Source organism: Fluviispira vulneris, assembly GCF_014281055.1.
Classification (GTDB): Bacteria; Bdellovibrionota_B; Oligoflexia; order Silvanigrellales; family Silvanigrellaceae; genus Silvanigrella; species Silvanigrella vulneris.
Genome location: NZ_JACRSE010000002.1, coordinates 344,462 through 402,132 on the forward strand (window position 1 = coordinate 344,462; position 57,671 = coordinate 402,132).

At 33.0% G+C, this 57,671-nt stretch carries 55 protein-coding genes (2 of these 55 running past the window's edge); 8 read left to right on the forward strand and 47 right to left on the reverse strand.

Translation table 11 applies throughout. The annotated features are described in order from the left end of the window. The 4 genes in view from hrpB to coaD are tightly spaced (at most 17 nt apart) and all read right to left on the reverse strand, a layout consistent with a single transcriptional unit that may run on beyond the window. Positions 1–121, reverse strand: the 5' portion of a protein-coding gene (gene hrpB / locus H7355_RS05320) for an ATP-dependent helicase HrpB (RefSeq protein ID WP_186645681.1). It extends 2,465 nt beyond the left edge of the window; 121 of the gene's 2,586 nt are visible here — the first part of the coding sequence; the start codon lies at positions 119–121; the stop codon falls past the left edge of the window. A gap of 11 nt (positions 122–132) precedes the next feature. Continuing rightward, positions 133–918 (reverse strand): TatD family hydrolase, encoded by a 786-nt coding sequence (locus tag H7355_RS05325; RefSeq protein WP_186645682.1) that lies wholly within the window; start codon positions 916–918, stop codon positions 133–135. 14 nt (positions 919–932) lie between these two features. Continuing rightward, positions 933–2,096 carry an acyl-CoA dehydrogenase family protein gene (locus tag H7355_RS05330; protein WP_186645683.1) on the reverse strand — a complete coding sequence of 388 codons (1,164 nt, stop codon included), beginning with the start codon at positions 2,094–2,096 and terminating at the stop codon, positions 933–935. Between the two features lie 17 nt (positions 2,097–2,113). Beyond that, entirely contained in the window at positions 2,114–3,055 is a 942-nt protein-coding gene (gene coaD / locus H7355_RS05335; RefSeq protein WP_186645684.1) for a pantetheine-phosphate adenylyltransferase, read from the reverse strand. Positions 3,056–3,245: 190 nt separating this feature from the next. On the opposite strand from coaD, the gene H7355_RS05340 reads away from it, so the two are divergent. Next, positions 3,246–3,743, forward strand: a complete 498-nt coding sequence (locus H7355_RS05340) for a hypothetical protein (RefSeq protein ID WP_186645685.1) — start codon at positions 3,246–3,248, stop codon at positions 3,741–3,743. A 420-nt stretch (positions 3,744–4,163) separates the two neighbouring features. Beyond that, positions 4,164–5,474, forward strand: coding sequence for a leucine-rich repeat domain-containing protein (locus tag H7355_RS05345; RefSeq protein WP_186645686.1), 1,311 nt, complete (start codon positions 4,164–4,166; stop codon positions 5,472–5,474). Here the strand turns inward: H7355_RS05345 and H7355_RS05350 are convergent. The 11 genes from H7355_RS05350 to H7355_RS05400 all read right to left on the reverse strand — a co-directional run bounded on the left by H7355_RS05350 (position 5,471) and on the right by H7355_RS05400 (position 13,961). Then, positions 5,471–6,346 carry an N-acetylmuramic acid 6-phosphate etherase gene (locus H7355_RS05350; RefSeq protein WP_186645687.1) on the reverse strand — a complete coding sequence of 292 codons (876 nt, stop codon included), beginning with the start codon at positions 6,344–6,346 and terminating at the stop codon, positions 5,471–5,473. The genes H7355_RS05345 and H7355_RS05350 overlap by 4 nt on opposite strands. Before the next feature lie 5 nt (positions 6,347–6,351). After that, positions 6,352–6,816, reverse strand: a complete 465-nt coding sequence (locus H7355_RS05355) for a hypothetical protein (protein ID WP_186645688.1) — start codon at positions 6,814–6,816, stop codon at positions 6,352–6,354. Next, on the reverse strand, positions 6,788–7,141 hold the full coding sequence (locus H7355_RS05360) for a hypothetical protein (protein WP_186645689.1): 354 nt from the start codon (positions 7,139–7,141) through the stop codon (positions 6,788–6,790). The genes H7355_RS05355 and H7355_RS05360 overlap by 29 nt, the downstream gene beginning before the upstream one ends. A gap of 136 nt (positions 7,142–7,277) precedes the next feature. Beyond that, positions 7,278–8,168, reverse strand: coding sequence for a ribonuclease HII (locus H7355_RS05365; protein ID WP_186645690.1), 891 nt, complete (start codon positions 8,166–8,168; stop codon positions 7,278–7,280). An 8-nt stretch (positions 8,169–8,176) separates the two neighbouring features. After that, positions 8,177–8,518: a thioredoxin gene (trxA, locus tag H7355_RS05370; RefSeq protein WP_186645691.1), complete on the reverse strand. Its 342-nt coding sequence runs from the start codon at positions 8,516–8,518 to the stop codon at positions 8,177–8,179. Between the two features lie 92 nt (positions 8,519–8,610). Beyond that, positions 8,611–9,510, reverse strand: a complete 900-nt coding sequence (gene rapZ / locus H7355_RS05375) for an RNase adapter RapZ (RefSeq protein WP_186645692.1) — start codon at positions 9,508–9,510, stop codon at positions 8,611–8,613. Beyond that, positions 9,511–9,975, reverse strand: a complete 465-nt coding sequence (locus tag H7355_RS05380; RefSeq protein ID WP_186645693.1) for a PTS sugar transporter subunit IIA — start codon at positions 9,973–9,975, stop codon at positions 9,511–9,513. Positions 9,976–10,166: 191 nt separating this feature from the next. Continuing rightward, a complete protein-coding gene (locus H7355_RS05385) occupies positions 10,167–10,610 on the reverse strand; it encodes an HPF/RaiA family ribosome-associated protein (RefSeq protein ID WP_186645694.1) in 444 nt (147 codons plus the stop codon). A gap of 161 nt (positions 10,611–10,771) precedes the next feature. Next, the gene (gene rpoN, locus H7355_RS05390) at positions 10,772–12,187 is read right to left on the reverse strand and encodes an RNA polymerase factor sigma-54 (RefSeq protein ID WP_186645695.1); all 1,416 of its coding nucleotides are present in this window, start codon (positions 12,185–12,187) and stop codon (positions 10,772–10,774) included. 12 nt (positions 12,188–12,199) lie between these two features. Beyond that, positions 12,200–13,081, reverse strand: a complete 882-nt coding sequence (locus H7355_RS05395) for a flagellin N-terminal helical domain-containing protein (protein ID WP_186645696.1) — start codon at positions 13,079–13,081, stop codon at positions 12,200–12,202. Between the two features lie 31 nt (positions 13,082–13,112). Continuing rightward, entirely contained in the window at positions 13,113–13,961 is an 849-nt protein-coding gene (locus tag H7355_RS05400) for a flagellin N-terminal helical domain-containing protein (RefSeq protein WP_186645697.1), read from the reverse strand. A gap of 406 nt (positions 13,962–14,367) precedes the next feature. Between H7355_RS05400 and H7355_RS05405 the strand changes: the two genes are divergently transcribed. Beyond that, positions 14,368–15,540, forward strand: coding sequence for a pyridoxal phosphate-dependent aminotransferase (locus tag H7355_RS05405; RefSeq protein WP_186645698.1), 1,173 nt, complete (start codon positions 14,368–14,370; stop codon positions 15,538–15,540). Positions 15,541–15,748: 208 nt separating this feature from the next. Continuing rightward, positions 15,749–17,347, forward strand: a complete 1,599-nt coding sequence (locus tag H7355_RS05410; RefSeq protein WP_186645699.1) for an ABC-F family ATP-binding cassette domain-containing protein — start codon at positions 15,749–15,751, stop codon at positions 17,345–17,347. A gap of 120 nt (positions 17,348–17,467) precedes the next feature. On the opposite strand, the gene H7355_RS05415 is transcribed toward H7355_RS05410, so the two are convergent. From H7355_RS05415 to lgt, 10 genes are read right to left on the reverse strand one after another with little or no spacing between them, the layout of a single operon-like run. Further along, positions 17,468–18,187, reverse strand: coding sequence for a hypothetical protein (locus H7355_RS05415; protein ID WP_186645700.1), 720 nt, complete (start codon positions 18,185–18,187; stop codon positions 17,468–17,470). Between the two features lie 7 nt (positions 18,188–18,194). Next, positions 18,195–19,220: an anthranilate phosphoribosyltransferase gene (gene trpD / locus H7355_RS05420; protein ID WP_186645701.1), complete on the reverse strand. Its 1,026-nt coding sequence runs from the start codon at positions 19,218–19,220 to the stop codon at positions 18,195–18,197. Next, a complete protein-coding gene (locus tag H7355_RS05425) occupies positions 19,210–20,292 on the reverse strand; it encodes an alpha/beta fold hydrolase (protein ID WP_186645702.1) in 1,083 nt (360 codons plus the stop codon). Before H7355_RS05425 ends, trpD begins: the two co-directional genes overlap by 11 nt. 8 nt (positions 20,293–20,300) lie before the next feature. After that, the gene (gene glmM, locus H7355_RS05430; RefSeq protein WP_186645703.1) at positions 20,301–21,650 is read right to left on the reverse strand and encodes a phosphoglucosamine mutase; all 1,350 of its coding nucleotides are present in this window, start codon (positions 21,648–21,650) and stop codon (positions 20,301–20,303) included. A 14-nt stretch (positions 21,651–21,664) separates the two neighbouring features. Beyond that, positions 21,665–22,627 (reverse strand): CdaR family protein, encoded by a 963-nt coding sequence (locus H7355_RS05435; RefSeq protein ID WP_186645704.1) that lies wholly within the window; start codon positions 22,625–22,627, stop codon positions 21,665–21,667. Then, complete coding sequence (gene cdaA, locus H7355_RS05440; protein WP_186645705.1) at positions 22,627–24,015, reverse strand: diadenylate cyclase CdaA; 1,389 nt, start codon at positions 24,013–24,015, stop codon at positions 22,627–22,629. The genes H7355_RS05435 and cdaA overlap by 1 nt, the downstream gene beginning before the upstream one ends. Positions 24,016–24,024: 9 nt before the next feature. After that, positions 24,025–24,753 (reverse strand): LolA family protein, encoded by a 729-nt coding sequence (locus H7355_RS05445; RefSeq protein WP_186645706.1) that lies wholly within the window; start codon positions 24,751–24,753, stop codon positions 24,025–24,027. A gap of 16 nt (positions 24,754–24,769) precedes the next feature. Beyond that, positions 24,770–25,306 carry an LOG family protein gene (locus H7355_RS05450; RefSeq protein WP_186645707.1) on the reverse strand — a complete coding sequence of 179 codons (537 nt, stop codon included), beginning with the start codon at positions 25,304–25,306 and terminating at the stop codon, positions 24,770–24,772. Between the two features lie 27 nt (positions 25,307–25,333). Then, positions 25,334–26,146: a phosphatase PAP2 family protein gene (locus H7355_RS05455; RefSeq protein ID WP_186645708.1), complete on the reverse strand. Its 813-nt coding sequence runs from the start codon at positions 26,144–26,146 to the stop codon at positions 25,334–25,336. 2 nt (positions 26,147–26,148) lie between these two features. Then, a complete protein-coding gene (gene lgt / locus H7355_RS05460; RefSeq protein WP_222435667.1) occupies positions 26,149–27,315 on the reverse strand; it encodes a prolipoprotein diacylglyceryl transferase in 1,167 nt (388 codons plus the stop codon). A gap of 120 nt (positions 27,316–27,435) precedes the next feature. Between lgt and H7355_RS05465 the strand changes: the two genes are divergently transcribed. Continuing rightward, on the forward strand, positions 27,436–30,972 hold the full coding sequence (locus H7355_RS05465; protein WP_186645709.1) for a transglycosylase domain-containing protein: 3,537 nt from the start codon (positions 27,436–27,438) through the stop codon (positions 30,970–30,972). Here the strand turns inward: H7355_RS05465 and H7355_RS05470 are convergent. Together H7355_RS05470 and H7355_RS05475 are read right to left on the reverse strand one after the other, a co-directional pair. Then, on the reverse strand, positions 30,966–33,191 hold the full coding sequence (locus tag H7355_RS05470) for a response regulator (RefSeq protein WP_186645710.1): 2,226 nt from the start codon (positions 33,189–33,191) through the stop codon (positions 30,966–30,968). The genes H7355_RS05465 and H7355_RS05470 overlap by 7 nt on opposite strands. Before the next feature lie 14 nt (positions 33,192–33,205). Then, the gene (locus H7355_RS05475; protein WP_186645711.1) at positions 33,206–36,082 is read right to left on the reverse strand and encodes a response regulator; all 2,877 of its coding nucleotides are present in this window, start codon (positions 36,080–36,082) and stop codon (positions 33,206–33,208) included. A 177-nt stretch (positions 36,083–36,259) separates the two neighbouring features. On the opposite strand from H7355_RS05475, the gene H7355_RS05480 reads away from it, so the two are divergent. Beyond that, positions 36,260–36,937 (forward strand): DUF6901 family protein, encoded by a 678-nt coding sequence (locus H7355_RS05480; RefSeq protein ID WP_186645712.1) that lies wholly within the window; start codon positions 36,260–36,262, stop codon positions 36,935–36,937. A 157-nt stretch (positions 36,938–37,094) separates the two neighbouring features. Here the strand turns inward: H7355_RS05480 and H7355_RS05485 are convergent, their stop codons facing one another. Genes H7355_RS05485 through H7355_RS05510 form a run of 6 tightly spaced genes read right to left on the reverse strand, consistent with a single transcriptional unit; the run spans position 37,095 to position 42,051 of the window. Continuing rightward, complete coding sequence (locus H7355_RS05485) at positions 37,095–37,997, reverse strand: response regulator (RefSeq protein ID WP_186645713.1); 903 nt, start codon at positions 37,995–37,997, stop codon at positions 37,095–37,097. Positions 37,998–38,009: 12 nt separating this feature from the next. Next, positions 38,010–38,402, reverse strand: coding sequence for an Hpt domain-containing protein (locus H7355_RS05490; RefSeq protein ID WP_186645714.1), 393 nt, complete (start codon positions 38,400–38,402; stop codon positions 38,010–38,012). A 2-nt stretch (positions 38,403–38,404) separates the two neighbouring features. Then, positions 38,405–39,622 carry a tetratricopeptide repeat protein gene (locus H7355_RS05495; protein WP_186645715.1) on the reverse strand — a complete coding sequence of 406 codons (1,218 nt, stop codon included), beginning with the start codon at positions 39,620–39,622 and terminating at the stop codon, positions 38,405–38,407. 41 nt (positions 39,623–39,663) lie between these two features. Next, positions 39,664–39,948, reverse strand: coding sequence for an HNH endonuclease (locus tag H7355_RS05500; protein WP_186645716.1), 285 nt, complete (start codon positions 39,946–39,948; stop codon positions 39,664–39,666). A 9-nt stretch (positions 39,949–39,957) separates the two neighbouring features. Next, positions 39,958–41,133: a hybrid sensor histidine kinase/response regulator gene (locus H7355_RS05505; RefSeq protein WP_186645717.1), complete on the reverse strand. Its 1,176-nt coding sequence runs from the start codon at positions 41,131–41,133 to the stop codon at positions 39,958–39,960. A 39-nt stretch (positions 41,134–41,172) separates the two neighbouring features. Further along, positions 41,173–42,051, reverse strand: a complete 879-nt coding sequence (locus H7355_RS05510; protein ID WP_186645718.1) for a TrmH family RNA methyltransferase — start codon at positions 42,049–42,051, stop codon at positions 41,173–41,175. Between the two features lie 39 nt (positions 42,052–42,090). Here H7355_RS05510 and hutU point away from each other — a divergent pair, with 39 nt between their 5' ends. Together hutU and H7355_RS05520 are read left to right on the forward strand one after the other, a co-directional pair. Continuing rightward, entirely contained in the window at positions 42,091–43,815 is a 1,725-nt protein-coding gene (gene hutU, locus H7355_RS05515; RefSeq protein ID WP_186645719.1) for a urocanate hydratase, read from the forward strand. 8 nt (positions 43,816–43,823) lie between these two features. Then, positions 43,824–45,158 carry an amidohydrolase family protein gene (locus H7355_RS05520; protein WP_186645720.1) on the forward strand — a complete coding sequence of 445 codons (1,335 nt, stop codon included), beginning with the start codon at positions 43,824–43,826 and terminating at the stop codon, positions 45,156–45,158. Positions 45,159–45,162: 4 nt separating this feature from the next. Here the strand turns inward: H7355_RS05520 and H7355_RS05525 are convergent, their stop codons facing one another. The 14 genes from H7355_RS05525 to flgM form a co-directional block, all read right to left on the reverse strand. Next, the gene (locus tag H7355_RS05525; RefSeq protein ID WP_186645721.1) at positions 45,163–46,902 is read right to left on the reverse strand and encodes a cholesterol oxidase substrate-binding domain-containing protein; all 1,740 of its coding nucleotides are present in this window, start codon (positions 46,900–46,902) and stop codon (positions 45,163–45,165) included. After that, complete coding sequence (locus H7355_RS05530; RefSeq protein WP_186645722.1) at positions 46,892–47,344, reverse strand: hypothetical protein; 453 nt, start codon at positions 47,342–47,344, stop codon at positions 46,892–46,894. The genes H7355_RS05525 and H7355_RS05530 overlap by 11 nt, the downstream gene beginning before the upstream one ends. Positions 47,345–47,427: 83 nt before the next feature. Then, positions 47,428–48,693 carry a protoglobin domain-containing protein gene (locus tag H7355_RS05535; protein WP_186645723.1) on the reverse strand — a complete coding sequence of 422 codons (1,266 nt, stop codon included), beginning with the start codon at positions 48,691–48,693 and terminating at the stop codon, positions 47,428–47,430. 54 nt (positions 48,694–48,747) lie between these two features. After that, positions 48,748–49,671 (reverse strand): response regulator, encoded by a 924-nt coding sequence (locus tag H7355_RS05540; protein ID WP_186645724.1) that lies wholly within the window; start codon positions 49,669–49,671, stop codon positions 48,748–48,750. Next, complete coding sequence (locus H7355_RS05545) at positions 49,668–50,135, reverse strand: chemotaxis protein CheW (protein WP_186645725.1); 468 nt, start codon at positions 50,133–50,135, stop codon at positions 49,668–49,670. Before H7355_RS05545 ends, H7355_RS05540 begins: the two co-directional genes overlap by 4 nt. Beyond that, positions 50,128–51,852 (reverse strand): chemotaxis protein CheA, encoded by a 1,725-nt coding sequence (locus tag H7355_RS05550; protein ID WP_186645726.1) that lies wholly within the window; start codon positions 51,850–51,852, stop codon positions 50,128–50,130. The genes H7355_RS05545 and H7355_RS05550 overlap by 8 nt, the downstream gene beginning before the upstream one ends. A gap of 35 nt (positions 51,853–51,887) precedes the next feature. Further along, on the reverse strand, positions 51,888–52,265 hold the full coding sequence (locus H7355_RS05555) for a methyl-accepting chemotaxis protein (RefSeq protein ID WP_186645727.1): 378 nt from the start codon (positions 52,263–52,265) through the stop codon (positions 51,888–51,890). Between the two features lie 14 nt (positions 52,266–52,279). Further along, on the reverse strand, positions 52,280–53,014 hold the full coding sequence (locus H7355_RS05560; RefSeq protein ID WP_186645728.1) for an MBL fold metallo-hydrolase: 735 nt from the start codon (positions 53,012–53,014) through the stop codon (positions 52,280–52,282). A gap of 15 nt (positions 53,015–53,029) precedes the next feature. Continuing rightward, positions 53,030–53,662 carry a hypothetical protein gene (locus tag H7355_RS05565; RefSeq protein ID WP_186645729.1) on the reverse strand — a complete coding sequence of 211 codons (633 nt, stop codon included), beginning with the start codon at positions 53,660–53,662 and terminating at the stop codon, positions 53,030–53,032. A gap of 100 nt (positions 53,663–53,762) precedes the next feature. Then, complete coding sequence (locus tag H7355_RS05570; protein ID WP_186645730.1) at positions 53,763–54,374, reverse strand: NADPH-dependent FMN reductase; 612 nt, start codon at positions 54,372–54,374, stop codon at positions 53,763–53,765. 91 nt (positions 54,375–54,465) lie between these two features. Then, on the reverse strand, positions 54,466–55,374 hold the full coding sequence (gene flgL, locus H7355_RS05575; protein ID WP_186645731.1) for a flagellar hook-associated protein FlgL: 909 nt from the start codon (positions 55,372–55,374) through the stop codon (positions 54,466–54,468). Between the two features lie 24 nt (positions 55,375–55,398). Beyond that, entirely contained in the window at positions 55,399–56,826 is a 1,428-nt protein-coding gene (gene flgK / locus H7355_RS05580; protein WP_186645732.1) for a flagellar hook-associated protein FlgK, read from the reverse strand. Between the two features lies 1 nt (position 56,827). Continuing rightward, positions 56,828–57,406, reverse strand: coding sequence for a hypothetical protein (locus tag H7355_RS05585; RefSeq protein WP_186645733.1), 579 nt, complete (start codon positions 57,404–57,406; stop codon positions 56,828–56,830). Positions 57,407–57,436: 30 nt separating this feature from the next. Further along, positions 57,437–57,671, reverse strand: the 3' portion of a protein-coding gene (gene flgM, locus H7355_RS05590) for a flagellar biosynthesis anti-sigma factor FlgM (RefSeq protein ID WP_186645734.1). The gene runs 134 nt beyond the window's last position; 235 of the gene's 369 nt are visible here — the last part of the coding sequence; its start codon lies off the right edge, out of view; its stop codon occupies positions 57,437–57,439.

The window sequence follows — 57,671 nt, forward strand, 5'->3', positions numbered from 1 at the left end:
TACGTGTGGTTTTTCCTGCGCCCGGAGTCGCCTGAATGATCAAAGTGTTATTCGTTTGAAAATCAGACACGATTGCTGGCAATATTTCATCGATTGGGAGCGGTAATTTTTTTAGAGACATATTTAAAAACCTTAAACTGGTGAACGCAATCTATAAAATAAATCTTCAGAATTTTTTGCGGTCATCTCTGCCAATTCATCAGGTTTTAAATTTCGTAATTTTGCTATAAATTCACAAGTATGAAGTATATGCGCCGGTTCATTGGTTTTTCCACGCAAAGGGACTGGGGATAAGTAAGGACTGTCAGTTTCAATTAATATCTTGTCCCGTGGAACATATTTTGCAACTTCTTGTAGCTCAGCAGCATTCTTAAAAGTAACAATACCAGAAAATGACAAATAAAAATCTTCTGAAAGATAATCTTTTGCTTGCTCTAAGGTACCAGTAAAACAATGAATAACACCTTTTAATCCTTTTTTTGAATACTTTTTAATTCTCGAAAAAACTTCATTATGGGTTTCTCTCATATGGACAACTATTGGTAAATTGGTGTCTAGAGCAATTTGTAAAAAGTACTCAAAACACTCTATTTGTTTGTCCATTGAAGAAAGGGTATAATGAGCATCGAGACCAATTTCGCCAATGCCAACTATTTTATTGTTTGATAATGCAATATGACGTACTTTTTCAGCTTCCTCAGTAGAAAATTCTTTTGCATCATGTGGTTGTATGCCAAGAGTTGCATATAATATATCAGAAGTTTTAATTTGTTCTTGAGCTAAAATTATAGTCTGTGGGTTGTATGCAATATTGATTATTTTTTGCACGCCGCACTCTTTTGCACGTTCAATAATTTCTGGTAAATTATTTTTAAGTTTATCTGATACCAAGTGACAATGCGTGTCAATTAAATGCATGTATTATAAATCCTTTACTCAAAGGCTGCAATACCAGTGAGCTGTTGTCCTACAATCAAGAGATGAATATCATTAGTGCCTTCATATGTATAAACTGATTCTAAATTACACATATGACGCATGCAATGGTATTCACCGCTAATACCATTTGCTCCTAAAATGTCCCTTGTGGTTCTAGCACAATCAAGGGCAATTTGTACGTTATTTTGTTTTCCCATGCTTATTTGTGCAGGTTTTACTTTTTTATCATGCTTGAGTTTAGCAAGCTGGAGAGCAACTAAATTCCCCTTAGCAATTTCGGTCGACATCAGAGCTAATTTTCGTTGGATCAGTTGAAAAGATGCTAAAGGTTTTTTAAACATGATTCTTTCTTTGGTATAATGAATGGCTTCATTTAAACAGTCTTCTGCTGCGCCAAGTACACCAAAGACAATGCCAAAGCGTGCTTGATTCAAACACATCAATGCATTTTTTAAACCTTCTGTTTTTTCTAAGAGATTGGTTTTGGGTATCTTACAATTATCAAAAAAGAGTGAACCTGTCTTCGAAACTCTTAGACTTAATTTATTTTTGATTTCAGGAGTTGTAAAACCTTTTGTTCCTTTTTCTACTAAAAACCCTTTTATTCCATCATCCGTTTTTGCCCAAACGATTGCGACATCTGCAATTGGGGCATTGGTAATCCAAGTTTTTGAACCATTCAGTATCCAATCATCACCTGATTTTTTTGCAAAAGTTTTCATGCCTGCAGGATCTGAGCCAAAATCGGGTTCTGTTAAACCAAAGCAGCCAATAGTTTCTCCTGCTGCCATTTTAGGTAAGAAATGCTTTTTTTGTTCTTCAGAGCCAAAAGCGTAAATGGCATACATTGCAAGACTACTTTGTACACTTGCAAAACTTCTAAGCCCACTGTCTCCGCGTTCGAGTTCTTTCATGATAAGACCATATGATATTTCATCAAGCCCTGCACAGCCAAAGCCGTGCAAGTTTGAGCCAAGCAATCCGAGTTTACCCATTTCTTTGATTATTTCTTTTGGGAAATGCGCATTTTCAAAATTTTCAGTGATGTTAGGCAAAAAAACATTCTGGACAAATTTATTTACTGTTTCTTTAACTAATAATTGTGATTCATCTAATTCTTGAAATGCATTTAAAAAATCTGCTGCAAGTATATCCATGAAAACATCCTTTATTTTTATTTTCTAATACTTTCATATGCGGATATAACTTCTTCTTCATTAAATAATTTTACAGAAGTCTTTCCTAGATTTTTTGCCAACGAAAGTATATAAGCAACGCCGGAATCTACATCTGATGGGAAAATAGCATCTTGTTCAATACAATAAGATAAAATTCCCCACAACTGATTTACTTCATTCTTTGGATAATGTTTTTTATCTTTAATTTCTTCTCTTAAACGATTCCCATTTTGTTTTAAAAATGCATCCAGTAATTTTGAAGTTTTTACCATAACTGAGCGCGAGATTCTGACGATGCGATGAACGAGTGCGGAAAATAAAAGTTGTAAACATTCGGAAAGATCGGACTCATTTAAATTCGAATTGTCTATATCAAAGCGATGAATGGAGCAGACTTCAATTAAGTCGAAAATTTGCCCTAAAACTCGTACCCAATTGAGCATGAGAGCTTGAGCAACAAATTTAGAGCCCACGGATTTGACATGAGGCTTACCAACAACTGTTTTTACGTATGTTGATGAGCAGTGAAGCAATCGCGGTGGACACATTATGGCCCAAGTCTGAATTTTAGGATTGATGGCTTGGTTAGAGAAGTACAAGTTAAATTCGGCTTCGAAATCAGAAGTTGAGCGCAGACCACGGATGAGATGTTCTATAGCATTTTCTTTTGCATAATCGGCAACTAGGCCTTCTTGGGAAGTGACAATAACTCTATCGCCAATATGGAATGGAGGATCAAGAGCCCACCAATCTGAAAAGGGATCGATTGAGTGGGCTATTACGCGTGCTCTGACTTCAGGTTTTAAAAGACTTTGTTTTGCAGGATTGATTGCAGAAACTACATGCACGCAATCAAATACTTCAAGAGCTGAGTCGAGTACAAATTGATGCCCATACGTCCAGGGGTCAAAGGATCCAGCATATACAGAAGATTTCATATTATTCTCTTCATATTTAAATTCACTTTCAAAACAAGACAAAAATAAAGATTTGTCTTGATATGCCAAAGATGTGGCATGAGAAACCGCCGTAGGAATTAAACCCTGTCTTGCATAATTGAGCAAGGTTTCAAAATAAAATATCATAAGTCAGAAAGCAAATTTAATTGAGGCAAGATAAAGGTGAAATATGAAAAAAATTCTTTTTTTTGAAAATAGCCCTTCATTGCAGAAAGCAATGAAAATTTTATTTTCGAATTCAGATGTATACCTGTTGCATTTTGCAGAAAACAGGGAAAAATTTGAGACATGCTTAAAAGAATCTATTTATGATTTAATTGTTTCACATATAGATTATATATTTACAGATGGGAAAATAAATATAAAAAAGAAGAATTGGACCCATGAAAATATTCTTCTGATGCATGAAAGTGGAGATAATATCTCTCATTTGCAAAATGATGGTTATGTTAATTTTATTGAAAAACCATTTAGTGGTGTTGATTTTAAGAATAAAGTAAATTTTTTACTTGGAATCGATGATATTTTATCAACAAAAGAGTTTAAAGCACCTTCAAAAGATGTTGAAGATTATATCAAAGAGAAAGTAGAAAAATGGCTAATTGATGTAGCTCCTCAGTATGCTAAAGAAGTTATAAGAGAAGAAATATTAAAATTGATAAATTAACAAGCGATTAAAAAAAATATAATTAACTTGATCTTTTATTTTTTAGCTGTTATTCATAATATTCTTAATTGTTTAGTTTATTTATGTCTAAACAAAAATTAAAAAAAAGAGCGTAATATTAATATATATTTATATTATGCTCTTTTTTATAATGGAGAAGATTTAGGATGAATTTTCTTAGTCAGAGATTTTTTTTTTTTTTTCAGTAGAGTAAAAATTCTACTCTTATTTGCATTTGTATTACATATTTCTGCATTTGCTAATTTAATAAACTCACCAATTATTTATTTAAAAAACGGACAATTACCATTCGTAAAACATACTAACGATGTTTTCGGATTAAAAAAAAATTCTTCAATTTATATATCTATGCCTTCAGAGTTTGCAAATAGTAAAAAAATTTATCTCGATAACTCTTTCATGCAAAGATCATTTTGTAAACAAATTGATTTTGAATTGAATAACGGAGAAATAGTATTCAAAAATTTGTTTTTCCCTTTAATTAATACATTGACATCTTGCGATTTTATTGTTCAATCAACACTGCAAGAAAGCTATCAGAAGATAAAATTACATTTTAATTATTTAATAGATGACTGGATTTCTGAATTAGGAAATGGGACTGAAGCACAAAAAACTGCTTTGGCAATCCTTGAATATTATAAGAGAGATAACAAAAATCATGATATGGTAGATTTAGTAAAAAAAAGCAGAAGAAATATGTGGGATAGTTTTAAGGAAAGCTCAAGTTTGGAAAGTGGAGATACTCTCAATTTAGAAAATAAAGAAATTAAGGATTTATCCCCAATTTTATCTCTAAAAAAATTGAAGTATTTATCTCTAAAAAATAATATGATTGAAAGTATTCCTGAATTAATATTTGAATTAAATAACCTAAAGGTAATTGATTTGTCCTATAATAATTTAAATCTGATGCCAGATTTATTATTGAGACTGAGAAGTATTGAATATGTAGATGTTTCTTATAATAAAATTTCTTTTGTGCCAGATTATATCCTCAAGTCACAAAAATTTAACAAAGTTTTTCATGGTTTATTAACAAATGTAAATTCTTATGGTGATCCTATTATGCTAGATAGGTCTATTTATTTTACCCCAATATCATCAGAAAAAAAAGAAGTAAGATACATTTTATATAATATATTAAATGAAAAATCTAAAGTAGAAAGGAGAAAAAGAATTGATGCTTTAAAAATATTTGGAAAGTATTCGGTTCCTTTAATACCATTTGACATTGAAATGGTTGAAAATTTAAATTTATCAGCAAAAATTAATTCATTTTATATCTGGGAACATAAAAAGTGTAAACAATTATTTTTAAAAAGTTATTCAAAGAAAAAAGGAATTCTATATGAGTATTTAGGAAATTATTTTGATCTCATAAGTAAAACACCCTATTTGTGCTTTCATGAAGATGAAAAGCCGGTAAAATATAAATTAAAAGTTTTACAAAATAATTTAGCAAATTTAAATTTAAAAGACGCTGAAATAATTTTGAAAGAAAATATTTTATTTCTCAAATCAATATGGGGAGATATTTTTCCAAATGAAGCATTTCAGCAAAATCTGCTCGACGAATTAAATCTGCATGCATACGCTACGTATGGTCCAAGTTATCCTCAATATATTATACGCTGCCAAGAAAACATTTGTTCTTTATATTTAGAAATTCAAGGTAAAGAGACTATTCTCTCAGTTAAAAATTATTAATCTTCTAGGCATTTTCTTAGATTGCCTTCGTATTCCTTAAGAAGTTTTTCTGCTTGTTTCAGATCTTTTTTCTTAATATAGACGCATGCGAGTTTAGCATTTCCTTTGCATTTGATAAGAGCTGTGTGCGCTGTTTCATTGTCAACTTTACAAATATCTGAAACAATGTGAATGCTTCTATTGATTAATTTTTCATTTGTCGCCACAAGATCAACCATATAAGAATCGTATACTCGATTTAAATGGATCATTAGAGTAGATGTAAACATATTGAGGAGAATTTTCTGAGCTGTTCCTGCTTTCATGCGAGTTGAACCTGCTATAATTTCAGGTCCAGTGTCTACGAAAAGTTTAATTTGTGCTTCCTTAAGGAGGGGCGAATGTGCTGTTGACGCAATTCCAATTGTGAGAGAGCCAGCCAAGTTTGCTTCTCGTAATACACCGAGTGTGTAAGGTGTTCTTCCACTTGCGGATAAACAAATGACGATATCTTTACGATTTAATTTTAATTTTTTTGTTTCTTTTTCACCACTTTCAATATCATCTTCAGCATGTTCTATAGCATCAGTGAGTGCTTTATGACCACCAGCAATTAAGAATATCGTTTTTTCTTTTGGCCAAGAAAAAGTTGGAAAAAGCTCTGAACACTCTTGTGCAGCAATTCTTCCCGATGTTCCTGCTCCTGCACAAATAATTCGCCCACCTCCTTTTATCAGCGGCAGTGCTTTTGTAATTGCTACTTCCAAATCGCTCAATACATTTTCAATAATTGAAACAGCGTTGAGTTGTGATTCCAATATAGCTTGTAAAATATCTTTGGTTTCCCATAAATCAATTTTATTATATCGATCTGATTTCTTTTCCGTATTCATATTTGTTACTTTACTATTTTAAATGTTTTTTTATTTTTCCGTTTTGCTGTATTCTCTCCATCGAGCTCAAGAATATACCTTCTCATTTGGATAGACAATTCGTCCATAAAATTTTGAGTTGCCAAAATACTTTTTTGCACTTTTTCGTTGCCGAAAAGTTCGACCATCTGTCGAATAAATTCATCTGCAAAAGCAGTTTGTAGCAGCAAAAGTCCTGAAATTTCAGTTATGAAAAGTTCTTCGTGCACTTTAAATGCTTTCAACACAGATTGTAAGTGATTTACTGAAATTGTCTGCCTTGAAGCTTCTTCATTTACTGAAAACCAAATAGACCAATTCCTTTGATCGGTTTGCTTATGATAGCTAAGACACACCTGCATGTTCTCTTCATTTGAAAAAGTGAGGTAGGCTTTGTCATCGAGCGACATCCGTTCAAACACTTCAAGAATGTTGTGAATTTCTGGTGCCATGAAGAGCCTTCTTTTCTGCTGAATTTAGACTGCTAATCAGCGCTTCACGAATGGTTTGGCGTAAAAACTCTTTGGTAATTTCAATGGCATCTTGAATAATAGATAAGTCTTCTTTTGTATAGGTGTCTGTAGTGATATCAGAGTTTATACAGCGGAAACATTGTTCTTGAATATTATATAAATAAGTCAATTTACTCGTATAAAGTTCATAACGTAAATCATAGGTCAAGTCGCTGTCATCGATAGGAGCGCAAATTTCCCCTGCAAGCTCTCTATAAAGCTCATAGGAAACATCTACTTTGATTGACGTCGTGCTGTTCTTCACCTCTAAAAACTCCTTGAATATCATAAACATATCCTCAGAATCCTTTGCTTGTTGAGGATATGATTTAGCTTCATTCTAGATATCGGATTTTGCAGGGGCAGCTTTAGCTCGACTGAGTAGAAACTCTCTTAATTCATCAAGAAGATGTATGTGGTATATAGTTTTTCAGAAAGCTTGAGCGGTGGATGGGACTGACACCACATTCTTGAATAATAGCAAGGTGTTTTGGTGTGCCGTAGCCTTTGTGGTTAGCAAAGCCATAAATCGGATAGCAAGAATCTTGAGTTTCCATACAGCTATCACGATAAACTTTTGCTAATATACTGGAAAAGCCAACACAGACAAACAGATCATCAGCTTTTATTACAGTAATTTGTATATTGTCTTTATAACGGGAAGGGATTTTAATAGAATGGTTTCCATCCATTAATAAAATCGCTTGGCTGAAAATACTATTTTTATCTATTATATTTAAGTTCGTTACATGAAATAATAGCTCAAGTGCACGTGATGCTGCAAGTTGAACTGAGTTCCAAATATTAAACTCATCCACCTCTTGTGAATTTACTTCTCCTAATGCAAAAGAAATACACTCAAATTCTGTTGATTTCTCTGAATTAATAGGGTTTAATTCATTTGGATAACAAGCCAAATCGATTTTCTTTTTTATCTTGGATTTAAAAATATCATTCGGACTTTTGGGAGAATCTTTATCTATTGGTAAAGTAATGAAAGAATAATTATATTCTTTCATTACTTGTTCAAAACAGATTTTTCGTTTTTTCTCAGAGAGTTTTTTGCTATCTCGTATGTGTGCAAGCCATTCTTGTTCTTTAGAATGGATGTTTTTATAAATATTTTTACGGACCCAAAGGCTTGCACAGCTTACGACCGATCCTGCAACACAGCCTCGTCCGACTTCATCAATGGCTATAATTGCTGAAAACTCATTCTCTCGTTCAAACTCACAGGAAAGAATTTTCAACAAAATATTTTCGTTTTTAAAACGAGTTGGAGTGAAAGTCATCGTGATTTTCAATTAGCTCCGCTATCATGCAATGCTTCTATTTGATTTAAAATTACTTTTTTGGGTTGGTTGCCAACAAGTTCTGCAACTTTTTGACCATCTTTAACAAATGCTAAAAAAGGAATGTTACGGATGTTGAATTTTGCTGCAAGTTGTGGATTTTCTTCGACATTTACTTTGCAGACTTTGATTTTTTCAGGGTGCTCCTTCGCGATTTGCTCTAATACAGGAGCAAGTGCAAGGCAAGGACCACACCAGTCTGCCCAAAAGTCGACGAGAACAGGAATTTTGCTTTCAAGGACTTCTGTTTGAAAGTTTTTATCGGTGATTTTTGATACTAAGTCGGACATGAGTTACCCTTTCAGAAATTGGTTCAAAACATCTGAGAACCATACCCATAAGTTGTATCGGTTGTCAGTATTGGTCAAGAGGGAAGATTCCTCTATTCTAAATCGGCATGCCGATGTTCGACATTGACAAAAGGGAGTCTTTCCCTAAAAATACGCGCTAGCTCTTCAGAAATGGCGACACTACGATGCTTTCCTCCAGTGCAGCCGATGCCAATTGAAAAATAATGTTTTCCCTCTTCCAAATAATTAGGATACAGAAATTGAATTAATTCAACAACTTTGTCTATAAAAAGAGGAACGCGCTCATCAGAAAAAACATAATTTTTCACTGCGGGCTCAAGACCTGTGAGTTCACGTAAATGCGTTTCATAGTGCGGATTTTTAAAACAGCGGACGTCAAAAATTGTATCGAGATCAGTTGGGGTGCCATATTTAAAGCCAAAAGAGACAATATTCAGCAATAGATGTTTTTTAAAATCAGATATTGCAAAATGATTATGGAGAAACTTTTTAAGATTCTGCGTTGACATATTAGAAGTGTCTAACATTCGATTGGCAAGATTTTTAATTGGCTCTAACGTAACTGCATCGAGTTTAATTGCTTCAAGTAAGCTTAAATTTGGAGCATTTGAATTTAAAGGATGTTGTCTACGTGTCTCGCGAAAACGTTTGACAACTATTTCATCGGATGCTTTTAAATAAAGTATTTGCAAATCACAGATTGTTGAAAGAACTTCATAATTTTCTTGAAAGGTATTTGGAATATCTGTATCGCGGGAGTCGAGAGCGAGAGCTATGTATGGATTTTTAATCTTGCCTGATTTTATTGATTCTGTAAAAGCTTTTAATAGGACAGAGGGTAAATTATCGATGCAATAATACCCCATATCCTCAAGAGCATGGATTGCAATTGTTTTCCCTGAACCTGCCAGTCCAGAAATAATAACTAAATTTTTTTTATTTTGAGATTCAGTTAAATGAATTTCATTCATTCACCCCTCCAAGATTTGTAACACTTCAGGTAAACTTTTCGCCGATTTGAGCTTAAATCTCACACGATCAATGCGCATTGTTCGACATATATCAGCCATTATTTTTAATGAAGAAATATATGGTTTTTTAGGGTTTTTAGGCGAAAGAATAACGAAAAAAAGATAAGAGAGTTCGGAGTCAAGTGAGCTAAACTCTATGCCATGTGGGGCAAGAAAAAAATAAAGTTCAGTGTCAACTATTTTAGTTAAAGAAGTATGAGGTATAGCAACTCCGAGATCCACACCGGTGCTGGCTTTCGCTTCACGTTCTGAAAGACCTATGAATATTTCTTCTTCTTTAAGATTTTTTTTTACTTGAGAAATTTTTAAGGATATTTCCTTTATCACATCTTCTTTGCTGCGAGCTTCTAGGTAGAGCGGAGTCGATTGCTCTTTAATTAAATTGCGAAGTAATTCACTTGCCATGTTAAATTCACCTGCTTAACGAAGAAGTGCTTAAGAAAGGTGACCTCAAAGAAGTCGTACTGTTGATAGGTAAAAAATTCAATTCTGTCAATCCGAAGACTTGTGCTTAAACTATATTATATGATTTTTGATATTAAAAAAGAGGGTCAGAAAACTGATCCCTCTAATATACAAATAGTTGTAAAGTTACTTTAACTGACTTTACGAACGTGATCCTCAAAATCAGAGACAAAATGAGTTTCAAATTTATCAAAAATATTTTCAGTATTTTGATTTCTAATTTTACGCAATCTTAAATTTGTTGCACTATAGTCAGACATTTCACTTACCGAAGAAAATTCAGCACGTTTGTGTCGAGCTTTTTTTGAAACCTTTCTAAGAGATGATTCTAGCTTAGAAAGAACTTTATCAATGCAATAGCCGATATCATTCGAATTTGCGTTCACACATGTGCTGAGTTTACCGGCAATTACAGATATTTTCACATGATGCTCAATACCGTCTACACTAAAAAATGCTTTAACGGATGTGGTATTTGCCGAAAACTTTTCAATACAATCTAAGATTTTTTCTTTAACATAGGATTGGATTAATTTTGATTTAGGGAAATTTACAAACTGCACGTCGACTCTCATGTAACCTCCTCTTTGGGATTTGGTAGGACATTTAAAATTTATCGGAAATTACCCGTCAAAAGTTAAGGACTACAGCAAGATATTGAACAATAAATGTATTCAATATCTTGCTGAAAGCTAGCATGAAATGGATTGGATGTCAAGTATTTTTGGCTAAACGGTCAAAACCTTTGGATTCTTTTCGCAGAAGAAAGAATTCCCAAAGATTCTCTGTATTTAGAGATTGTGCGGCGTGCAATTTTAATGTTTTTTTCTTTAAACATTTTTTCAACAATTTCTTGATCGGAGAGAGGTTTCGACTTATCTTCATTTCTAATGAAATCAGCGACATGCTGCTTGATTGATTCATTCGCCAATTCTTTCCCAGCATTGTTCTCGACTGATGCGTTAAAAAAGTATTTTAATTCAAAAATTCCCCGAGGTGAATAAAGATATTTCCCTGATGTTGCTCGAGAAATTGTACTTTCATGTAAATTAAGCTCTTGTGCAACGGTTTTAAGGGTCATTGGGGTGAGGAAATCAACGCCATATTCAAAAAATCTTTTTTGATATTTAAGAATAGTGTCAACAACTTTTAAAATTGTTTTGTCTCTTTCCGCAAGTGATCTTACGAGCCATTTTGCAGATTTAATATTTTCTGAAATATATTTGTATGTTTCTTTATTATTTTTTCTATCCATACTTTCTTTTATATCTTTAATCAGTTTCGTGTACTTTTTTGAAAGTTTAAGTCGAGGCAAATCGTTTTCATTTAAACTGCAAATCCATTCATTATCTCTTTTATAGACAAATACATCTGGAATTATAATTTGATTAGTTTGTGTACCAAACTGCCTTGCTGGTTTTGGATCTAAATTTGCTTTAATAAAACGGAAAGATTCTTTCACTTTTTCCAGAGTCATTTTTTCATTTTTTGCAATTTTTTGAAAATTCTGTTTTTGAAACTCTTCCCAGTATACTGTAAGGATTTTTTCAACAAATTTTGATTTTTTCTCTAGCTTATTATACTGAAGCAAAAGACATTCTTGGAGATCTCGAGCGCCCACACCTGCTGGTTCGCATTTTTGAATTAATTCAAGAGCAAAAATAAGATCATCTTCATGGATAGAATGACTTTCTGCAATAATATTTAATTTTGTATTGATAAATCCATTGTCATCAATATATTGAAGAACAATATGCACACATTCTTTTTCATACGGGCTGAGACGTTGAGTGGATATTTGATTTTCAATGAAATCATGAATTGAGTGAATAGCTGAATTATCTGGAAATTCTTTTCTTTGATTTGCTGAAGAAATTTCTTCCGATCCATTTATATCATTAAATTTTTCGAGAAAATCGCTCTGATTAAATGATTTTTGAAGAGCATACTTCAATTCTTCATAGTGATTTTTTTGTTCTTTTTTGTTTGAATTTGAAATATCAACAAGGCAAGGATTTTTTTCTAATTCTTCATTGACAAACTTTTCGAGCTCAATTCTTCCTAATGTTAAAATTGTTATAGAATTTTTTAATTCAGCTGAAAGTGAAATTCTTTGTGATGTTTTAAGTCCTTGTTTGATTTCAAGCGCCATTCAATTACTCCGCTACCCAATTAGGTGCAATATATGTTCTGGAAGCTGATTTGCTTGTGCAAGTACAGCAGTTCCTGCAGCAACAAGAATTTTATTTTGGGTAAAACGCGCACTTTCGGATCCATAGTCAACATCCCGAATTCGTGACTGTGCTGCACTCAAGTTTTCACTCCCTACATCGATTGATGTGATTGTTGAGTTCAATCGGCTTTGCAAAGCGCCAAACGTTGCACGTGCCTTAGTAATCTTTAGCATAGAGTCATCTAAATTTGAAAATATTTTTTCTGTGTCACTTCCGCCTAATTCATCTCCACTTTCGCCTTCAATATTTAAATCCTTTAAATTCGCGAGTGATTCATTTAACTCGCTTAGATCTTCAAATTTTAACTTAATGGTTTCATTTTCATTATTTGTATCACCGTTTGCTTTTCTAAAATTAACTCCAACTTGAATAGCGATATCTTTTTGTCCTTCCTCTGAAAAAAGGCTTTTGCCATTGAATTCAGTTTGATCTTTAATACGATTGATTTCGGAACCAAGTTCCTGAAATTCTTTATTAAGGTAACTTCTTTCTGTTGAACTTACTGTATCGCTTGCTGCTTGTGTGGTTAATTCACGCATACGAATAATTAAATTATTGAGCTCACTTAATCCGCCTTCACCTGTTTGCAAAAAAGAAATCCCATCCGATGCATTTCTCTTTGCTTGAGCAAATCCTCTTATTTTTGCTCGCATTGTTTCTGAAATTGCAAGTCCTGCGGCATCGTCCGAAGATTTATTAATTCTTAAACCGGATGCTAACTTTTCTATGCTATCGCTTAATTGTTCTTCATTTTCATTCAAGCGTCTTTGTGCAATCAAGCTTTCAACATTTGATTTAATTCTTAATCCCATGGCTTTTATTCCTTATGTTTTATTTTTTGAATTAACGAAGGAGTGATAAAGCCATTTCAGGTCGCTGATTTGCTTGAGATAAAACAGCTAGTCCTGCTTGACTCAGAATGCGGCTTTGCGTCATTTTTGCTGTTTCTTCAGCAAAATCAGCATCACGAATGCGGCTATTTGCTGCCATCATATTTTCAGTTGAAACTGATATATTGCTTATGGCGCTGTTTAAACGAGATTGTGTTGCTCCAAGAGTTGCACGGGTATTGGCAACCATATAAAGACCAGCATCAATTATGCTTAAATTTTCTGCGATTTTTTCTCTGTCTTCACCAGCTAATGATGAATCTTTAATTCCTAAAGTTTCGCTGGTAATTCCTTCAGGTGCATCTCCAAGTTGTAACTTTAAAATATCGTTAGCTGTTCCGTTATATCCAACTTGTAAAATAACACCATTTTCAGACGTCTGTGGTCCTAATAATTTGCGACCATTAAATTCTGTAGTGTCTGAAATACGATCAATTTCTTCCATTAAATTCTGATATTCTTTATCAAGAAATCCTCTTTCTTGTATACCAACTGTGTCTGAAGCTGATTGCACTGTGAGTTCTCTCATTCTTATTAAAATATTACTTGTTTCGTTAAGCCCACCTTCAGCTACTTGTACAAGAGAAACACCATCATTTGCATTGCGTTTTGCTTGCATTAAGCCTCTTGTTTTTGCTCTTAATCCTTCAGATATTGCAAGTCCAGCAGCATCATCAGATGATTTATTTATTCTTAAACCAGATGATAATTTTTCCATGCTTGAATTCATATCTGCATTATTATTGGAAAGAAATCTTTGTGCGGAAAGTGATTCTACGTTGGTGCGAATGCGAAGTCCCATGACTTTTCCTCCTTGATGGTCCAAAATTTGTGTGTTTGAGACACAAACGACCGTTCGCAATACCAACCTTGGTACTTTGCGAACTTATAGGTCATTCCTCTGTAATCCGTGAGGTTTCCGTGACCTATGAGGGGAATATCGAGGGTATTTACAGGAACTTAATAGGTATTTTTATATAAATAAAAAAAAATAAAAAAATACCAATAATAATAATTTGTTATATTGATATAGTTTTGAGCGGCTCATTTTAATAATTCTTTGTTTAAGATAAGAAAGGGAAGGAAATAACTAAGTGTATTTACATGAACTTACAAACTTCTTGTAAAATTCTTGACTTTATATCAATGATCTGGTTCTCTTTGCCATGTTCTAGTGTGTTTTTTACGTGAAATTCAGGGGTATTATAATGAACCGTCTTGACTCGATCAGTTTTGGTAAAATTGTGCAAATACGTGAACATCTTCTCAAGCTTCAAGCAGGCGGAAAAAAAGTATACCGTCTTGAATCTGGTGATCCAAGTTTTTCAATAGCTCCACATATCACAGAAGCAATTAATAAAGCACTTAAAGATGGTAAAACTCATTATATTCCAAATGATGGTATTCCAGATTTACGTAAAGCTCTTGCGCAAAAATTGCATTTCCAAAATAATATCAAAGTAACAGAAAATGATATTTACGTTACAAACGGCGCGATGCATGCATTATTTGTTGTTTTTCAGTGTATGTTAGCACAAGGCGATGAAGTTATTGTTCCTGAACCTCTTTGGACAGAAATTGGTGACAATATTCGCCTTGCTGGTGGTGTTACTGTATCCGTTCCACTTACAAGAGCAAAAAATTATCAATATTCATATGAAGATATTTTAAATAAAATCACACCAAAAACAAAAGCAATATTTGTAAACTCTCCACAAAATCCATCAGGTGCAATTGTTCCAAAAGAAGAACTAAGAAAAATTGCTAATCTGGCTGCTGAGCGTGGACTATGGTTAGTTGCAGATGAAGCATATGAAGATCTTGTCTATGAAGGAGAACACTATTCTCCAGCTAGCGGATTGCAAGGTTATGATAAAGCAGTTTCACTCTATTCTTTTTCAAAAACTCATGCGATGAGCGGTTTAAGAGTTGGATATATCGTAACAACAAATCCTATGTTAAAAGAGCGCATTCCAAAGTTATTACGTTGTACAGTCAACGGGATCAATAGCATATCTCAATGGGGAGCTCTGGCAGCTGTGACAGGTCCACGTGACCATTTAAACTATATGCTTTCTGAATACAAAATACGTCGTGAAATTATGTACAATGCCGCTGCTGCTATCCCAGGTTTAATTCCATTTAAACCTCAAGGAGCATTTTATTTATGGTGCGATGTTGAACCTGAATTATTAGAAAAATTAAAAATCAAATCGGTTTCTCAGCTTTCAGACTTTTTAGCTGAATGTGGCATAGGCAGTGCTCCTGGTGATTGCTTTGGAGAAAGCTGTGCCAATGGTATTCGCTTTGCTTTCAGTTGCAGTACTGAAATGGTCACAGAGGGTTCAGCTGCGCTTAAAGAATTTCTCACTCGCAGATAATTTCGCATAAAAAGCTTTATTATTGGATAAAGCTTTTTGAATATAAAAGATAAATACTTTAAATTAAAATCAATTGACTTTTTCGATAGATATAGTAAGCTCAAGTTCAGTTCAATTTTTACCCTCAGGGTGTCATGAATAACTAATCCTATCTCGTTAATTTAATTACCTGCAAAATAAAAATGAAATAATATTATACGGAGAGCATATGTCTTCTCTAATTAGTGTACATGATCTAGCAAAAAATTTGCCTGACGGAACTCTGCTTTTTCGCAATTTTAATTTTAATCTTGGTAAAGAAAAAGTGGGAATTATTGGGAAAAACGGCATTGGTAAAAGCACATTATTGAGAATTCTTGCTGGAGAAATGGAATACTCAGCAGGTTCTATTGTCATTGAAGGAAAATTATCCTATTTACCACAAAAAATACAAGATTTTTCAAAATTTTCAATTGCTCAAATACTGAACGTAGAAAAAAAATTAAACGCGCTGCAAAAAGCAGATATTGGAAAAGCTACATTAGATGATTTACATGAAATTGATGATGATTGGGATTTTATGACTCATCTTCAAGCTATTTTAAAATCTCTTGAGCTTGAGGATATCGATCTACAACGGTTAGGTGAAAGCATAAGTGGAGGAGAGCTTATGCATTTTTTATATGCTCGACTTCTCTTAGAAAATCCTGATATTATTTTATTCGATGAACCGACAAATAATTTAGACAGTGCAGGGAAAAATCATTTCTATAAAGCATTGAGCTCTTCACGACTTGGGTACTTAATCGTAAGTCATGATCGTGAATTGTTAAATAAGATGGATCGCATTTTTGAAATTTCAAATCTTGGTCTAAGAACATATCAAGGCAATTATGATTTTTACTTAGAAGAGCGGAATAAAGAAAATGAAGCAGCTTTACATAAAGTTACATTTGCCGAGGAGAGATTAAAAAAGCAAGTAAAAATGGAACATGTTTTGTTGGAGAAACAAGAAAAGAGAAATGTCCAAGGAAAAAAAAATATACCTAATTTGGGCTTGCCCAAAATTGTCTTGGGAAGAATGAAAGAGAATGCGCAAAATACCACTTCGCGTTTAAAAGATATCCATGCAGATAAGACAATGGAATACTCTGAAGCTGTTCAGAGGGAAAAGGCAGAGTTAAGGGATGAATATAGAATAAAAATTGATATAAAAAAATCAAATATTCCAAGCACAAAAGAAATGATTATGTGCCAGAATTTGAATTATAGATTTTCAAATGCGAATCATTCGTTGTGGAAAGAAAATATCAACTTTGCAGTTATAGGCAATAAACGAGTCCATTTAACTGGCCGTAATGGATCTGGAAAATCAACTTTATTAAAATTAATCACTCAACAAATTTTCCCAACAGTAGGTGATATTAAAATTGGTTCTTTAAAATTTGCCTTGCTGGATCAGGGGACTTCTTTTCTGCACGATGAACTGAGTATCTTGGAAAATTTACAAAAATTTGCCATGGAGCACTTTGTAGAGCATGAATTGCGAGTGAAAGCGGGACGATTTTTATTCTATGGCGATTCTGTTTTTAAAAAAGTAAAATATTTAAGCGGTGGTGAAAGAGTGAGGCTTGCTCTAGCTTGTTTATTGGCTATGAATAACGCTCCTGATATTTTTATTCTAGATGAACCGACCAATAATTTGGACATTGAATCGATAGAAATATTAACAGAATGTTTGAATAAATTTAGCGGAGTCTTATTCGTAGTCTCACATGATAAAAACTTTATATCCGACATAAAGATTAACATGACTATCTCTTTGTGAATTCAAGGATTGAAATTTTATTTGTAGAATAATTTATTTATGAAGGAGGAAAGGTGTGGTCTAGGCATTTATATAAATAATTAATATTTTACTATCCTAAAATTCAATCTTTATCTTTTTTTAACTTCTTATAATATACTTATATCCTATATCTTGTAAAAATTTAATTTTATCGTTACTTACTTTGCCAACATATGCAATAGGCTCAGCTGTCTTTGGAATTAAATTTATTAAATTAACTAAAAGACTGAAATCTAGAGAAAAACTATGAGGGTTAAAACCAAAAATTGGGAAATATGGAGCATCTGTTTCAAGTACGGTTAATAGTTCTTGTTTAGATTGAATCAGAAAAAAAACTGAGAAATGAAAGTCACGACCAATCTCTGTAAAATATTGAATCTTGAATTTATCAAAACCCTTGCAGTATAAAATAATACCATTAAATCCTAGTAAAATTGATTCATAAATATCGTATTCACTCGAAAAAAAACCACTGCGCACCACAAAGCTATCATCGCTTTTGCAAATCATGAGGTCTTTCCAATCAGACGATAGCTCCGAGGTAAATAGTGTAAAAATCTTTTCATCAATTGAGCTTTGCAAACTTATATTATTTGTAGAAAAAAGTGGGCGAAATTCTGAGTCTGGAATAATTTTTGGAATTATTTTACAATTTTCATTCTTTAAGGAAGACTCTTCTGTCATGATTTGAGCAAAAGAATTTAAATTTTTTCTATTTATTGAATTTAATTCACATTGCTCTTTTAATTCATTTAACGTTAAATAATTTTCTTTTATTTTTGTAATATTTCTTTGCTGTAAAATAAAAAAATCGAGCATTTAAATCCTACTTTTGATTTTTCCACTTTTCTAGTGTAGCCAATGCACTTGCAGAAGATATAGAGTGTTTTGCAATTTCTATCCCTTCAGAAATAGTATCGCACTTTTCAGCGCACCAAAGAATAGCTGCTGTATTGATGATGACTGCATCCATAATGGCAGGATGTGCATCATTTTTAAGGACATCTAATAATATTTTCGTATTATATTCTATATCTTTTCCAATGAGATCTTTGATTTTATGCGTTTTTATTCCAAACTCGGAAGGTTTTAAAACTTCATGAGTTATTTTTCCATTTTCAAGTTTGGCGATATAAGTTGCGCTACAAACAGATATTTCATCTAAGCCATCTTCTCCATGTGCAACAATTGCGCGTTTTCTCCCTAAGTTTTTTAAACAATTTATCATAAGTGGAAGGGAGTCTTTACTATAGACTCCTACAAGCTGTCCTGTAAGTTTCATTGGATTCGCAAGGGGATAAACAAGATCTATGATTGTTTTAAAACCGAGTGTTTTTCGAATATGCGCAAGGTGTTTAAGATTTGGAAAATATATATTCGAAGGTAAAAATGCGATATTAAATTTTTTAATATTTTCATAAGCAACTTTTAAAGTTGTTGCAGGTGTCAGATCAAGAGTTTTTAAAACATCGCTGCTTCCTGATTTACTTGAGATACTTTTCCCAGCAAATTTTGCAATATTTGCTCCTGCTCCTGCTGCAACGATTGCTGCTGTGGTCGAAATATTTACAGTGGAAGTGTGATCGCCTCCTGTGCCACCACAATCGACAACGCTTTCAAGGTCATGTGAATCAAAAATGGGGTTTTTTTCTCGGATTGCATTGAGAATGGCAATAACAATTTCTTCGGTTAATGTTATAAACCGAAAACCTGTAAGTACGGCAGCCACGCGCATATCTGATAATGTGCCATCGATCATGCTATGAACAAGAGCTGATGTTTCATCTTTAGAAAATCCGCGTCCAGCAAAGACCTGTTCCATAATTGGTGAAAAATTTTTATCAATAATCATGATGAATCTCTTTTATGACTATGGGGTTCGTAGGATAGGGTTTCGAAATCGAAAGTAACGCTTTTGTAAATTTATTATCCTTAATGCCTGATAAATTCAAAAATTTATTGATTTCTAAGTAGCAATTAACAGGCGCTTCTAGTGAAAGAACATGTGCACATTTTTCCACCCAAATTGATTGGATATTGTTAATCCGTTTAGTTAATACAATTGGAATTTGATTTGATAAAAGCTGATCTTCACGCCCCCATAATAATAAAACTGGGCATTTTATTTTCCCCAAAAAACTATCCATAAAATGTTCAGGTTTTGATAGTTTAAGTAAATCTTTAACATGATCACTTTTTAAGTTGCGAAAAAGCGCTCTTTTAGCTGTTTCACTTAGAAAAAGCGCTCCAGTATAAGGAAATGCTTTCATAATTCCTGGATAAAGCGTTTGAAATTTTGTCCAACTCAAATAAGTTAACGTATCTCTTAAAGCAAATAAATTAATTTTTAATCCAGCAGGATTCATTAGAATTACTTTATTAATCATTTTGCTTTCAGTTGCTGCAATATGAAGTGAAATCCAACCACCTAAACTTAAACCACAGATATCTACTTTGTCATTCGTGATGTTTTTAATGAGTTCCACTACAGATTGAGAGTGCTGTAAAAAATCCATGACTGGATTATTAGCTTTACTAAATCCTGACATATGAAAAAGATCAGGCATAATTATTCTTCGTTTATTTTCTAACATCTGAGCTAATATCCACCAGCTTTGAGCGCTGCTACCAAGTCCATGGATAAATATTATAGGTTCAAGATCGGATTTAGGATTGCTGTCATAATAATGCATTTCACCAAATTGTGTTGGTATAACATACGATCTGAAGCCAATAGCGTTTAAATATTTTTTAAATGCCGATGAAACACTTTTATCTAACTGTAATTCTGTGGATTTTATTACATCATAATCTTCTACTTTTCTTGCAGGTCTTACAACATATTTGAGTAAATTGAGCCTTAAAAAGCGATTCAGTTTTGTATTCTTAGAAAGAGTATTCAAACTTAATCCTAGAGGACTCATTTTTTTATTTATCCTATTTCTTTGAGGAGCTCCTGCTCTAGTTCCAAAGCAATTGTTTGGAGACGAGAAAGCTCCGGACCTTCCAGAGTGATGCGAGCAAGAGGCTCTGTTCCACTATATCTTAATAGAATTCTTCCTGAATCACCCAATTCTTTTTCAAATTCTTTTAATAATGTAGTTGTTGCCTTGAGAGTGCGAATTGGAGGTTTTGCTGTTACTTTAACATTTCGTGTGATCTGTGGCAGTTTTTGCATCACAGAGGTTAACTCAGAAATACTCTTTCCAGATCGACACATCATTTCTAAAACTTTTAAGCATCCAACAATTGCATCACCCGTTGTACTTGAGTCAAGGAAAAGCAAATGACCAGACTGTTCTCCACCTAATACAAGTTTCCGATTAAGCATTTCTTCAACAACATTTCTGTCGCCAACATTTGTTCTGTAGACTTGTATTCCTGCATTTTGCATTGCAATGTCAAAACCTTTATTACTCATTATGGTAACACAAACCCCATTATTTAGTAATTGATTTTGTGATTTCATTTCGAGAGCGCACATAGCAAGAATATGGTCACCATCCAGTATGTTACCTTTTTCATCGACAACAATGAGTCTATCGGCATCGCCATCGAGAGCAAAGCCAATATCTGCGCGTAAATTTAAAACTTCGAGTCGTAATTTTTCAGGGTGAAGTGCACCACTTTCAAAATTAATATTAAAACCATTCGGATCGTTGTTAATACAAATCACTTCTGCTCCAAGTTCACTAAAGACTTTTGGTGCGACTTTATAACCTGCGCCATGTGCACAATCCAGAACAATTCTTTTTCCATCGAGTTTTAAATTTTTTGGAAATCTTTCTTTTAAAAAAACTGCATATTGACCAATTGCATCGTCGATTCGCTTTGCTCTGCCCATTAGATCAGAAGTAACAAGATGATTTTCCAGATTTGGATCGTCAATGAGTGTTTCAATAAATTCTTCATCGGCATCAGGGAGTTTAAATCCATTGTGATCAAAAAGCTTAATACCATTGTCATGATAAGGATTGTGGCTAGCAGAGATCATCACTCCAGCATCTGCTCTCATTCCTCGAGTTAAATATGCAATACCAGGTGTTGGTAAGGGACCTACGAAAAGAACATCAACTCCTACACTGCAAAGTCCAGATGAAAAAATCCCTTCAATCATATATCCACTCACGCGCGTGTCTTTACCAATAATTACTTTTGGACGCTTTGTTCTTTTTTTGAGAGCTATACCAAAAGATTGAGCGATTTTTAAAATATTCATTGGAGTCATTGACCCAAAATTTGCTTCGCCTCTTATACCATCTGTTCCAAAATATTTAGCCATAGAAAAAAAACCTTTTAAGGATTGAGATGCACTGATATTGTATCTGGATTCATTTTAACGAGTGTTACATTATCAGGTATTTTTAATATCACACGTTTGTCTTGCCAACCTGTTTCAAGATCCGCAGTGTCTAAAATAACTCGGACATCTGAAGGGTCTAAATTTTTTAAGATATCTTTTTCTCCAGAAACTTCAATATCAACGACCCTTGGTCGTATTTGCAATTTTGAAATTATATTTCTTGATGCACCGCTGAATTCGATTGGAACAGCTCTAAATATGCGACTGTACTTACGCGGTGATAATGTAACAGTGACTTTTACATTTTTTTCGAGCGCAGCAAGAGAAGAATTATCTTCTAGTTCAATATTAGCTTCGGTTGAAAGTGTGCTTTTTATGCCCTCTATAATAATTGGAATTGTGAACAAACTTTGTGTTCTAGCAAGTTCTTGACGTGCTCCTGTTACTTTTATTTGTGATGGTGACACAGTTACTTTTTCTATGGTCAAGCCAGGTTGCGGTTCGCCTTTTAATACAGCTTGAACTGGTATCACTTTTTCTTGTAATTTATCTATATCTACATCTATAAAAGGACGGTCAATAAATATCGCATAATGTTTGGGAAGATTTGGAAAACTTTCTTTCGTGACTTTCACTCGAACTCTCCCAGGAGTTTCGCTTAATATATCGATTTCTCCGGTCAGTTCTGTGTCAGTTGGTGAGACCGAAAAGAGTGAATTTTGTTGTTTGATGATGACATCTAGCGTACGTTCAGAAGAACCTAAAATAATCATGCTTGGAGCTGTTATAAGTTTAATTTTAGCAACTTTTTCAAAACTCATATCTTTATCTGTTCTAACTATTGAGAATAAAACAATAGCAAAAACAACAGAAATAACTTTTAACCAAAAATTATTAATAACCATTTTAAAGATTAATTTAAATATTGAGTTTTGTTCTTGATTTCCACTTGGCATTATTTCTTCTCATCCTTATCTTTATCATTAGCAATAGACTTTTCTTTGTTATTTTTTTGTTCTATTGGAGGATTGAGTGGGATGCCACCAATCGAGACATCTCTTGGTGGTGTTGATTTTGGAATAGGTGGATCGAATCTATCCTCAGGTGCTAGGTCATTTAGCGCTTTTAATGCAGAATTAATTTTACTTGTCTGAGTTGTCTTTATTTCGCTTTCTTGATTGTTTACATCATCACTTTCTTCTGAATTTGTGTAAAAATTTTCTTCGTTTTCTTCTTTTTTGATATTTAAAGTGGGTGATATATTTATATTGCTTGTAATAAATTTAATTTCAGACGATGTAATGTCTTTTGTTTTTGAATTTTTTGGGAATTTTATGTGGATATTGCGTGGAGCATTTGCAGCAAGTTTATTTTCTTGTTCTATTTGTTGAAGAGCAAGACTTTCAAGCGAAGATACTTTCTTTTGATTGGTCAATTTATCAGTATTTTTTCGTTTATCACCGTCTAAGCCAGTCGATAATACTTTAGAATGCATGAGCGTAGATTTAATTTTATTAGATAATTTATAATATTTAAAAATCACTTTATTTTCTATCCAATAGACTAAATTTGATTTTTGCCCACGCGGAATAAGCAAAACAGACAACATTTTACGAGCTGCTTCAACTGAACTTTGTTTTTGGAGATTACCTTCCCAAGCAATCGATATATTCCCGGTTTCTTCGCTTACGACCAAAACAACAGCATCGGTCTCTTCTGAAATTCCAACGGCAGCACTGTGGCGTGTTCCCATTTTCTTAGAAAAACGAGGATTTTTTGAAAGAGGCAATTGTGCAGAAGCGCAATTGATTCGGGTTTTTTGTATGATAACAGCGCCATCATGTAATGGAGAGAATGACTGAAATATGCTGCTTAAGAGTTGCTCAGATACAATGGCATCTAATTTTACACTGTGGTCATAGAGCTTATCGAGGCCAACAGATCTTTCAAAGACAATGAGGGCTCCAATTCGTTCATGACTCAATGATTTAGCAGCATTTGTTACTTCCTCAATTATATGAGTCCCAGAGAGCACATCAAGACCCGTGACAAATGGACCTCGCCCAACACGTGTGAGCAAACGTCTGATATCATCTTGAAATAGAACGATAACTACGATTATAAATGACGCATAAAATTTGCTGATTATCCAATGAATCGTTTCGAATTGGAGAGAGCTCGAAATTACAAAAGCTATAAAAATAACGAGCATTCCGATAAGGACTTGAGCCGCACGTGTGCCTTTTAAAATAGAAATAATATTATAAAATAGAGTTGCGACAATAGCTATATCTACTATTGATCTCCAAGATAAAATTGTTTTTATACTTTCTAAGAAATTCATTCCTTCCCATTACATTTTATCCACAGCTATACCTTGTGGGGGTGTAAAATTGAACACATCATCCGAAATGGGTTTCTGTGAGTAGTTAGAAAACACAAGACGGATTCGATTCCCATTGAGCTGAACAATACGAAGTTCTTGTATTAATCCAGTCTTCACCTGAACTCTAGCGTATAAAACTTTTTGTTGTTTGTCTCCTTTCGGTACCAATTTCAAAAGAATATAATCATTGTTTTTTTCTGGAGGGATGTCAGATTCAAGCGATGACATATTTGCCGAGTGATTCAGTTTTTTTGCTTCTTCATCAGTCCATTCGGATACAATATAATATTTTTTAATTTGTGCGAGGTTTGTCAATATATTTATAAATCCAAGTTCTTGTGCAGAATTTTTTAGATATTGAGCATGTTTAAGACTTTCAATATATTTCCAAAAGTCTTTTCCATTAGAGACATAAAGTTCATTTCGAGGTTTTAGAATTTCATAGCGAAATGAATAAGGTTTTTTTATGTATAATAATCCACTCGATTCAGTTACCTTATTACGTAGCAATGAGAAAGAACTCTGCGTAAACTCTACTAGAAAAAATTTCTGTTTGGATGCTTCATTTAGGACGTTTTGGACAGTTTTGTCAAAATTTTGCTCTATTTTTGCTTTTATTTCAATATTTTCAGAGAATGCTTGAGTGCTAAATAGTAATGAATAAATAAAAAAACACTTGAATATTTTTTTTATCATTGTTTCTCTCAATTCTTTATAAAAGTAATTTTTCTACATCTTGTATTGTTCTGGCTATACAAAAATAGTTAGATGGCTTATCGATCATATTAATATTTGAAATATCCTCAAGCCAGTTCAAAAAGGGTGCATAAAAATCAAGAAAATCAATTATTATAACGGTCTTTTGTGGAGTGTTTCTTGCGTTAAATTGGATTGTTGTTAAAAATTCATCTAGACTGCCAAAGCCTCCAGGAAGAATACATAGCACATCGGAGTGAGAAATTAAAAGTTTTTTTCTTTCCTCTAATGTCTCGCAAATTAAATTTTCACTGAGTTTTTCAAAATTTCCTTCTTTTTTGATAAATTCATTTGTTATGATCCCACATATTTCACCATTTTCTGCTATAGCTCCTTCAGCAACTTGCCTCATCATCCCTTGGTTCCCACCACCATAAACAATCTTGAAATTATTTTTCGCAAGAAATGCGCCAAAGTTAAATGCAAATTTTAGAAACTCATCAGGTATATTATTTTTTGCTGAACAAAAAACTCCTATAGAAGATTTTTTCATATTTGTAACCTTTTTGAAATTTATGAATTAGAATTTTATTTCAAACATACCCGCATACCAAGATCTTTTGTTATTATCTTGAAAAGTGTATGGTAGAAATTGATAGTCAAAAATTAAATCTTTGTCATCCGTTTTTTTATGCACAGAATCAACTTGCTGGACTCTATAAAAAACAGCACCAGATATGATTGTTCCAACAAGAGCGCCAAAAATAATATCACTTACATTGTGTGCATGATCATTTACTCGGGTAGAAGCTATCCAAGCAGCAGTTGTATAAGCAGCAGCAGTGTAGCTCCAGCTTAGTAAAGGATTGTTTGTGTACTTTAGCATTAGACCACTTGTGTACGTTGCAAAAGTAAAAGCATGCGATGCATGTCCACTAAAGAAACTAAATTGATCATCTTCTGCAGGCTCAACACCAGAGTTCACTTCTGTGTCATAAAAAGGGCGTTTTCTTTGAAAAGTTGTTTTGGCAGTTGCTGTGGCAATTTCATTTAACAAATGCGCATGCAGCAAACCTCTTAATTGAGTCCCCAAAGAAAAATCATTATTGCTCAGTTTCAATCCCCCAAAAATGACTGCTGTGACGCCAAGACCAATTGGAAGTAAAGTTGAGCGAGAAAGTGTTGTTGGTAAGCTTGTTTTTGTTGCACTCTCAGACTGAAAAGGCCAAATACTTAGACCGCGATGTGTGTAACTTAGATTGATAGCTTCAATAAGACCAGCTTCGAGGGGCAATGTAATCAGATCTTGCTTTAAATCACCTGGATTAAATTGACTCCAACTGAGTGGAGCAATATCTTTTTCTTGCGGTGGAAGATCTGGTGCAGAAAACATATTTATGACTTTTCAATTTTATGAGTTTTGTAAAACGTATTTATTCTATTTAACCATTCTGTACTATTTTCTTGAATATTTCTGCGTGTCAAAAAAAGAAAAAGAATACCGGCTAAAATTGTTAGGATATTTAAGATCTGTCCCATGGTAACATATTGCCACCATTGGAGTTGGCCTAGACGAGAGAGAGGTTCCCAAGTAAAAGTTGTTAAGCTGTAGTAATTTAATTGGGGGTCTGCGGCTCGAAAGTATTCAACAATAAATCTATAAAAGCCATAGAAAATAACAAAACAAGCAGAAAGAGTTCCCTCCTTTTGTTTAAATCTTGATATTATAAAAAGAGTCAAAAATAACCCCCATCCTTCTGCCAAACTTTGATAAATTTGACTTGGGTGGCGTGGTAAGGGGCCTCCGTCAGGAAATATAATTGCCCAAGGGACATGGCTTGAAATTGGACGCCCCCAGAGCTCACCATTAAAAAAGTTTCCTATGCGTCCCATCCCAATTCCAATTGGCACAACCAGAGCGAGTTTGTCTGAAAGATGAAAGAAGGGAATTTTATATTTTCTACAAAAAATCAATAAAGCTAATGAAACACCGACAATTCCACCGTGAAATGAAAGTCCTCCTTCCCAGGTAGCTATCGCATCGAGTGGGTGATCTTTATATAGATCCCAATTATATATGAACACATATGCTGATCTAGCACCAATAAGCATGCCTAATATGCAAGCAAGAATTAAATTCATTAACATATTTTCTGTCATCATCAGACTTTTCTTTTTTATCCAATGCATACATGAAAAATAGACTGCCATAAATCCTATGAGATACATTGTGCTATACCAACGTAGACCCCAATGAATATTCATTTTTTGTAGAGTAAAAAGTATAATGAAAATTCCTAATACATAAATAAGGATCGTTTCGAAATATTCGAATCGTGTCAATAATTTATTTAGTTTTAACTTGTTTTCATTTTGATTTGAATTTGTTATCAGTTTTTTTGTGGAAGATATTTTTTTTCGTGTTAAAAAGAGACTTGTGCCAAAAAATATTATTAAAAGGGAAGCACCCCATATTGTTGTGACCCAATTAAAATTAATATTCATGACTTGAAAAACATAGGGGCTTAAGTCAAATCTCCAGTATTGATAGGATGGGTTCATGACACTCAATCTCCTCTTGAAAGCATTAAGGATTATCGTACACTAAGCAATCTGTATGACACTAGGTTGTTTTGAGCAAGCAAACAAGGCATGAGGAAAATGCATGTTTTTGGAGTTCATATGAAAAAGATTATATTTATATTTTTATTTATTTTTATCTTAAGTTGTGTACCTATTGTCATTGGTGCAAGCTTTGTTGTGTGGCAAGTCTATGCAGGTAATTATGCAGATTTTGAGAAGTCAAAAATAATAGAGATTTTATCAAAAGAAACTGTTTTATATTATGCTGATGGACAATCACAACTTGGCAGTTTATTCGGGCAGGAACATCGCATCTATGTGCCTGTCGATCTTGTTCCTCAAGTGATGAAAGATGCAATAGTATCTGCAGAAGATGAAGATTTTTATACAAATATTGGTATTGATCCTAAAGGAATATTGAGAGCTGCGGTTCACAATGTTTTATTCAGAACAAGGCAAGGCGCATCTACAATAACCCAGCAGACTGTTAAAAACCTTTTTGGCCGTAAAGAAACAGATATTTATATTAAATTTCAAGAAATGATAAATGCTTTTAAACTAGAAAAAATGTATTCAAAAGATCAAATTCTTGAGTTCTATCTAAATCAATTTCATGTCACAGGAAATGGTCGTGGCGTTGGTGTTGCAGCAAAATATTATTTTAATAAAAATGTTGAAGATCTTACATTAATAGAAGCGGCATTTATTGCTGGAAGTGTTAAGGCTCCTGAAAAATACAATCCATTTACAAAAATTACAGTTGATGGACAAGAAAAAGCAAGAAATGAAGCTCGTATTCGCAAGAATTATGTTTTAAATAGAATGTTTAAAAATCAAAAAATAACTCAACAGCAACTCGAAGAATCATTAAAAGAACCCGTCCCTTTTAATCAAGGCCGTTTTCAATTTAATGAACTTGCAGTTAATCAAATCATTTCAAAACAACTTGCTCGTCCTGAAGTTTTACAGGCTATTGGAGCAAATTCTGTAGATGAAGTTGGAACCATGGGGTTGCATATAACAACTACTTTGGATAAAAATATTCAAAATGCTGCTCAATATGGTTTAAGACAAAACTTAAGTCGTATTCAATTAATATTAAATGGATTTAGCACTGAGCCACAATCAAATTTTGTTAATATTCAAAAACCTGAAGAGTATGGTTTCTATGTAGGCAAAATTGAAAATATTGAACGTATTGAAGATGCAGAGAAAATTAAAATTAATTTTGGAATTCCAACTTGTGTAGTTAACACAGAATCGATTAATCGTGTTTCGTTAATTACGGATTTATCTTTTCGCAAAGGTTTAAAAAAATCAAGAGATGCCTTTTTATCCTCTTTGCATATAGGACAATATGTATTAACAAGTATCAAAAGCATCACTCCAGAAGGAATTATATTTTGCGATTTAGAAGCGCGGCCTCGTGTGCAAGGAGCTGTTATTGTTCTTGATAAAGGTCGTATAACTGCTATGGCAGGTGGATTTTCTTCAAGTGAATACAATCGCGCTGTTTTTGCAGAGCGTCAACCGGGTTCTTCATTTAAGATACCGGTATATTATGCAGCTCAACAACTTGGATGGACAATTTTAGATCCTCTTTCTAACATGCGCGATGTGTTTACATGGCAAGGTGGATTTTACTTTCCAAGACCAGATCATGCACCAAATACTTTAGAAACGACAATATTAGGTGCTGGGGCAAAATCGGAAAACTTAGCGAGTATTTGGATATTACGGCATCTAACGGACAAATTAAATTATGATCAATTTTTAGATTTATTAAATTTTCTTGGAATAACTGGAAATGGAATGACTAAAGAACAATCATTAAGTCTTATAGCCAAAAAATTTAATGCAACACCAGACAATGAATATTATTTAAAAAGTGGAATTTTAGAAAAAATAAAATCAGATCTTTTAACAGATTTATCTGTTCTCGGAAATAATAGATTAAAAGTATTTTTAAGAACGTTACACTTTGGTAATGGTTTTGAAAAACAGGAACAAATAATATCTGAAGACAAGGAACTTACACCAAAAGAAAAAGAGCTTAGATTAAATTTATTGAAAAATAACCTGCTTAGATTTAATAAACTTGCAGCACAAGCAAAAATTGCTATAGAGGCCTTAAAAGATATTAATTCAGGTTCAGCAATAACAGAAGTTGATCGTGGTTTACTTTTATCTTTTGCAAAAACCGAAGAGGGTATGTTGGTATTTCAACCACAAGACCCTTGGAAACCAGAAGTCACATCCACTCTTGTCGCTGGAGTAAAAACATCACCTTTGAGTATTGATGCATTATTATCTTTTATTCGTTCAAATAGTTCAGTATTAATTCCAAGCAATGTTCTGATAGATGGTGTTGTCCCATTGTCATTAATCGATACAATAAATGCAGATTTATCAAAATATTGGAAAAATTTACAAGATGCGTCTGCTTTTGAAAAACTTTTTTGGAATGCTGATTTTAGATATTCTTTAGGCATGTACTATACTGCTAATATGGCAAATGCAATGGGAATACAGCAACCACTTAAGTGGGTACAGTCCTTTCCACTTGGTTCAAATGATGTTACGTTATCCGATCTTGCATTAATGTACCAAACATTTCTAACAGGTAAAACATATCGTTACTTTAATTCTGTTCAACCAAATCAACTTATATTGATTAAGAGAATTGAAGATTCTAATGGCAATTTACTTTGGGAAGCGAAAGCGAAAGAATATCAATTTGCCGATAGTTTTTATTCTGCACCTATTATGAACGTACTTCGCGGAACAGTAACTGCAGGTACAGCATATGTTCTCAATAATGAAATTATTTTACGTTCAAATGATGAAGTGATCGACAAACAATTACAAGCAGCAAAAATAAGGGTTCCAGTCTTTGGTAAAACTGGAACAACAAATGATTATAAAAATGGTACATATATTGGATTTATTCCTTACCCAACTACAGCTGGGGATGTGCTGAATCCTGAAAATGCTTATACCATAGCTTCTTATATAGGTTATGATACAAATGAGCCAATGATACGTAAAGGATATCGTGTATATGGTGGAGGTGCTATTCCGGCTTGGCAAGAGATTGCGTTGGCTATCATTAAAAATCAAAATTTTGCTGAAAAATTGGATTGGAAATATTGGGTAGAAAAGAATGCGCATGCTGTGCCTTTTGAATTTGGTTCAAACTTGAGCCAAGTGATTGTTCCAATTAATTCCGGAATTTCTGTTTCTGCACAAGAACCAGATGATGACAGTTCTGGGCAGAAAAATCCTTATGCCAACGATTATTCTGAAACAGGACAAAGATTATTTAAACTAGCGATAGCAGGTTCAAGTTCAGATAATATTTTTATTCCTAAAAGGAAAGTATCTTTTTATACTCCTGTTCCACCACCACAAAATATAAATGTGAGTGATACAAATGACTCAACTGTTACGTTAAATAATAATAAACCGGTTATGCCTGAACCTATATCAAAACCAACTGATAAATCATCGCATTTGAATAATGATGAAAGCCCACTCAACTCAGCAGATGATGAGGAATTGCCAAAAGCTAAGGTCGGAGCAAAGAATTTTGAAGACGACATTCCACAGGCGCCTCCGTCTTTAAAAAATCATTGAGTGGATCGCATTTTATTTATTATATTTCCCCAATATGAAAGAATTTGTTTAAGTTCTTTCATATCTATAGGTTTAGAAAGATAGCCTTCCATTCCAGCATCCAGACAAACTTGTCCCTCAGCCCCTCGTGCATGAGCAGTCATAGCCAATATCTTTGGGCGTGAACTGCTTTTTGGATATTTTTTTATAATCTGTCGTGTTGCTTCAAGCCCATCCATCTCAGGCATTTGGACATCCATAAAAATTATATCGTATTGAGAACGAGTGAGTGCTTCAAGAACCTCATTACCATTTGCAACGATGTCACAGACATAGCCAAATTTTTTTAAAATATTTGTTATTAATTTTTGATTTACCACATTATCTTCTGCGACTAATATTTTTAACGGAAAAATATCACCAACTTTTTGCTCTTCTGCCTTCTGTGGAATACTTGTACCAGAAAAACTTTGAGTAGATGCTTCTTGCAAAATATCAAATAAAATTGAATATCGATAAGGTTTGAATATATTGCCAAAATATCCATTTGGAATGATTTTATCTTCAGGTGAATAATGACTAGAGTTTTTAAATACGGCGATAAATAAAATCTTATTATCAGAATATTTATCAATTAACACTTCTCTCACTTTATTTTTATCGAAATCTTCAATACTGACTAAAACGAATGTTGGTGGAACTTGTGTAGGTATTTCTTGTGCTTCTTGTATATTTTCAGCTGTAAAAGCCTCTAAACCCCAATATTCGCATCGGAGACGTAATGACTTCTGTAAAATCTTATTTTTCTCTAAAATATAAATCACTTTTTTTTCAAAAAATTTATGAATCGGTAAATTACATGGACTAGGGTCAATTTTATATTTTTCTGAGTCAACGTTTTCTGTAAGTACATTGAAACTAAAAATGGAACCTTTATCTATCTCACTTTTTACACTTATGTGTCCATGCATCATTTCTGTTAATCTTTTAGCGATACTTAAACCAAGCCCTGTACCACCGTATTTTCGAGTTGAGGAATCATCGACCTGTGAAAACGTTTGAAATATTTTGGCAATATTTTTCTTAGAAATTCCACTGCCTGTATCTTCAACGTCGAACATGAGATTGATTTTACCTAAATCGTCGACTTTGGCATTTACTGTAATAAAAGTATATCCATTCTTTGTGAATTTAATTGCATTGTCTGTTAAATGTGTAAGTATTTGTTGTATGCGTGTGAGATCTCCTACGACTTTTAACGGAACTTTTGCATCGATATGATAGATGATTTCAGTTTCTTGACTTGCAGCAGCCGGCGCTAAAAGTTCTAAAACATTTTCGACACAGGAATTAATTTCAAATGGTATATGTTCTAATTCAAGTTTATTTGCTTCTATTTTTGAGAAATCTAATATTTCATTGATAATAACGAGTAGGTTATTACCACAAGCACGTAGAATTTCTAAATACCCTCTTTGCTCTTGATTTAATTTCGTATCGACAAGTAAACTTGCAGAACCTAAGATACCGTTGAGTGGTGTCCTCAGTTCATGACTCATATTTGCTAAGAATTCACCTTTTATCCGTGTCGTTTCTTTCATAGATTCTGAAACTTTTGAAATGTCAATACTCTTTTTTTCCATTTCATCTTTGAGTGCTTCAAGGCGTGAATATTCAAAACGAAAAGCTGTATATGAGTGTAAGAAAGCAATAAGATAAATATATGTTTTTAAGAAACTTTCAACAAAATCAAAAGAGTTATTTTTGAAAAAAATTTGAAAATTTATTAGAAAAATTAAAGGAGTGGTTAAATAAATAATTGCAGTCATCCATGGCTCAAGACGTTCAATTTTTATGTTATAATTTATTTTGCTATGAATAATTGTGATAAAAATTATTATAATTGGAATTTGTTCTACTAAGATATTTAATTTTTTATAGAGTTCATTTTCACTTAAAGATAAAATAACTGTCATCCAGCTAAAAAAAGCTAAAATTGCAACAATTTTAGAAAAGAGTAAATAATTTTTTCTACCACTCTGGTGAACTAAATTAAATAAAAAATAAGTAATTGTAATGATCCAAGCATTTATTGTGTCAATATAAAATATAAAATTATCACTAAAAAAATTCTTTTCGATTGTTAATATATAAATCGAAACAAAGCAAATGATGACTAGTACTCTTTTTTTGATTAAATAATATGGAATTTTCCAAAACTTACTTTCACTGTCAATCATTCACTTATCCTTTATTAAGCAGCTTTTTTATTTCCCCATTTCTTTAATGCTTCGTCCAAAATTTTAATTTGAATTGGTTTAGTTAAATAATCATCCATTCCTGCACTCAAGCATCTTTCTTTATCACCGCTCATCGCATTTGCAGTGAGAGCTAATATTATTGGTTTGGGTTGAATCGAATTATTGGCTTTTATTTGTCTAGAAGCTTCAAGTCCATCCATAATGGGCATTTGCAAATCCATAATGATTATATCAAACTTTTCATTGAGTGCAGCTTGAACAGCAAGAGCGCCGTTTTCAACAAGAGTGACAGTATGTCCCATCTTTTTTAAAATACTCATAATAAGTTTTTGGTTAACAAGATTATCTTCTGCAACTAAAATTTTATAAATTGTTTTATCACTTTCGCTTAAAATGATTTGTGTTTGTTCTGGCATTTTTGTACCCTCTAGTTTAGCATCAGATGTGTTTAAGTCTGCTGGTTTCTTTTGTGGTACCCATTTTTCAATTTTTTCTATAAGCGCTTTAATTTGGATTGGTTTCGTTAAATAATCATCCATCCCTGCATCTAGGCATCTTTCTTTATCACCAGGCATAGCATTGGCAGTTAAGGCCAAAATAATTGGTCTTATTTTTCCTTTTGAATTAATGATAATATTTCTTGTAGCATCAAGTCCATCCATAACTGGCATTTGTAAGTCCATTAAAATGAGATCGTATTGAGCTTGTTTTTCCGCTTCAACAGCAAGTGCTCCATTTTCTGCAAGAGTGGCATTGTGTCCTAATTTTTTCAAAATACTCATGATCAACTTTTGATTTACAGGATTATCTTCTGCAACTAATATTTTGAGAGGATAAGATGTTTCCATTAATAAATTTTTTACAGGAATATTTTGTTGCATATCATTTATAATTTTAATTGTTTCTTCAACTTTAACTTGTGGCTTTGCTTCAAGAATAGATTTCATTGATCTCGCAAGATAATCTGTTTTTAATGGTTTTGTTATTGTTTTATTAGCAATGAGATGAAGATTCGGTGCCGAATATTTTCCTAAATTAATAAGAGCAATTGAAGGTATTTTTCCAGTGGGATTTATTTGATTGCCCTTTAAAAACATACTTGCTTTTTTACTTTCATTTACAATGTCAACAATCAATATTTGAAATTCTTCTATCCCGCTGAGGTGTTGAGCTTCTTCAAAGGTTCTCACTATCTTTGCAAGCATTTTCCATTGTCTAAAGCGACGCATTAAAATATAGCGCATAGTTGGATTTTCGGAAATTGCGAGGCATTTGACTCCATGTAAAAAATCTATATTAAAATTCGTTTGTGGTAAATTTTTTCCAACTTTGCATTTAAGGGTAAAGACAAAACGAGTCCCTTTTCCAACAATACTTTCAGCCCAAATTTTTCCACCCATAAGTTCAATCAATTGCGCAGAAATTGCCAAACCTAATCCAGTACCTCCATATTTTCTCGATATAGAAGCATCTGTCTGAGAATACGCTTTAAATAATTTTTTAATTTTTGTTGCTGGGATTCCAACTCCTGTATCTTTTACTTCAAAAAGCAACTCTACTTCATCCTCGCTGATATTATCGATCAAAGTAACACCAATAAAAACTTCTCCAGAGTCCGTAAATTTAAGAGCATTGTTACTAAAATTTAAAAGTATTTGTCCAATTCTCTTTTGATCGCCAATTATAGAAGGTGGTACGGTTGGTTCAATAAAATATGTAAGATCAAGTCCTTTTTCAAAACTTTTTGGGCTGACGACATCTATTACGCTTTCAACAAGGTTTGATATGTCTATTTCTTCTTTACTTAGAACAATATTGCCTGAAATTAAATTGGGTAAATCGAGCACTTCGTCAATTAATTTCATGAGGTTTTTGCTGCTAATTGTTATCATACCAAGTAAACGTTGTTGCTCGTCTGTTATATCAGAGTTACTTAGCAGTTCTGCATGGCCAATAATTCCATTAACAGGAGTTCTGATTTCATGGCTCATTGTGGCTAGAAAATTTTCCTTAGCAATTTGAGCTTTCTGAGCCTCTATGTGCATCATACTCAGTTCACCCATTTTTCTAGCCAGACCAATAGAAATCTTCTGAATATTTTTAAACTCACATGATAAATAGCTATAGTTTCTTAAACTCATCATGGAATAACATATTAATAGAGTTAATTCTCCTGAAATATTATTTGAGTTAATGCTTGGATTAAATATTTGTCCAAGTTGAAAACAAGCTCCAATAAAGCAAGTAAATAAAATAAGTAAAATATGTGAGTTATTTGCTTTGGACTGTGCGAGATTTTGCAATTCATTAAGTAATATAATAATAGGTAAAAAAATTGCAATGCAAAGTGATACATTTATATCAATAATGAAAAATTGTGATATTAAAAGTGAAGTTATTATTACTATTGTGTGCTTTGTTTTCGATATTGCAGTCCTGTCTTGTTCCAATTTTTCTTCAATTGTCCTTCTTTTTAGAAAAATAATTGATGAATTAAAGGCAATTGAGTACCAAATAAATATATGTAGTAGATTGGTAATTAGGGAATTTTCATTTTGCAATATATTCGAAATCTTTATGATATAAATCAATGAAATAGCGATTATCACAAATGCTAATGAGATAAGGTTTGTTATGCTAAATGTTTTCTTTGAAAAATTATATTTCAAGTTTAAAAATGTGATGATTGTTATAATGACAATAATGCTGCTAAAAAAAATGGCTGAAATAATTATTTCAGGAAGATTATTTAAGTAACTTAAATTTAAAAATAATCCGCATGTAATAGCAAGTGTAGACGTAGATAATATGATAAAATATTTGGTTTTATCTTCGAGTTTATTTAAAACTCGATCTGCTTTGGCAAACATTTTTATTGAATCCTTTTAAGCGTTCAATATTTATGTGCTTTGTATCGGTTTATGCGTGCTATAAGCATGATTTTTTTATGTACTGTTATAATTTTGACACGTTAGAATTTAAAAATTATTGAGGTTTTTTAGCTTGTATTCGATGAGATACAGACGTGAGATATGTTGGAGGTTGTTTTGGATAAAATAATTTATAAATTTATTTTTAAGAATGGCAAAGAAGTAGATTATAAAGTTGATTTAAATCGAGTAGATAGCAATCAACCGACTCCTTCACTTGATAATGTTGATTGGACAGATTTAGATTTTAATAAATGCTCGGTTTGTCCTCTCAGTTCTCAAACTCATAAAAAATGTCCAGCAGCTATCGACGTTCAACAGATGATGACTGAGTTTCGTGATGTTTTGTCCACCGATATGGTAAAGGTTTCTGTCGAAACGCAAAATAGATTTTACTACAAAGAATGCGATGCCCAAACAGGTCTAAAAGCTTTGGTTGGGCTTGTTATGGCCACGAGCAGCTGTCCTATTTTAAAACAGTTTAAGGGATTAGCTTTCTATCATTTGCCCTTTGCTTCCATTGAGGAAACATCCTTCAGAGCGATTTCATCCTATTTGATTAAACAATATTTTATTGCAAAAAATAATGGTGTAGCAGACTGGGAATTAAATAATTTCTCGAAATTTTATGACATTGCTCAAAACGTAAATGAATGTTTTTTTGAACGAATAAAAGTTGCGAGTAAAGCAGATGCAAACTTGAATGCAATAGTGGCTTTTTCTTCACAATCCATGATTTTATCAATTACGTTTGATGATCTGCTAGAAGAACTCAGGAAACAAATGATGGAATAATGCTTACAAAAAATGTTAACATGATTTAAAAAAATTATTAAAGCTCGTTTTAGATTTGGGATTGTATGATTGACAGCTGTGCTCGCTCTTTAAATTGAATAATTTTTTTTACAATACTTTTCAGAGTATTTTTTCTTAAATCGTCTTTAGATTACTTTTAAGCAAAGCCTGTGTTGACAATATAATTTTCACCTTCTTGAATGCATTTATGAACTTTAGTTTGCAATTCTCCTGGTTTTTTTAGAGTGGCTGAAGCCTGTGGACAATTGATTGAGAGCTGTGCTCCCTCTTTAAATTGAAATTTTGAGTGAAAAATAATTCCAGAAGAGGAAAGTTGAGTTATTTTTATATCCAGAACGATTGGCATATTTGTAATCGTAGCGCTGAGATCGAGTTTAGAAGGAGCAGGAGGTGATTGTTTTGCTGCAATAGGTGCTTGTGGTTTGGCTGCTGCTGAAGGGGCGCCGGGGTGTGCTTGTTTCACTGCAGCAGGTGCTTGGGCAGGAGTTGGTTTGGCTGCCGCAGCAGGTGCTTGAGCAGGAGTTGGTTTGGCTGCCGCAGCAGGTGCTTGGGCAGGAGTTGGTTTGGCTGCCGCAGCAGGTGCTTGGGCAGGAGTTGGTTTGGCTGCTGCAGCAGGTGCGTGCGCAGGGGGAGCTTGGGGAGGTGTCAATGGGGGAATTTGTCCTTCGGCTCCACCTACAAGTTTTTTTATTTTTGTTTTTAATACTTGGATATCTACTGTTTTATGGATAAAGTCATCTGGTTTGAGTTCATCGATTTTTGTTTGATCGAGTTCGCCTTTTTTACCACTAAAAAATATAACCTTGATATTCTGAGTCTGTTTTAGTTGATTGATGAATTCTAAAGTTTGGTACCCATCGAAATTTGGCATGAGAACATCAAGAATGACAAGATCAATTTTTTGATCTCCCAGTATTTTTAAAGCTTCAATTCCACTTTTAGCATCGATGGGTGTATAGCCAAGTGATTTGATAATTCCTTTTAAAAAGAGTCGTGTTTCGACGGCATCATCGACGATTAAGACGCTTTTGGCACTCACAACAAACTCCCCTTAAGTTTTTTCAATTTCTATTATTTTATTTTTTAGAACGTCTACTGCCTTTGTTGTAGCAGCTACAATTTTTTCAAATAAAGGCTGTGCATTGTCGAGTTTTTTGTCAAATCCCATATCTTCAAGAACTTGGCAATCTTCTGCCAGTGCTGCTAAGCCAATCAATCGAGAGCTTGATTTTAATGTATGGGCTGAACGTTCAATGACAGGCGCATCTTTTTTTTTCATAGCCTCAGTGAGTTCAGCGACTCGTTCCGGTAAATTCTCTAAGTAAACAGACATGAGCTGAACAATTAAAAGACGATCTGCATAAGCGTCATCACCATTACCGAGTTCTTTCATGTTATTAACGACTTCTTCATCTAAAAAAGGAAAATTTGCTTGATTATTCATAATTATTTTGGAATAACCCCTCTGTATTTAATTTCAACAGTTGATTCGGCAGCTAATTTATCGATTTCAGTAATTTTTTGTTGCACACGTTCAAACTTAGGGTCAATTTTTAATATACTTTGACAAACTTTTTTAGCTCTTTCGTATTCTTTCATAGTAATAAGACATAATACTTTATTAAACATTATTTTGACGTCATTGGGTGTTATTTTTAATGCTAGATTATAATAATTAACTGATTCTTCGAATTTTCCCATTTCTTTATAGCATATACCAATACTATTTAGGAAACTCGGGTTGTTCGGATCTTGCTCATTAGCTCTTTGTAAAAAATCAAGCGCTTTGTCTTTCTTTTTTTGGGATAGGAAATTTCTTCCGACTTGAGCATAGAGTTTCGGATAGACGATTTTCATATTGACTGCGCGCATTAAAAAATTTTCAGCTTCTTCATACAGTTCACAGCGTGTTAAAATATTTGCTGTTTCTTCATAACGCATTGGATTTTTGGGGTTTATATTTATGGCTTGATCAAAAGCTTTTAAGGCTGCTTGTTTTTGATCGGTTGCAAGTAAACAGATTCCATACTCAATATAAGCCTGTACATGATTTTTATTATTCTGCATGGCAAATTTGAGGTTTTTAACAGCATCTTCATTGTTACCCATTGCTCTGTTGCAGCGTGAAATTCCTACAAAAGCTCGAGCTGAGGTTAAATTTTTCATTGAAATATTTTTATACCAGCCAAGCGCTTGTTCGTATTCTCCATTCATATAAAGATCACGGGCAATTTCATAATCAACTTCGATATTTTCCCCTTCTCGGTAGCGCATAAGTGTTTGGGAAATTTGTGTAGAAAGATCTTTCATGACAAAAGGCATTTTTAAAAATCCATCAGGATTTGCTTCAGGAAAGCGGAGACGATCTTCTTTTGATTGTTCAGTTCCTACGATCATAAAAGGAACTCTTTTAATTTCTAAGTTTTCATGCATTTCCATAAGAAATTCATATCCGCCCAATTGGCGCATATCTTTTTCACAAATAACAAAACCAAATTCTTTTTCTTGTAAAAGTTTGAGAGCTTCTCCTTCGCTTGTTCCTTCAGAGACATTCTTGAAACCCAAGGTTTTTAAAGTTTTAACAATAGTCTCACGGGAGGCAGGTGTGTCATCAACAACCAAAAATGTCATATCTGGCGATAATTCAATAACAGTTGATGCCATAAGAATATAACCCGCAAAAATAGAGTATTTTTCTTATTCTATCATAATTTTTTAAAGATGAGGTCAACTGGAGTGTCAACTCCTTTGTTTTTGTTACAATCTCGACAAGCGGGCACAACATTTCCAGGAGTTGTTGTGCCGCCACGTGCTAAAGGAACAACGTGATCCATAGTCAATTCTTTGAAAGGAAATTTTTTTCCACAATATGCGCATATACCTGAAGCACATTTTTGTTGCCACCAGCGGCTTTTCTTAGCAGCTTTGACCTTGGCTTTTTCTCTTTTAATATGTTCTTCGTCTGCAAATATATAACTATTTAAATTCATTTTTTAATCTCAAGCTGCTTTAGAAGGAGAAGGATCTTTATCATCATTTTCTCCTCTGAGTATTTTTGATGTGGGAATCTTTATTGTAAAAATGGAGCCAACTCCAAGTTCAGTTTCCAGTAGCAATTCGCCCCCATGTTCCACTACTATATTTTTTACAATACTTAAACCTAAACCTGTTCCTTCGCCTTTAGGTTTTGTTGTGAAGAAGCTATCGAAAATTTTTATTTTAATATCTTCTGGAATCCCAGTTCCTGTATCACTGATCGATATATATAAATAACCTTGATTAATAAATACTTTAATAGAGAGATCTTTTTTTGCTTGATCTTTCATTGCGTCACAAGCATTGCTCATTAAATTCATTAATACTTGTTCAAATTTATTTGGAAAGCACTTAATAATGATTTTATTGGGATGATTTTCGAGATCATTAATAACATTTATTCCTAAATTTCTTATTTTTTGTTTTACCATAAATAAACTATTTTCAATTAATGAATTAATTTCAATATATTCTTCTTTTTCTGAATGATCATTTCTAGAATAGTTTCTTAGATGATCAACAAGTTTTTTTATTTTACCACAAGCTTTATTTATTTGATTTATATGTTCGTCAAGCTCATCTTTAGTTATAGAATTCTTCTGGGAGAAATCATCTTTTAGATCTTCACATGTGAGTTGTATTATTCCAAGAGGACCTCTGATATCATGCACAACAGTCGCAGATAATTCTCCTAAGGCTGTGAGTTTAGAAGTGTGTAACATTTGTTCACTGAGATAATGGTTTTCTTTTTTTAGGAGAACAGATGATAAAGATCTTCTTACAATTGGTAATATATCTTTTTGAACTGAAAAAGGCTTTTCTAAAAAATTGTAACAGCCGTGCCGAATGGCTCGATTGACAATTTTGTTACTAAGATGACCTGTCATAATAATAATAGGTGCTTCTTGGTTTTTTTCTTTGATAAAGTTAAGTAAACTGAATCCATCTCCATCAGGTAATTTTAAATCCAATAAAAAAAGGTCAATTAATTCTGCTTTATCAGTAATATAATTGCGAGCATCTGCTAAAGTAGATAGAATATGTGTTTCATAATTAAGTGCACTGAATTCTTTGTTTATAACTTTACTAATATACTCATCATCTTCAACTACAAGTATATTGAGCTTAGCTTCATCCATTCAGAAAACCTTCTTATTAAATTCTAAGAGTAATTAAACTTAAAGCTTATCGGGTTTGAGGCTAAGATCATTTAGCGAGATCGTGGGTTGAAAAAAATTGCCAGTGCGGACAAATTCAAACCAAGGTAACAGCTCAGGTTTGCGGTTTGCAATATACTCATAAGCATTCGAGCATGTTTTTGCTATCCAATGTTCAATCACCAATTTCTTCTCTAAATCGGATAAAAGGTGGTTATCGGAACTTTTTTCAAAAAATTCACGCAAAGATTGCAAAATAATTCCAGCACAAACTGAAACGTTAAGAGATTCCATGAAGCCATACATTTCAACTGAGATATAGGCATCTGCATAATCTTGCCATTCTGGTGAAACTCCATGCAATTCGCTGCCAAAAATGAGAGCGATTTTTTTATCTCCTATGAAATCTTTAAAAGCGGTGCTAGCAAACTGATTGCTTGAAAATGAAGGGATTTTCTCGCTATAATGTTTCGCTGTTCTAGAAAAATCCGGTAAGGAAACAAGGACGATTTTATAACCATTTTGCTGCAAAATATGTGCACATTTTTCAATGGACACAAGTCTTTTAGGCATGAGCCACTGACTTGCACCTCTATCAATCGTATCTGCAGTACGAAATCTCATTTCTTGATTGGAATAAAGGAAGAAAAGATCAAGGAAGCCAAACGCATCGATTGTTCTTAATATAGCACTTATATTGTGAGCATGATGGGTATTTTCAAAAACTGTTAATACTTTTCTGCTTCTTTTTCCAGCTACTTTTTCCATTTTTGCCAATCGAGGCTCAGTAATAAAGCCACGTAATGCAGCATCAATTTTTCCAAAATCATTTTTCAGATGCTCTGGAATGAAGTATTGTGTTGATGAATCATAAGAAGCTGTTGGACCCGTCCAAATCATTTTTTTCCTTTCTCCTCTTTAAAAAAAGCGAGGATATTTATGTCTATCCATAATGTAGGTTTATTAACAACAAAAACTTTCGTTCCAGGCAAGCCAGCTCCAAGAGGGGCTGAGCTGAATACAAAAGGATGGTTGCAAGAAGCAGCCTTACGCATGCTTCTCAACAATTTAGATAAAGAAGTCGCAGAAAATCCTGAAGAACTTGTGGTCTATGGGGGGCGTGGCAAAGCGGCTCGCTCGCTGTCTGATTTTCATAACATCACAAAAGCACTGCAAGAATTAGAAGATGATGAAAGCTTATTGATACAGAGTGGCAGCCCTGTTGCTCGCATAAAAACTTGGCAAAATGCACCAAGAGTCATGATTGCAAATAGCAATTTGGTTGGAAATTGGGCTAATTGGGACCACTTTGATGAGCTCGAGAAAAAAGGTCTCATGATGTATGGACAGATGACCGCTGGAAGCTGGATATATATTGGCTCTCAAGGAATAGTTCAAGGAACTTATGAGACGTTTAACGAAGCGTTTCATCAGCATTATCAAGGTAAAAGCAAAGGAAAATTTATTTTTTCAGCAGGCCTTGGCGGCATGGGAGGGGCACAGCCTTTAGCAGCTGTATTAACAGGTGCTTGTTTTCTAGGGGTTGAAGTGGATAGAAAACGAGCAGAAATGCGTTTAAAATCCAGGTATCTTGATGAAATATATGATGACATTGATTCTGCTATGGCTTCGCTCAACAATCATTTGGAAAAGGGTTTAGCTAAAAGCATAGCTATTATTGGCAATGTAGTCGATATTTTGCCTAAACTACTTGAAAGAAAAGATTTTAAACCGAGTCTTGTAACAGATCAAACCTCAGCCCATGATCCAATTTATGGCTATGTGCCTCAAGGATACTCTCTTGAAACGGTCGAAAAATTAAGAAAAACAAACCCCAAGCTCGTTGAAAAAGATGTACTTGCAAGTATTGGGAAACATGTAAATTGTTTGTTGGAATTAAAGAGGAGAGGAGTCCCTACCTTTGATTATGGAAATAATATTAGAGCGATGGCAGAAAAAGCTGGGATTCAAAATGCTTTTCAAATCAAAGGTTTTGTACCGGAATACATTCGCCCTCTCTTTTGTAAAGGCAAAGGACCATTTCGTTTCGCTATGCTGAGTGGGGATAAAAATGATCTTAAAAAAGCAGATGCTGCTCTGTTAAATTTATTTTCAGATTATGAAGATATCCAGCGCTGGCTCAAGGTTGCTTCTGAAAGAATTTCTGTTCAAGGATTGCCTGCCAGAATTTTGTGGCTTGGGTATGGTGATAGATTAAAAGCAGGGTTACTCTTGAATCAGATGGTAAAAAATGGAGAAATAAGTTGTCCCGTTGTGATTGGTAGAGATCATCTTGACTGCGGCAGTGTGGCTTCACCTTATCGTGAAACGGAGGGGATGCAAGACGGAAGTGATGCTGTAGCGGATTGGGCTCTGTTAAATGCATTTGGGAATATTGCCAGCGGAGCTTCTTGGGTGAGTTTTCATCACGGAGGAGGGGTTGGTATGGGCTATTCTCTACACGCCGGAATGGTTATCGTAGCAGATGGAAGTGATGAGGCATCTGAACGTTTAAAACGTGTCTTAACTTTTGATCCTGCTATGGGTATTTTTCGCCATGCAGATGCGGGTTATGAAACTGCACAAAGCATTGCTCAAGAGCAAATGTCTGGTAAAGTTGAAGAAAACTCTCCTCATTATTATCCACGCGCCCTTAAGGGCTGAGGTGAATTATGGCAGCAAAAATTTGGTCTACAAAAAAGCATAAAAAAATTCTTTTTAAAAACTCTCCATGCGTTGTTACGTTAAAAGATTGGGATTGTTTAGAAAATGACAGTCTGTCCCAAAAAGGATTGTCCGTTTTAAAGAATTGCGATGTATTAATTAATGATGGATTTATTTCTGATATTGGTGAAGATCTTTTAAATAAAAGTGAAAACTTAGGAGAAATTGAAATAGTAGATGCTTCTAAATATGTTCTTATTCCTGGTATGATCGATTGTCATAGTCATCCTATTTTTGCAGGTAGTCGGGCAAATGAAACAGTGCTGAAATCTCAGGGTATGACTTATGAAGAAATTTCTGCAAAAGGTGGTGGCATAGTTGCAACAATGAAAGCCACTCGTAAAGTAACAACACAAGAACTCTCTGAACTTTACAAATCGAATGCAAAGGATTCTCTTGCGCGTGGAATAGTTATATTAGAAGCCAAAACAGGATATGGTTTAAATCCTGTGCAAGAAAGAAAAATGCTTGAAGCACTTTATGAAGCTCATTCTGGCAATGATGCAAGCGAATTACCGCTCTTGTGTCCTACCTATTTGGGACCGCATGCGGCAAGTCCGGAATACAGAGGATTAGATAATTATATTCAAGCTCTCGTTGAAGACTTACCTAATATTGCCGCCCTTGGTGAAGAAGCCGTGAAAAAAGGAATATCTTTTCCTTTAGCAGCAGATATTTTTCTTGAAAGAAATTACTTTACCAAGGAACAATCCGAGCGTTGGTTAGGAGCAGCTTTACAGCATGGACTTGATGTTCACATTCATTCGGATGAGTTCTCACGCAGTGGGGGGGCAGAATTAGCTGCAGAGCTTGCAAGAAGATTAGAACAAACAGCAAGTAAAAGAAGACAAAGAGGACGTGTACTGACTGTCGATCACTGCCAGTATTCAACCGAGTCGGATTTAGGTCGACTTGCATTACTCGGCGTTGGGGCTGTTGCTTTGCCAACGACAAGTTTCTTTAGTAAAATTCCATATGTTGATGCAAAACGTTTTAGAGCGTCGGGGATCAAAGTTGCAATAGGCTCAGATTTTAATCCAGGCAGTTCTCCAATGAACAATATCTGGTTCTCAAGTTATTTGGCTTTATCACAATGCGGATTTTCGTTATCTGAAGTTATAGCTGGCGTAACAATAAATGCAGCATTTGCCTTAGGATTGGAAAGTACATATGGCTCGATTGAAATTGGTAAAAAAGCAGCTCTCGTTGCTTTTGATGGAAATAGTGTTGAAGATTTTTTTAGCTCTCTTTTAGGGGATCATGTTCGGCATGTCGTAGTATAAATGATTATATATTTAAAGCATCGATAAGAGGTGAGGAGAAAATTCTATAAGGATCGCATGCGTGTAAAATAGATGCGGCGCGTTCCCAATCCGAATTTTCAACCCCTCCGTTTTTAAATGATGAAGATATTATATTGCGGATCATATTCTTATTTCCCCAAGCAGAACTTTGATTGTAAGCCCAACCCTTTGACCATTCAACACGCACTGTGGCATAAGGCTCGCAATAATTCTTATATATCCATTCTTCTAACTCTGTATAGAAATGATTTGCAAAAGGTGTGCCAGGAATCGTTAAAACGTTTATCCAAATACCTACATCCCATTCAGGGTGGGAATCGACTCTATTAATGGCAGATAAAATTGGTGAAGTATCTTCAGAGTAACAGGCTTTGTCTAAGCCTGTTACTCTAATTTCTAATGGACCATTGATGGGATATTTGCTTTGAGATCTGTATTTTTCAATAAGATAATTATACTGTTTATATAGTTCATTTAAAACTTTTTGAATATTTTCTCTTTTTGTAATGACAACATAACCATTTGCGGTGACTTTTAGTGTAGAAGGCTTGATATATAAAAGTAAGTTTTTAGACCAACCCCATAAATCAAAGCTATTCGAATATTCTAAACCACCTGAGGTTATATAATACATTAATTTTCCAAATTGAGGAGTAATTTTAGTGTAACCAGAAATTATTGATTGTATCATATTAGACATTTTTTCATTGATATTATCTGAAAATGGATAGTTATATGGTGCATTTGTTTCGCGAGAATATTTAGGTTTTTCCTCAGATGTAATGCTCCATACTTTTATCCAAGGTTTATCTGTAAATGGATACCAAATGATTTCCGCTCGACCAGATTTATTTATGAAATGTGAAAAATTAAATTTTGAAGTGATTGGATCACCAAAAATTTCAGCAGCCGGAATTCCTATTATACTTTGGCAACGAATTCTCTGATTTTTTTCAACTCGCAATGTGACTTCTGTAATAAATGCTCTACCAAGATGCACAAGAAAAGCTTGGCATTGAGGGTGAGATCTATGAATTTTTTTTAAAATATATTGCGAGCTTTCATTGTCCCAAACAATTGCTGTTAAGGAATCAATCTGATTACTGAGTGAGCCAAAGTTGTTAAAAGAAGAATGACTGTCTTCATCAATAGGTGACACAGCGCTACCGTGGCCATTTATTGCTAAGACTCCCCCTAAAGTGAGTTCGCCTGGAGCAGGTAAACAGGTCAATCCGAGATCAAATTCTTCTAGTTTAGTAGTCAGAGTTTCCATCGTAATTCCAGTTTGGGCTGTGACTTGGAATGGATATTGGGATTTGTTAATTGTTACATTGTTAAGAAAAAGTTTTGTGTCAACTAAAATAACATTATTTGTGAGTTCAGTATTGTTTGCGATGGTAAGAGGAGACCAATTGTGCTGTTTTCCTTTAGGACGCACTTTATAATTATTTTTTTTCGCCCAATTAATAACCGTAACAACTTCTTCATTATTCTTTGGCGCACATGTCCATAAAGCTTTTGCTTTTAACTCGCCAGACCAATTTTCAAATTTCTCAAGATACACATTTATATTTTGCGGAAAATTAGGTAATGATATGGCATTTGCAAAATTTATTTTTAAAAACGGGATTGAATTTAGACCTGTCCCTATAGCGGCTGCTTTGGTAATATTTAATAAAAATTTTCTACGGGATGAAGTTAATTTTATATTTTTATTTTTCATTATATTTCCTCAGAAATTTAGGGCATCCAGACACAAGATTATAAGTTGTTTCTCGATTTAAAAATTGAATAACTTCATCGCCATAAATGGTAAAATGTGGTTTAAAAACTGTTCCCCAATAAGAAATAACAGCCAAACTATGGCCTTTTATAACTTTATAAAAATCACAAATCTGTGGTAGGGAATGGACCCCAATATAAAAAATATCATTTTTTTCAACTTCAACAACTGTGCCATTTGTAATTGTTAATGAAGATGAGCAAGATTTTCCTGAGTCTTTACAAACCCACATCATATAACCAGCCCCAAATAAAAGATCTATTCGTATACTGCTTTTATTGTCTTTTACAAATTCCTCAGAATAATTTGATTCGTAAGAATAAGATTTTAATGGACAAATAAATATTAAAGACAAAATATAAAATATATAATACTTACTCATATAATCTCCAAATAAATTTTTTGTAAAGTACAGCTAAAATGAATTTTTATCAAGTATTTTTTATGTATTTTATTTAGTTAGGATTAGTCGTTTTTTTTACGAATTCCAATTATTTCAAAATTTTCATCTAGAAATTTAATCAATTCATTTGAAATTATAAAGCTAGCTAAAGAAAAAAATTCTTTTAAACATGGATTAGTAAACTTTTCTTTTTCAATTATTTCCAATTCAAGATTATTAATTAAAGTTGAAATATGGGTTAAATGAAATTTAGATAACCAATTTTTATATTCATGTAATATGAGTTTACCTTGGTCAGAGTTTTCACAATCCAGTAAAATTGAATTTTTATTAGATATATCATTTAAAATTCGATTAAATTCACTTTTATTTTCAAGTATATAAATGAGGCAATTTTTTCTCTGATAATCTTCCTCCATTCTTTTTTGTTCTTTTATATGCTCTGAGATATCCGATGCGCAAACAATTATTTTATCTGGGTTTTTGTCTTTATCAAAAATTGATGAATAGGAAAGTTTAATGCTTTTCTTGCCAAAAATCTCAACTACTTTTGGGAGAGTTTGTAATACTGTATTTATTTCCAAAATATTATCAAAAAATTGTTTAATACTTAGTATGAATATTTCTGATTTATTCATTTGAATTTGTTTGCAAATATTTTCTATTTTTTTAGAGGCAATATTTTGATCAAAAATAAAGTAGCAGGACTTGGAAACAATATCACTGATAACTAAGTTTTTGTTGATAATGAAATATGCATCTTGTATATTATCTAGAATTTCATTCACTTTTGCTTTTTCATTTTGATAATTTAATTCTGAAAAAGTATAATAAGTATTTAAAGTAAAATATATTTCAGCAAATAATAAGTTATTTGTTATAGTCTGATATTCATACAATTGAATAGGATCTTTAAAGTGATTGGCCCATAATCGATTTAAAATTGTATTTAAATTACCGATTGAGGCCATATAAATATCTTTTGGTATCAATCTTATATAATGTAAATATCCAATTTTCAGTTTCTTTGTATAATATTCTCTATCAAATGGACCTGAAAAAATATATGGAAAATAATCTTGATTTATTTTCATCAGGTGCTCAATTTCACCTTGGTCAATAAAATACTTTCTAGATTTTTCATTATTTATGTTAAAATCATAGAATTCATTGATAATAGATTGGATATTTTGCTTAATAAGTGTATGCAATGAATAAGCTTTTATCTTAGTGTTTGCATCTATTCCGAAGGAAGCTTCTAGTGCGGCTATGTCATTTTCTTTGAAGAAATCTATAGCAAAGTCATTAAAAATGACAGTATTTATCATATTATAAAATCCTCCAAACATTAAAAAAACTTTTTTTAAAATCAGAAAATAGGCTTATTTTTTATTGATAAAAATATTAATAATTGCTTCCATAAGATTTTTTTCTTCAAATTTTTCTAGAAAAATTCCGAGTTTTTCGTTCTGCAAATCTCTTCCAAGATTTTCATTTGAAATTGTTGTATGAAATATCACTGGAGCTGATTGTGTTTTATTAAGCTTCTTATACTCTCGAATCATATCGATTCCATTCATATAAGGCATTTCAATGTCAGAAATAATCAAATCATATTTATCTTGATTTTTAATTAATAAATCTAAACCATCTTTCCCATTTTTTGCTAAATCCGTTTCTATTTCATATTTCTCCATAAGTCTTTTTAATAGGAGCTGATAAACAGAAGAATCTTCTACAATAAGTGCTCTTTTATCTGAGAAATTATAATCGGTGACTTTTTCTTTTTCTACTTCTCCAGGGCTAAAGCCGAATGATATAATGTATTTCTCTATATCGAAAATATATCGATAGCATTCTTTCTCCTTAATAAGTCCGCTGACAAAAAGATCTTTGTTTTGTTCCCAAATTTGAGGTGGAGGTAAGATATTTTCATTTTTTTGCATCTGTATTTTTTTAGTTTGATCTACTATAATTCCTACATATATATTTAATATATTGCATATTATTATTCTTTTTTTCGATTTTCTTATTTTTTTTATTTTTGGCGTCTCATTAGAATAATTTTTAATATCACTTGAATTTTGTAAATGCAGTATTTCCAATACAGGAACAGGTATAGAATTCAAATCAACAATAAATTTAAATGGCTTGATATCAGCTGGAATTTGAGTAAATTTGTCGAGTTCTATTACTGAGTAAATTTTTTGAACATTTAAGCAAAAATTAATCTCATAATTTTCATTAATGATTGAAAATGGTAATATTATTATATTTTTATCTTCGTTGATATTTTTTTCATTCATATTAACGATCTCATTAAATTGTTGAATTCCTCTTCGTCTAAAAAATATGTTGGTACATTATTTAAATTGATTATTTGCCCTGGAATTAAAGCGTTTTTTTCATATAGATGCTTTTGAACTTTATCGCATTTTAAAGTAAATAAGTTGTTATTTGAAAATGCTATAGCAACTATCTTTTCTTTGTCTTTTTTCTTTTTCTTTTTACATTCTTCAATTTCTATTACTGGTAGTATTTTTCCTCTAATATTTATAATTCCTAAATGATTTTTTATTTTCTCTGGATAAGGGGCAATTTCGATAGCATCGACTATCTCATGTACATGCTTTATATCTAGAGCGTAATGCATATTATTAATACTTATTTTTACGAGTGTGCAATACTCTATTGTTGACACTTCATTCTGTATTTTCAAACTTGTCAATGATGTATTTTGATTTGAAAATAGTTTATTTATATTATTCATTTTGACACCATTGGCCTAAATTTTTGCCAAAAGACTTTTTTGTGATTCTATCGCATAATTTAGTGAGTGAAATAACAAAGGTAGACTCCCCTGTAGCCAAGATAGAAACACCAGAAATATATGGTAGTTCAGGAGAAATTGATGGATATTCTTTCACGACAATTTCTGCATTCGAGATAAACTCACCTACTTGAACAGCAGCAATTTTTCCAGCGTAGCTTATAATGCATAAAGGAATTTTTTCTTTATAATTGAATATTTCTTTGTCTTTTTTTAAGTGACTATATAAATAATCTTCTATATTAAAGCATTTAATAAAATCATTTCCACGTTTATAATAGGACTCACTTCCATTTTTCACGATTTCATTTGGTAAAACATTTTTAAGCTCAAATACATCATTATTTAAAATAGCAAATTGATAACCATTTGCTTTGGCTATTATCACAGGTACAACAGACATTCCAAGAGGCAATCTTAAAATAAAATCTGTTCCCCTATTAATTTCAGTTTTTATTGAGAGATTGCCACCTAGGCTTTCAACATAGCTTTTAACAGCTTCGAGTCCTATTCCTCTTCCTGAAATATCGCTGATCTTTTCTGCTGTACTGAATCCTGGTAAAAATATTAAATTTAATATTTCATCTTTAGAAGAAATATTTTTAACATCCATTCCTTTCTTAATTGCAGAATTTAAGACTTTTTGTTCATCAATTCCTCTTCCATCGTCGCTGACTTTTATAATTGCTTCATTTGCAATAATTTGCACAGATAGCTTTATAATTGCTTTGGGTGGCTTATTTAAAGATTTACGCTCTACAATTGTTTCAATGCCATGATCCATTGCATTTCTTGTTAAGTGAATAAGAGGTTCTGCTAAGGAATCAAGTATTTTCTTATCAATTTCTATATCTTCACCATCGATTTGTACGATGATTTCTTTATCATTATGCTCATCTAAATAACTTCTAACAGCTTTTTCCATTCTCCGTAAAAGTGTTTTGATTGGCATCATTCGCATAGACAACGCTATTTGTTCAAGTTCGCCAATGCATTTGCGAAGAGAGTTATCTAAAAAATCCCAGTTTTGAAAAAAAGAATCACTCTCTATTTTTTTCAAATAATGCAGATCTACTAGGTATTTCATTTGATTTCTGATTAAAAATATTTCTGATATGATATCAAAATTTTGTTGAACTTTTTCAGCTGTGACTCTTATTATTTCATTTGATGAATTTGTAGCTTTATTTTCAATTTTTTCTTTTACAGTTTTCTCTTTAGAAAAATCAATATTTTTTTCAGAATTCAAATTATCTTGTACTTTCGGATGAGGTACTTCTTCTTGGGAGAAAATGTGAAATGTCTCATTTGAAGTGTTATCTGAAGTATTATTTATTTCAAGATTATTGTTTATAATTTCATTCTCTAAGAAGTCTGAGTATTTGAAAATATCATCGAGTATTTTCCTAGGGATTTCGTCTTCTTTATCTTTATAAACAAGAAGACTGCTTTCAAGTTCATGAGTAATCGATTTTATTTTAAAAAAATTGAGAGTACCGGAATTTCCTTTAATTGTATGAATTGCTCTCAAAATATCTTGAAACCTTTCTTGTTTATTCGATGATTCTTGAAAATTTTCAAGTTTTTTCCGTATCCTTTCGATTATATCCGTAGATTCTTCTATAAATGTTTGGAGCAATTCGTCTTTAAAATCCATTCCAAATCCTTATTTGGTTTGAATGTGTTTTAAAATTAACTTACGTTTGATTGTTCTGATATTTCTTTAATTATTTCTTTAGTATTATTAAAAAATGACTTCAATTCATCAAATCCATCTTTAAAAGAGTCAACCGCACTTTCAATATCTGAAATAGACTCCTGGGTCTTTTCTGCTAATCTTGCAACTTCATCTGCGACAACTGCAAAGCCCTTCCCAGTTTGCCCTGCACGAACAGCTTCAATCGAAGCATTTAAAGATAAAAGATCTGTTTTAGTTGATATATCTCTGATCATAAAAATAATTTTTTCAATTTTTTCGAGAGAAATAGATAATTCATTTACATTATTAGCTGAAGCATTGAAGCTTGTTGAAATTTTATCCATTTTAGCTTTGAATAATTCATAATTCATATAATTTTCCTCGTTTATTTAGTTATACCTACTTCGAGATCCTCAATCCAATCTAAGAAATTCTTTACATTTTCACCCATGAAAACGGATCCGTGTTGTGGGCAAAGAATTTTTGGATTTAATTTGCGAACGCGATTCACCCATTTATTTTTAGCTTTATTAGATGGCATCCAGCGTTGATGGAATTTTTCCATATATTTTATATGTTCTTTAAAATCCTCTACTATAATTGGATAACTGAGCGGCACAAGTGCTGCACCCATATCACCTGTGAAGAGGATTTTTGCGGTCGGATCGTAGAAGTGAAAGTTACCAGAAGAATGGCAATAGTGAGCCGGTATAAATTCATATTTATTACTACCCAATTCTATAGTCGCACCTTCATCTGCTAAATGTTCAAAGTTTTTAAAATATTCGCAACCAAAGTGAGATATAAATCCTGACCACAACCAAGAAAGGTATATTTTTGCATCTGGTGTTATTCCTAGCCATAATGGTAAGGATGACATTATATCAGGATCTTGATGACTGCATAAATACGCTTTAATATTTTTAATATCAACTGTTTCTGACACCGATGTTAAAACAGAAGGGAATATTTCAATTCCGCCTGGATCAAGCAAAATTGACTCATTTCCTGAACTCACAAGATATTCATTAGTATCGATTACGTTGTTATTTTTATCAGGGTCTCTTCCAAACATGATCCACTTACTATTATTTTCATCATGTAATACTGTTCTAAGCATTGTTAATCCACCATGCTAAAGTGATTTAATGAGTCTGCATATTTTCTTTAAAATTAAAAATAATTTTTCTATACAATAAATACTGCTTTCAAATGAGTTATTTAAATTATCAGATAATGCTGATATTGCTGTTTTTTGATTGCCATCTAAGTTGATCGATTCAATAATTAAACTATTATAAGCTCCAAAAAGTTTGTATTGAATCTGTAATATACATTTTAAAATTGCTTTAGCAGGATAAATATGGTTAGAAATTTTTTTAATATCACTTTTCCAGTTTAATTCAATTGCTTTGGACTTTTTTTGTAAATAGTTTAAATTTGATTTATTTTTTATGATGCTAATTGCTCCAGATAATTTACAATCAAGAGAATTTGAGGATAAAACTTTTAAAGTAAAGTTAAATATTGAATTAATTTCAAATCTACTTTTTTCAATAAAATTCTTCATTTTTTTTGATGAGTAAGCGATTTGATTTGAAATTTCGGTATAAATTCGAATGGATTTTCCAGTTTGGGCAGCAGTTACTGCTGCATTCATTGCAATTTCATTCAAATTCTCAGCTTCTTTATCAAGTTGGTTGAATTCTTGTCTAAGCTCTCCAAGAATATTAAATAATTTTTTTAACTGCTCTTGATTGTTATTCATTGTTATCATCCATAAATTTATAAATTCATTGATATTATAAATTTAAAGAAATGATTTGGAGTGAATATTGATTCCTATTAGTCAAAAAAATGTTCTTTTTTTACATTCCATTTGGAAAGTTCTTTAAATCAATCACTCCGCTTTCTCGTACATGTTTTAACGCTGCTGAATATGCTAAAAATATTTTTGTTGTGTGCTCAATTCTTTTTCTTAAAGTTGCATCGGTTGGATTTTCAGCTTCCGAGTGATTTAATACATTCTGACAATCACGAACAATAAGATGTTCAGGTATATAGCATATTCTAGAATTTTTAGAAGAATTCATTCTTAGTTCTGCTATGGGATAGCTCCCACCCATTCCTGCAGAAACGGAGACTAACAAACCTGCTTTGTGACCAATTTCATGAGCAGAGCAAAGCAATAAGAAATTTTTAACTCCAGAGGGAGTCATACCGTGCCACTCTGGTGTTACTATGACAATTCCATCTGCTGATATTAATTTATTAGAAATAGGTTCCCAAATCTCTTTCCATTTTTTATTGTTTCCAATTAAATATTGATCGTCTAAGAGTGGTATTGGATTATTTGCTAGCGAAATAATATCAACATTTGATGCTTTGTGTTGATTGATAAAAACAGACTTTAAATATTTAGAAATTTTTTCAGACTGCGATTTTTCTCGATGACTACCAGATAATATTATTATGTTCATTTTTTTGCCCATATAAAATGGAGATGTAATTATCTCAGAATAGAAAAGTATAATATCTTAAATAAGAAATAAACAATAATTTTTTGTAAAACTATTTTAAAAATTCAAGTAAGGATGGAGTAAGCATTTTTGAACTGGCTTGTAAAGTAAAGTTTACTGCACTTTCTACTCTTTTTAAGTCAAGCGCTGATTTCACCATATCAGCACCTTCAATATTATTTGTATCATTATGTAATTGTGACTCTCCTCTATCAAGACGTTCTGCAACATCTTCTAAAGCAACTCTTCTAGCTCCTAAAGAGGCTGTGGTTGTTATAACTGAATTCATAACGCTATCAAGATCGACCATAGATTGGTGGAGTTTATCTCTGTCCCAATAGAACAAAGATTCATACATATTTTGCAAAATACTTACTAAAGGGGGACGTTTCCCTTCAAGTTCTGCAGGTACATCAAAAACATCTCTTCCATTTACATTAATAGGGCGAAAGCTATCTTCATCTACTTGCACAAAAATAAATCCATCGTCTCCTAGATAATGCCCATCAGGTGAAATTGGTGGTTGTGTTGTTTGAAACCCCCCAAATACATATTTATCGCTATAGGAAGTGTTACCTAAAATAATAACATGATTTAATATTTGCTTTATTTCTGCAGCAACCGCTTTACGAGATGGATCATCATATGTGCTGTTCGACTGTTGGATGGCGAGTTCTTTTGCTCGGATAAGCGAATTGTATATTGAAGAAAGAGCATCTTCTGTTTTTGATAAATATCCTCTTCCAAAATCCAAAGTCTTTCTAAATTGATCTAAATTTGTAATTCTATTTCTATTTCTCAAAACGCGAATTGTCCCAACAGGATCATCGCTTATTCTTTTTAATTTTCTTCCCGATGCTGCTGTTTCATTTACATCATCGGCAATAGCTTTTACATTCCCAATTCTGTCATTTGTCACGCCGTATCGATACATTTCTGAAATTCTAGGTTGAAGTGCCATAACACCTCCTCAAAAAATTATCTGTTACCTCTTTAGATCAAGCACAGTCTTAAACATTTCATCTGCAGTCGTTATGACTCGTGAACTGGCTGTAAATAAATGTTGGTACTTTAATAAATTCGCTGCTTCATCATCTAAGGAAACACCAGAGACACTTTCTCGCTGCGATTTTAGTCGATCATAAACAATTTGTGATGACGTAGCTTCTTCTTTTGTACGTAAAGCAGCAATTCCAATTTTACTGATCATTTTATCGTAAATACCGGTTATTGTTGTTGTGTTATTATCAAAAAGTGGTTCATAAAACAATTTAATAAGTTGATTTGCCACAACGTTGTCGCCAGGTGTGTCAGCTGACATTGCAATTCCAACTGCATTGGGGTTAAACACAATGCCTAAGTCCACTTCAAGATCTTGGGCAGGTTCTCCTGGGCCATTTAAGCCAGCAAAAAAATCTCTTCCATTTAAATTGTGCATATCATTTATGCCAAATCCTTTGCGATGAACTTCATTAAAATTGTCAGCAAATCCTTTTGCAAGTTCATTGAGATCGTCTCTTACCCGTTGAGCATAACGATCACGTATATCAAGCAAAGCTCCCATTTTTCCTTTTGAAATAAAATCTGTCATTTCAAAGAAGCGTTCTTTTTCAAATTCAGAAATTAAAATAGCTGGCATATGAGTTGGTGTATATACATCTTCAATTTTAAAACGTGAAGCTAAATTTCCTTCAACAAGCAAACACTCAGCGGGGCCACGGACAGTTATTTGATCATTTTTGTCATGATAAGCATTGATATCAACTATACTGCCTATTTCTTTTATAAGTTTATCCCGGCGATCCTCTAAGTCATTTACATCTGTTAAGTTACCAGCGCCCATTTCTCTTATTTGGCCATTGAGCTTGGCAACTTCGGCAATTTTTTGATTTACTACAGAAATAGTTTGTTTTAATTCTTCATTTGCATCTGTTTGTACTTGCACAATATTTGCATGCGCGGCATTAAATGCTTGTGCGAGTGATTTTCCATTTTCAATCATATTGATTCTGACCGAAGGTTCTTCTGGGAAATTTGCAAGTTCTCGGATTGAACTCATAAAACTCACAAATCGATCGCGAACGGTTGAGGTTAAATCTGGATTAAAAAAACTTTCAATTTTCTTTAATCCCTCAGCGAGGACTTCTGTTTTACTTTGTATTTGCACTTCTCTGCGTAATTGTCCCTCAATAAATTTATCATGGGCACGTTGAATCGATTGAATTCGGGCGCCATCACCAAAAACATGAAGTCCGTATTCAATAGGCCACTTTGTTTCTAAGTTAACAAGCTGTCTGCTGTATCCTGGAGTTTGTGCATTGGAAATATTATGACCAGTTACGTCAACTCCTGTGCGTGAATTTTGCAGAGATTCACTGCCTAAATTAAGGATGTGGTTTAGTGTTGCTACCATATTATGCTTTCACACGTACAGACGAGAAATTATTACTTTGATGCTTGAGTGATTGTGCTTTGCCTAATGAATCATAATTCATTCCAACTTCAGCCTCGGATTGAAACAGACTCAATGAAAGTGAAACATTCCTTTGTAATTTTTTTAAAACGACTTGATTTCGATATATTCTTGGATAAATAACTTCAAATTGATTTTCGAATTCTTCTTTTATTTTAAAAAACTGTATTTCAAGATCTTTCAACTTCTCATAAGTTTCTGGACTGATAAGAGATTGAATATTTTTTGTATACGTTGAAAATGCTTGAGCAAAAAGATTCAGGGATAAATTATGACCTCGACTGTCAAAAGCAATCATGTAACATATTTTTTTTAAAGTAATAACTCTTTTTTCTTCAAGAGATTGAGAAATTCTCGAGTGTTGATCTTTTATTATTATAATTTTTTCTAATTCAGATAAATCATATTTACGAATAGCTGATTCTTCCTCATCTAAAATAGGTACAATTTCGCCAAATATTAATATTTGCTTCTTTAATATATCGTTAAATTGAGCTATCAAAGATAATAGTTCTTCCATATTTATGTCACTTTATTAATATGTGTGATATTATCCAAAAATTATGCTTGGATCTTTTGCTAATTCATCCCGAATAGCTTCCCTTAAAATCCCATCAGCAATTTTTCCTGAATCAGGTTTATATTCACCTTTATTGATCTGTTCTTTGAACTGTGCCACTTTATCTTCACGAACATCTGGAGTTTCTTCAACAATTTTCTTAGCCATGCTCAATTCTTTAGCGCGTGGTGAAATTTGTACATTTGCTGCATCTTTAATGCTCGGA

Bases quoted from the DNA above. Each gene is read 5' to 3' on its own strand.
- flgL (WP_186645731.1), bottom strand. From the start codon at position 55,374: ATGGCACTTCAACCTAGAATTTCAGAAATGTATCGATACGGCGTGACA.
- rpoN (WP_186645695.1), bottom strand. From the start codon at position 12,187: ATGGCGCTTGAAATCAAACAAGGACTTAAAACATCACAAAGAATTTCA.
- H7355_RS05445 (WP_186645706.1), bottom strand. From the start codon at position 24,753: ATGATAAAAAAAATATTCAAGTGTTTTTTTATTTATTCATTACTATTT.
- H7355_RS05555 (WP_186645727.1), bottom strand. From the start codon at position 52,265: ATGAATTATGAATTATTCAAAGCTAAAATGGATAAAATTTCAACAAGC.
- H7355_RS05410 (WP_186645699.1), top strand. From the start codon at position 15,749: ATGTCTTCTCTAATTAGTGTACATGATCTAGCAAAAAATTTGCCTGAC.
- H7355_RS05415 (WP_186645700.1), bottom strand. From the start codon at position 18,187: ATGCTCGATTTTTTTATTTTACAGCAAAGAAATATTACAAAAATAAAA.
- H7355_RS05500 (WP_186645716.1), bottom strand. From the start codon at position 39,948: ATGAATTTAAATAGTTATATATTTGCAGACGAAGAACATATTAAAAGA.
- flgK (WP_186645732.1), bottom strand. From the start codon at position 56,826: ATGGTAGCAACACTAAACCACATCCTTAATTTAGGCAGTGAATCTCTG.
- H7355_RS05470 (WP_186645710.1), bottom strand. From the start codon at position 33,191: ATGATTGACAGTGAAAGTAAGTTTTGGAAAATTCCATATTATTTAATC.
- H7355_RS05495 (WP_186645715.1), bottom strand. From the start codon at position 39,622: ATGGCATCAACTGTTATTGAATTATCGCCAGATATGACATTTTTGGTT.
- H7355_RS05435 (WP_186645704.1), bottom strand. From the start codon at position 22,627: ATGCCAAGTGGAAATCAAGAACAAAACTCAATATTTAAATTAATCTTT.
- H7355_RS05505 (WP_186645717.1), bottom strand. From the start codon at position 41,133: ATGGATGAAGCTAAGCTCAATATACTTGTAGTTGAAGATGATGAGTAT.
- H7355_RS05475 (WP_186645711.1), bottom strand. From the start codon at position 36,082: ATGTTTGCCAAAGCAGATCGAGTTTTAAATAAACTCGAAGATAAAACC.
- trxA (WP_186645691.1), bottom strand. From the start codon at position 8,518: ATGTCCGACTTAGTATCAAAAATCACCGATAAAAACTTTCAAACAGAA.
- hutU (WP_186645719.1), top strand. From the start codon at position 42,091: ATGTCTATCCATAATGTAGGTTTATTAACAACAAAAACTTTCGTTCCA.
- glmM (WP_186645703.1), bottom strand. From the start codon at position 21,650: ATGGCTAAATATTTTGGAACAGATGGTATAAGAGGCGAAGCAAATTTT.
- H7355_RS05535 (WP_186645723.1), bottom strand. From the start codon at position 48,693: ATGATAAATACTGTCATTTTTAATGACTTTGCTATAGATTTCTTCAAA.
- H7355_RS05350 (WP_186645687.1), bottom strand. From the start codon at position 6,346: ATGAATACGGAAAAGAAATCAGATCGATATAATAAAATTGATTTATGG.
- H7355_RS05510 (WP_186645718.1), bottom strand. From the start codon at position 42,051: ATGATTTGGACGGGTCCAACAGCTTCTTATGATTCATCAACACAATAC.
- H7355_RS05340 (WP_186645685.1), top strand. From the start codon at position 3,246: ATGAAAAAAATTCTTTTTTTTGAAAATAGCCCTTCATTGCAGAAAGCA.
- H7355_RS05490 (WP_186645714.1), bottom strand. From the start codon at position 38,402: ATGAATAATCAAGCAAATTTTCCTTTTTTAGATGAAGAAGTCGTTAAT.
- H7355_RS05540 (WP_186645724.1), bottom strand. From the start codon at position 49,671: ATGAATGAAAAAAATATCAACGAAGATAAAAATATAATAATATTACCA.
- coaD (WP_186645684.1), bottom strand. From the start codon at position 3,055: ATGAAATCTTCTGTATATGCTGGATCCTTTGACCCCTGGACGTATGGG.
- H7355_RS05385 (WP_186645694.1), bottom strand. From the start codon at position 10,610: ATGAGAGTCGACGTGCAGTTTGTAAATTTCCCTAAATCAAAATTAATC.
- H7355_RS05330 (WP_186645683.1), bottom strand. From the start codon at position 2,096: ATGGATATACTTGCAGCAGATTTTTTAAATGCATTTCAAGAATTAGAT.
- H7355_RS05530 (WP_186645722.1), bottom strand. From the start codon at position 47,344: ATGAGTAAGTATTATATATTTTATATTTTGTCTTTAATATTTATTTGT.
- trpD (WP_186645701.1), bottom strand. From the start codon at position 19,220: ATGATTATTGATAAAAATTTTTCACCAATTATGGAACAGGTCTTTGCT.
- H7355_RS05520 (WP_186645720.1), top strand. From the start codon at position 43,824: ATGGCAGCAAAAATTTGGTCTACAAAAAAGCATAAAAAAATTCTTTTT.
- H7355_RS05455 (WP_186645708.1), bottom strand. From the start codon at position 26,146: ATGTTTTCTGCACCAGATCTTCCACCGCAAGAAAAAGATATTGCTCCA.
- H7355_RS05560 (WP_186645728.1), bottom strand. From the start codon at position 53,014: ATGCTTAGAACAGTATTACATGATGAAAATAATAGTAAGTGGATCATG.
- H7355_RS05380 (WP_186645693.1), bottom strand. From the start codon at position 9,975: ATGGCAAGTGAATTACTTCGCAATTTAATTAAAGAGCAATCGACTCCG.
- rapZ (WP_186645692.1), bottom strand. From the start codon at position 9,510: ATGAATGAAATTCATTTAACTGAATCTCAAAATAAAAAAAATTTAGTT.
- H7355_RS05550 (WP_186645726.1), bottom strand. From the start codon at position 51,852: ATGGATTTTAAAGACGAATTGCTCCAAACATTTATAGAAGAATCTACG.
- H7355_RS05395 (WP_186645696.1), bottom strand. From the start codon at position 13,081: ATGGGATTAAGAATTAAATCAAATGTTGAAAGCTTGATTGCACAAAGA.
- H7355_RS05405 (WP_186645698.1), top strand. From the start codon at position 14,368: ATGAACCGTCTTGACTCGATCAGTTTTGGTAAAATTGTGCAAATACGT.
- H7355_RS05355 (WP_186645688.1), bottom strand. From the start codon at position 6,816: ATGGCACCAGAAATTCACAACATTCTTGAAGTGTTTGAACGGATGTCG.
- H7355_RS05570 (WP_186645730.1), bottom strand. From the start codon at position 54,374: ATGAACATAATAATATTATCTGGTAGTCATCGAGAAAAATCGCAGTCT.
- H7355_RS05425 (WP_186645702.1), bottom strand. From the start codon at position 20,292: ATGAGTCCTCTAGGATTAAGTTTGAATACTCTTTCTAAGAATACAAAA.
- H7355_RS05585 (WP_186645733.1), bottom strand. From the start codon at position 57,406: ATGGAAGAACTATTATCTTTGATAGCTCAATTTAACGATATATTAAAG.
- H7355_RS05365 (WP_186645690.1), bottom strand. From the start codon at position 8,168: ATGACTTTCACTCCAACTCGTTTTAAAAACGAAAATATTTTGTTGAAA.
- H7355_RS05345 (WP_186645686.1), top strand. From the start codon at position 4,164: ATGCAAAGATCATTTTGTAAACAAATTGATTTTGAATTGAATAACGGA.
- H7355_RS05325 (WP_186645682.1), bottom strand. From the start codon at position 918: ATGCATTTAATTGACACGCATTGTCACTTGGTATCAGATAAACTTAAA.
- H7355_RS05545 (WP_186645725.1), bottom strand. From the start codon at position 50,135: ATGAATAATATAAATAAACTATTTTCAAATCAAAATACATCATTGACA.
- H7355_RS05400 (WP_186645697.1), bottom strand. From the start codon at position 13,961: ATGGGACTTCGCATTCGCACCAACGTAGAATCACTTTCCGCACAAAGA.
- H7355_RS05465 (WP_186645709.1), top strand. From the start codon at position 27,436: ATGAAAAAGATTATATTTATATTTTTATTTATTTTTATCTTAAGTTGT.
- H7355_RS05565 (WP_186645729.1), bottom strand. From the start codon at position 53,662: ATGAATAACAATCAAGAGCAGTTAAAAAAATTATTTAATATTCTTGGA.
- cdaA (WP_186645705.1), bottom strand. From the start codon at position 24,015: ATGAATTTCTTAGAAAGTATAAAAACAATTTTATCTTGGAGATCAATA.
- lgt (WP_222435667.1), bottom strand. From the start codon at position 27,315: ATGAACCCATCCTATCAATACTGGAGATTTGACTTAAGCCCCTATGTT.
- H7355_RS05450 (WP_186645707.1), bottom strand. From the start codon at position 25,306: ATGAAAAAATCTTCTATAGGAGTTTTTTGTTCAGCAAAAAATAATATA.
- H7355_RS05525 (WP_186645721.1), bottom strand. From the start codon at position 46,902: ATGAAAAATAAAAATATAAAATTAACTTCATCCCGTAGAAAATTTTTA.